At 69.2% G+C, this 41,382-nt stretch carries 39 protein-coding genes, 1 tRNA gene and 1 pseudogene; 17 read left to right on the top strand and 24 right to left on the bottom strand.

What is annotated here, in order from left to right:
• Positions 1 to 824 (bottom strand): ABC transporter substrate-binding protein (locus VNT50_RS10210; RefSeq protein WP_325485007.1); only part of this gene is annotated, 824 nt, incomplete at its 3' end.
• A gap of 294 nt (positions 825 to 1,118) precedes the next feature.
• Between VNT50_RS10210 and VNT50_RS10215 the strand changes: the two genes are divergently transcribed.
• A complete protein-coding gene (locus tag VNT50_RS10215; protein WP_325485008.1) occupies positions 1,119 to 2,162 on the top strand; it encodes a LacI family DNA-binding transcriptional regulator in 1,044 nt (347 codons plus the stop codon).
• A 70-nt stretch (positions 2,163 to 2,232) separates the two neighbouring features.
• Here VNT50_RS10215 and rplL read toward each other — a convergent pair whose 3' ends face one another.
• The 3 genes from rplL to VNT50_RS10230 all read right to left on the bottom strand — a co-directional run bounded on the left by rplL (position 2,233) and on the right by VNT50_RS10230 (position 4,080).
• Positions 2,233 to 2,619: a 50S ribosomal protein L7/L12 gene (gene rplL, locus VNT50_RS10220; RefSeq protein ID WP_325485009.1), complete on the bottom strand. Its 387-nt coding sequence runs from the start codon at positions 2,617 to 2,619 to the stop codon at positions 2,233 to 2,235.
• A 38-nt stretch (positions 2,620 to 2,657) separates the two neighbouring features.
• Positions 2,658 to 3,173: a 50S ribosomal protein L10 gene (gene rplJ, locus VNT50_RS10225; RefSeq protein ID WP_325485010.1), complete on the bottom strand. Its 516-nt coding sequence runs from the start codon at positions 3,171 to 3,173 to the stop codon at positions 2,658 to 2,660.
• A 265-nt stretch (positions 3,174 to 3,438) separates the two neighbouring features.
• Entirely contained in the window at positions 3,439 to 4,080 is a 642-nt protein-coding gene (locus tag VNT50_RS10230; protein ID WP_325485011.1) for a 4a-hydroxytetrahydrobiopterin dehydratase, read from the bottom strand.
• A 100-nt stretch (positions 4,081 to 4,180) separates the two neighbouring features.
• Here VNT50_RS10230 and VNT50_RS10235 point away from each other — a divergent pair, with 100 nt between their 5' ends.
• From VNT50_RS10235 to VNT50_RS10245, 3 genes are all read left to right on the top strand, one after another.
• On the top strand, positions 4,181 to 4,867 hold the full coding sequence (locus tag VNT50_RS10235) for a YqaJ viral recombinase family protein (protein WP_325485012.1): 687 nt from the start codon (positions 4,181 to 4,183) through the stop codon (positions 4,865 to 4,867).
• A 97-nt stretch (positions 4,868 to 4,964) separates the two neighbouring features.
• Complete coding sequence (locus VNT50_RS10240; protein ID WP_325485013.1) at positions 4,965 to 6,659, top strand: MDR family MFS transporter; 1,695 nt, start codon at positions 4,965 to 4,967, stop codon at positions 6,657 to 6,659.
• Positions 6,660 to 6,670: 11 nt separating this feature from the next.
• A complete protein-coding gene (locus VNT50_RS10245; protein WP_325485014.1) occupies positions 6,671 to 7,159 on the top strand; it encodes a MarR family winged helix-turn-helix transcriptional regulator in 489 nt (162 codons plus the stop codon).
• A gap of 21 nt (positions 7,160 to 7,180) precedes the next feature.
• On the opposite strand, the gene VNT50_RS10250 is transcribed toward VNT50_RS10245, so the two are convergent.
• Complete coding sequence (locus tag VNT50_RS10250; protein ID WP_325485015.1) at positions 7,181 to 8,278, bottom strand: Gfo/Idh/MocA family protein; 1,098 nt, start codon at positions 8,276 to 8,278, stop codon at positions 7,181 to 7,183.
• Positions 8,275 to 9,042 carry a sugar phosphate isomerase/epimerase family protein gene (locus VNT50_RS10255; protein ID WP_325485016.1) on the bottom strand — a complete coding sequence of 256 codons (768 nt, stop codon included), beginning with the start codon at positions 9,040 to 9,042 and terminating at the stop codon, positions 8,275 to 8,277. Before VNT50_RS10255 ends, VNT50_RS10250 begins: the two co-directional genes overlap by 4 nt.
• A 205-nt stretch (positions 9,043 to 9,247) precedes the next feature.
• On the opposite strand from VNT50_RS10255, the gene VNT50_RS10260 reads away from it, so the two are divergent.
• On the top strand, positions 9,248 to 10,279 hold the full coding sequence (locus tag VNT50_RS10260; protein WP_325485017.1) for an NADP-dependent oxidoreductase: 1,032 nt from the start codon (positions 9,248 to 9,250) through the stop codon (positions 10,277 to 10,279).
• Positions 10,280 to 10,285: 6 nt separating this feature from the next.
• On the opposite strand, the gene VNT50_RS10265 is transcribed toward VNT50_RS10260, so the two are convergent.
• Positions 10,286 to 11,173 (bottom strand): LysR family transcriptional regulator ArgP, encoded by an 888-nt coding sequence (locus VNT50_RS10265; protein ID WP_325485018.1) that lies wholly within the window; start codon positions 11,171 to 11,173, stop codon positions 10,286 to 10,288.
• Positions 11,174 to 11,245: 72 nt separating this feature from the next.
• Between VNT50_RS10265 and VNT50_RS10270 the strand changes: the two genes are divergently transcribed.
• Together VNT50_RS10270 and VNT50_RS10275 are read left to right on the top strand one after the other, a co-directional pair.
• On the top strand, positions 11,246 to 11,914 hold the full coding sequence (locus tag VNT50_RS10270; RefSeq protein ID WP_325485019.1) for a LysE/ArgO family amino acid transporter: 669 nt from the start codon (positions 11,246 to 11,248) through the stop codon (positions 11,912 to 11,914).
• 47 nt (positions 11,915 to 11,961) lie between these two features.
• The gene (locus tag VNT50_RS10275; protein ID WP_325485020.1) at positions 11,962 to 12,237 is read left to right on the top strand and encodes an acylphosphatase; all 276 of its coding nucleotides are present in this window, start codon (positions 11,962 to 11,964) and stop codon (positions 12,235 to 12,237) included.
• 75 nt (positions 12,238 to 12,312) lie between these two features.
• Here VNT50_RS10275 and rplA read toward each other — a convergent pair whose 3' ends face one another.
• The 9 genes from rplA to gabT form a co-directional block, all read right to left on the bottom strand.
• A complete protein-coding gene (rplA, locus tag VNT50_RS10280; protein WP_325485021.1) occupies positions 12,313 to 12,999 on the bottom strand; it encodes a 50S ribosomal protein L1 in 687 nt (228 codons plus the stop codon).
• 15 nt (positions 13,000 to 13,014) lie between these two features.
• Positions 13,015 to 13,446: a 50S ribosomal protein L11 gene (gene rplK, locus VNT50_RS10285; RefSeq protein ID WP_325485022.1), complete on the bottom strand. Its 432-nt coding sequence runs from the start codon at positions 13,444 to 13,446 to the stop codon at positions 13,015 to 13,017.
• A gap of 190 nt (positions 13,447 to 13,636) precedes the next feature.
• Positions 13,637 to 14,758 (bottom strand): transcription termination/antitermination protein NusG, encoded by a 1,122-nt coding sequence (gene nusG / locus VNT50_RS10290; protein WP_325485023.1) that lies wholly within the window; start codon positions 14,756 to 14,758, stop codon positions 13,637 to 13,639.
• Positions 14,759 to 14,830: 72 nt separating this feature from the next.
• On the bottom strand, positions 14,831 to 15,109 hold the full coding sequence (gene secE / locus VNT50_RS10295) for a preprotein translocase subunit SecE (protein ID WP_325485024.1): 279 nt from the start codon (positions 15,107 to 15,109) through the stop codon (positions 14,831 to 14,833).
• Between the two features lie 39 nt (positions 15,110 to 15,148).
• Positions 15,149 to 15,221: transfer RNA gene (locus VNT50_RS10300), tRNA-Trp, on the bottom strand.
• Positions 15,222 to 15,373: 152 nt separating this feature from the next.
• The gene (locus VNT50_RS10305; RefSeq protein ID WP_325485025.1) at positions 15,374 to 16,741 is read right to left on the bottom strand and encodes an NAD-dependent succinate-semialdehyde dehydrogenase; all 1,368 of its coding nucleotides are present in this window, start codon (positions 16,739 to 16,741) and stop codon (positions 15,374 to 15,376) included.
• A 23-nt stretch (positions 16,742 to 16,764) separates the two neighbouring features.
• The gene (locus VNT50_RS10310; RefSeq protein WP_325485026.1) at positions 16,765 to 18,231 is read right to left on the bottom strand and encodes an NAD-dependent succinate-semialdehyde dehydrogenase; all 1,467 of its coding nucleotides are present in this window, start codon (positions 18,229 to 18,231) and stop codon (positions 16,765 to 16,767) included.
• 24 nt (positions 18,232 to 18,255) lie between these two features.
• Positions 18,256 to 19,617: a flavin monoamine oxidase family protein gene (locus VNT50_RS10315; RefSeq protein ID WP_325485027.1), complete on the bottom strand. Its 1,362-nt coding sequence runs from the start codon at positions 19,615 to 19,617 to the stop codon at positions 18,256 to 18,258.
• A 68-nt stretch (positions 19,618 to 19,685) separates the two neighbouring features.
• On the bottom strand, positions 19,686 to 21,047 hold the full coding sequence (gene gabT / locus VNT50_RS10320; RefSeq protein WP_325485028.1) for a 4-aminobutyrate--2-oxoglutarate transaminase: 1,362 nt from the start codon (positions 21,045 to 21,047) through the stop codon (positions 19,686 to 19,688).
• A 91-nt stretch (positions 21,048 to 21,138) separates the two neighbouring features.
• Between gabT and VNT50_RS10325 the strand changes: the two genes are divergently transcribed.
• Entirely contained in the window at positions 21,139 to 22,713 is a 1,575-nt protein-coding gene (locus tag VNT50_RS10325; protein WP_325485029.1) for a PucR family transcriptional regulator, read from the top strand.
• A 16-nt stretch (positions 22,714 to 22,729) separates the two neighbouring features.
• Here VNT50_RS10325 and VNT50_RS10330 read toward each other — a convergent pair whose 3' ends face one another.
• The gene (locus VNT50_RS10330; RefSeq protein ID WP_325485030.1) at positions 22,730 to 24,178 is read right to left on the bottom strand and encodes a helix-turn-helix domain-containing protein; all 1,449 of its coding nucleotides are present in this window, start codon (positions 24,176 to 24,178) and stop codon (positions 22,730 to 22,732) included.
• A gap of 175 nt (positions 24,179 to 24,353) precedes the next feature.
• Here VNT50_RS10330 and aceB point away from each other — a divergent pair, with 175 nt between their 5' ends.
• The 5 genes from aceB to VNT50_RS10355 all read left to right on the top strand — a co-directional run bounded on the left by aceB (position 24,354) and on the right by VNT50_RS10355 (position 29,811).
• Entirely contained in the window at positions 24,354 to 26,015 is a 1,662-nt protein-coding gene (gene aceB, locus VNT50_RS10335; protein ID WP_325485031.1) for a malate synthase A, read from the top strand.
• A gap of 57 nt (positions 26,016 to 26,072) precedes the next feature.
• A complete protein-coding gene (locus VNT50_RS10340; protein ID WP_325485032.1) occupies positions 26,073 to 27,668 on the top strand; it encodes an isocitrate lyase in 1,596 nt (531 codons plus the stop codon).
• A 138-nt stretch (positions 27,669 to 27,806) separates the two neighbouring features.
• Positions 27,807 to 28,052 carry a hypothetical protein gene (locus VNT50_RS10345; RefSeq protein WP_325485033.1) on the top strand — a complete coding sequence of 82 codons (246 nt, stop codon included), beginning with the start codon at positions 27,807 to 27,809 and terminating at the stop codon, positions 28,050 to 28,052.
• Between the two features lie 2 nt (positions 28,053 to 28,054).
• Positions 28,055 to 28,480, top strand: a complete 426-nt coding sequence (locus tag VNT50_RS10350; RefSeq protein WP_325485045.1) for a TA system VapC family ribonuclease toxin — start codon at positions 28,055 to 28,057, stop codon at positions 28,478 to 28,480.
• A gap of 77 nt (positions 28,481 to 28,557) precedes the next feature.
• Positions 28,558 to 29,811 (top strand): pyridoxal phosphate-dependent aminotransferase, encoded by a 1,254-nt coding sequence (locus tag VNT50_RS10355; RefSeq protein ID WP_325485034.1) that lies wholly within the window; start codon positions 28,558 to 28,560, stop codon positions 29,809 to 29,811.
• A 7-nt stretch (positions 29,812 to 29,818) separates the two neighbouring features.
• Here VNT50_RS10355 and VNT50_RS10360 read toward each other — a convergent pair whose 3' ends face one another.
• From VNT50_RS10360 to VNT50_RS10380, 5 genes are read right to left on the bottom strand one after another with little or no spacing between them, the layout of a single operon-like run.
• Complete coding sequence (locus tag VNT50_RS10360) at positions 29,819 to 30,955, bottom strand: UDP-N-acetylmuramate dehydrogenase (protein WP_325485035.1); 1,137 nt, start codon at positions 30,953 to 30,955, stop codon at positions 29,819 to 29,821.
• Positions 30,956 to 30,965: 10 nt separating this feature from the next.
• Positions 30,966 to 31,373, bottom strand: coding sequence for a MaoC/PaaZ C-terminal domain-containing protein (locus tag VNT50_RS10365; RefSeq protein WP_325485036.1), 408 nt, complete (start codon positions 31,371 to 31,373; stop codon positions 30,966 to 30,968).
• Positions 31,370 to 31,819: an FAS1-like dehydratase domain-containing protein gene (locus VNT50_RS10370; RefSeq protein ID WP_325485037.1), complete on the bottom strand. Its 450-nt coding sequence runs from the start codon at positions 31,817 to 31,819 to the stop codon at positions 31,370 to 31,372. Before VNT50_RS10370 ends, VNT50_RS10365 begins: the two co-directional genes overlap by 4 nt.
• 52 nt (positions 31,820 to 31,871) lie before the next feature.
• Positions 31,872 to 32,609, bottom strand: a complete 738-nt coding sequence (locus VNT50_RS10375; RefSeq protein WP_325485038.1) for a DUF2510 domain-containing protein — start codon at positions 32,607 to 32,609, stop codon at positions 31,872 to 31,874.
• 36 nt (positions 32,610 to 32,645) lie between these two features.
• Complete coding sequence (locus VNT50_RS10380) at positions 32,646 to 33,368, bottom strand: potassium channel family protein (protein WP_325485039.1); 723 nt, start codon at positions 33,366 to 33,368, stop codon at positions 32,646 to 32,648.
• Between the two features lie 157 nt (positions 33,369 to 33,525).
• Between VNT50_RS10380 and VNT50_RS10385 the strand changes: the two genes are divergently transcribed.
• Positions 33,526 to 33,942: a CBS domain-containing protein gene (locus VNT50_RS10385; protein ID WP_325485040.1), complete on the top strand. Its 417-nt coding sequence runs from the start codon at positions 33,526 to 33,528 to the stop codon at positions 33,940 to 33,942.
• On the opposite strand, the gene VNT50_RS10390 is transcribed toward VNT50_RS10385, so the two are convergent.
• Together VNT50_RS10390 and VNT50_RS10395 are read right to left on the bottom strand one after the other, a co-directional pair.
• Positions 33,939 to 35,627, bottom strand: coding sequence for an MDR family MFS transporter (locus VNT50_RS10390; RefSeq protein WP_325485041.1), 1,689 nt, complete (start codon positions 35,625 to 35,627; stop codon positions 33,939 to 33,941). The genes VNT50_RS10385 and VNT50_RS10390 overlap by 4 nt on opposite strands.
• Before the next feature lie 26 nt (positions 35,628 to 35,653).
• The gene (locus tag VNT50_RS10395; RefSeq protein WP_325485042.1) at positions 35,654 to 36,253 is read right to left on the bottom strand and encodes a TetR/AcrR family transcriptional regulator; all 600 of its coding nucleotides are present in this window, start codon (positions 36,251 to 36,253) and stop codon (positions 35,654 to 35,656) included.
• Between the two features lie 151 nt (positions 36,254 to 36,404).
• Here VNT50_RS10395 and VNT50_RS10400 point away from each other — a divergent pair, with 151 nt between their 5' ends.
• The 3 genes and pseudogenes from VNT50_RS10400 to VNT50_RS10410 form a co-directional block, all read left to right on the top strand.
• The gene (locus VNT50_RS10400) at positions 36,405 to 36,986 is read left to right on the top strand and encodes a hypothetical protein (RefSeq protein WP_325485043.1); all 582 of its coding nucleotides are present in this window, start codon (positions 36,405 to 36,407) and stop codon (positions 36,984 to 36,986) included.
• Between the two features lie 7 nt (positions 36,987 to 36,993).
• Positions 36,994 to 40,929, top strand: coding sequence for a Pls/PosA family non-ribosomal peptide synthetase (locus VNT50_RS10405; RefSeq protein ID WP_325485044.1), 3,936 nt, complete (start codon positions 36,994 to 36,996; stop codon positions 40,927 to 40,929).
• Positions 40,926 to 41,382, top strand: a pseudogene (locus tag VNT50_RS10410) (M1 family peptidase); the annotation flags it as partial. The gene VNT50_RS10405 and the pseudogene VNT50_RS10410, both read left to right, overlap by 4 nt.

The following is a 41,382-nucleotide window of genomic DNA, read 5'->3' on the forward strand; positions in this document are numbered from 1 at the left end:
GTCGAGACGTCGCCGATCCCGCCGTTCACCATTTCCTCGTTCTTGAGGTATTCACCGACCGAGTCGAATGCCTCGACGACCTGCGGGTCGTTGAACGGCACCCCATGGGTGACCCATTGGTCGTAGAACTCGGCGCCCGCCTGACGCAGCACCCAGTCCTCGATCCAGTCGGTGCCCGGCCATCCGGTCGCTTCGCCCGACTCCAGGCCCACGCACCACGGCTTGTGGTCGGTGTCTGCGGCAATCGTCTCGGATAGTGCTGTCAGCTCGTCGAGCGTGGTCGGGATCTCCCAGCCGTTCTCCTCGAACTCCGCCGGCGAGTACCAGATGTAGCCCTTGATGCTCGCCATCAGGGGTGCGGCGTACACCGTGCCGTCGACGGTCGCATATTCCTTCCAGATCGGGTCCCACCACTCGTCGATGTTGTCGATGACGGGCTGGGAGGCGGGGATCAGCCATCCTCCGTCGGCAAGGCGGTTGAGCAGGCCTGGCTGGGGAACGATGCCGATATCGGGCGCGTTCCCGCCTTCGGCGAGCACCGCGATCTGTGCCTCGAATTCGCTGGAGCCCTGATAGTCGATCTCGATGCCGGTGCACTCGGCGAAGTCGCTCCACGACTCGACCAGTCGATCAGCCTCCAGATCGAGGATCGTGCCGCCGATGGTGACGGCCGCGTCCTCGAACGTGCCGTACTCCTCGTAATCGGCGCAGTCGGCCGCTTCACCTCCGCCTTCGGCGTCGCCGGTACACGCTGCGAGCGCAAGTGCCGCGATGCTCAGGCCCGCTACTGCGCCGATGATGCGTGAGTGCCTCTGAAACCTCATGCTTCCTCCTCGTCGAGAACGTCCCATCGTCACAGCGAATACGCCGCGACTCTGCGGGAACCGATTCCATAGCCAACGTAGGCGACAAGGCGAGCACGACACAATCCGGCCCTTGTCACAACTCGATAACCCTCGATTGCGTCGCGCACGCCCGGCGACCCTGCGTCGAGGGGACACCAGAGCACCCGAGATCCGCAACTTTCGAGATGGAATCGTTTCCATGGATGGCCGGCTCCTGGCATACAATCTCGTGCGAGCAGTCAGAAACTTGCGCAGAGTCGCGAAGGAGTCCGCATGGTCGGGATCGCGGAGGTCGCGCGCGCCGCGGGGGTATCCAAGGCGACGGCAAGTCGGGCCCTCACCGGGCGCGGCTACGTCGCCGACGACACGCGAGCGCGCGTAGAGACGGCGGCAGCGGAACTCGGCTACATCGCGTCCACCAACGCGGCCAGCCTGGTCACCGGTCGCACGCAGAACATCGGGGTCGTGCTGCCGCACGTCAATCGCTGGTTCTTCGCCGAGGCGCTCGAGGGCATTCAGGCCGGCCTGCTGGAGCATGGGCGCGACCTGACGCTCTACGACGCCGAGCCGGGCACCGCGTCCCGCAGCGCCATCTTCGACACGTTCCTGGGCCGTAAGCGCTTCGATGGGCTCATCGCCGTCTGCATCGAACCCGACGAACGCGAGGCCGTACGGCTCTCCACGCTCGGCAAGCCCATCGTCAGCATCGGCTGCTACGACATCGGCACGAGCGCGGTGTCGATCGACGACGCCGATGCCGCATGGCGCGCCACGAAGCACCTGATCGAACTCGGCCATCGGCGCATCGCCTTCGTCGGCGGCGAGGCGGATGGCGGGCCCAGCACCCTGGGCGATGCGCGCCGGATCGCGGGCTACCTGGCGGCCATGCAGGAAGCCGGGCTGTCCGAAGACATCCTGCACGTCGTCTCGGAGGTGTCCATGCCCGGCGGGTACGCCGCCTCGGTGGATCTGCTCGGCGACTCGCGGCGGCGGCCCACCGCGATCGTGGGGATGTGCGACGAGGTCGCGATCGGGACGATCATCGCCGCCCGCCGGCTCGGCATCCATGTCCCGGCAGATCTGAGTGTCGTCGGCATCGATGACCACGAGCACGCCGACATGTTCGCGCTCACGACGCTGCAGCAGAAACCGCGCGATCAGGCGCGGCTCGCGGTCGACATCCTTATGCACCACATCGACGGCGACCACGTCGAGCCGCGTCGCATCTGGGAGCCGGCGAGGTTCATCGTGCGGAGCTCGACGGGGCCTCTGGACTCCCGGCAATCGTCCCTCGACCGTCGCGCCGCCACGCCCTGACGCACGAATGCCCCGGATGCAGCATCCGGGGCATTCGCGACGTGGTCCGCTGCGCCTGAGGCGCGGAGGACTACTTCAGGGTGACGGTTGCGCCGGCCTCTTCGAGAGCGGCCTTCGCCTTGTCAGCGGCCTCCTTGGTCGCGCCCTCGAGCACGGCCTTGGGGGCACCGTCGACGACGGCCTTGGCCTCGCCGAGGCCGAGCGAGGTGAGCTCGCGGACGACCTTGATGACCTGGATCTTCTTCTCGCCTGCGGCCTCGAGCACGACGTCGAACGCCGTCTGCTCCTCGACCTCTTCGGCGGGTGCGGCACCGGCGGCAGCGGGGCCGGCAACGGCGACCGGAGCGGCGGCGGTGACCTCGAAGGTCTCCTCGAACTTCTTCACGAACTCGCTGAGCTCGATGAGCGTGAGCTCCTTGAAGGCGTCGAGAAGCTCGTCAGTGGTGAGCTTTGCCATGATGTTTCTCCTTGATTGGGGTTTGAAAACGCCGGGCCTCAGGCCGCGGACTCCTGCTTCTCACGCAGCGCGTCGACCGTGCGAACGGCCTGCGACAGCGGTGCGTTGAACAGGTATGCAGCTCCGAACAGCGAGGCCTTCATTGCGCCGGCGAGCTTCGCCAGCAGAACTTCACGGCTCTCGAGGTCGGCGAGCTTGCCTACCTCTGCGGGGCTCAGGGCGGCGCCATCGAAGTAGCCGCCCTTGATCACCAGAAGAGGGTGTGCCTTGGCGAAGGCGCGCAGTCCCTTGGCCACGGCGACGGGGTCACCATGTACGAAGGCGATGGCAGACGGGCCCTCGAGCTCGTCGTCCAGCTCCGAGATCCCGGCGTTGTTCGCCGCGATCTTGGTCAGCGTGTTCTTCACCACGGCGTAGCTGGCGTCCTGGCGGATGCTGTTGCGAAGCTCCTTGAGCTGCGCCACCGTCAGGCCGCGGTATTCGGTCAGCAGAACGGCGGTCGAGTCCTCGAATTGCTTCGTGAGCTCGGCGACCGATGCTTCCTTCTGCGCCATGGCCACTCCTTTTGTGTACGAGACGCTCCGCGATGGCGGAGCGACGGCCTCGGGGCCGGGTGTCGCGATCTCGGCGGGCAATGAAAAAGCCCCGGCGCAAGCGCACGGAGCTGAATTCCCGAACCGGGAGAACATCTTGTACACCTGCGCGGGCCCCTGCATCTGCAGAGCTTCGATCGTTGTGCGCTTGCACGCACGCCGATGACCGGCGGTCTTTGGCTACGGACAAGGCTACCCGACGCGCATCCGCGTTTCCAAATCGCGGTCAGTCCGTCGTGCGCCAGGGGCAGAGATCGACCTTGTGGCCATCGGCATCGGCGAGCGTCCACCACTCCGGCGCATTGCTGTCGTCCACGAGGATGCCACCGGCGGCGAGGGCTGCGGCGAGTCGTTTCTCGATCGCCGCCCGTGGGCCGTTCACGTCGAGGTGGGACTTTCCGCGCACGGACGGCTCCACCGGCTGGAACCAGATAAGTGGGCCGCGGCCGTCGGCGTCGAACAGCACGCCATCGCCGACCTCGTCGAACCCGGTGACGGCCTTCCAGAAGGGGATGATGGCCGCCGGGTCGGGCGTCGCGAGGGCCAGCATGACGTCGTGCATGCTGTCGGTCCGCGCGCCCACGCCCAGCTCCCGCGCCGCGGCCGAGATCTCCTGCGCCAGCGCGACATCCTTCGCGGTGAGCCCGCCGGCCGAATGGGTGACCAGCCGCACACGCACGCTCCGGTAGCGGATGTCGACATCCGGATGGTGGTTCGCCTGCTCGGCGAGCTCGGCGATCGCCGCAAGCAGCCGGGCCCCCGTGGCGAAGTCCTGCGTGCGAAAGAGCGCGAACGCCCCCGTGACGCGCGGGCGCCAGTCCTCGACGCCGTCGGCGGAGCGGAATTCAGCGGGAGTCAGAGTTTCCATGCCTCGACCCTGCCACTCGCGGTCGAGAGTGCGAAAGGGCTTGCGAACGCCCGGGCATGGCGCCTCGGCAACGTCTCTCTCCGGGACTACCCTCGAACGTATGACCCCCGCACTCGCCGCTCGCATCGTCGCGGACTCCCGCGATCGCGTGGCGTGGGTGCGGGCGCGATCGCGCGGGATCACAGCGACGGATGTCGCAACCCTGACCTCCGCGAATGCGATTGCGAAGGCGGCGGACGCGAAGCTGATGGGCTCGCGGTTCTCGGGCAACGCCTACACGGCGCACGGGCGCGTGCGCGAGCCCGAGATCGCACGCTGGGTCGCCGCGACGCACGGCATCCTTCCCTCGAGCGCGCTGTTCCACGCCGAGATCGAGAAGCGGCACCTCGCGACTCCCGACGGCGTCGCCGTCGACGGCCAGGGCCGCGTCACGCTGTGCGAGATCAAGACGACCGCGAAGCCCTGGCGCAGCATCCCCCGCTCGTACATGCGGCAGGTGTGGTGGCAGCAGCACGTGCTCGGCGCGGAGCGCACGCTCATCGCGTGGGAGGAACACGACGCCTTCGTGCCGATCGACGAGGAGCCCAAGTGCGCGTGGATCGAGCGTGACGACGTCGAGATCGACCGGCTCGTGCGCCTCGCGACATCCCTCATCGACGAACTGCACCGCAGGACGACACAGCCTTCATCGCCCCACGCGAACGCGCTGCAGGCGGGAACGATGAGAGACGGGATGCCGCGGAGCGCGGCGAGGGAGTCGTACCGGGCCCTCGCCCTGGCCGATTGACGTTTGGTTGACCTTAGTCAACCAATTGCCATATAGTTGACTTCTGTCAACCATGACGTCGTCGACGTCGCACGCTTCTCGTCTGGAAAGGCCCCGAATGGCCACCGCAACCCCCGCACCCGGCTCGGACGCACCCGCGATGTCGCACCGCGGCGTGCTGCAATCGCTCTCGGGCCTGCTGCTCGGCATGTTCGTCTCCATCCTCGCCGCCACCGTCGTCTCGACCTCGCTGCCGGTCATCATCCACGACATCGGCGGCGACCAGGCCGCGTTCACATGGGTCGTCACCGCCACCCTCTTGACGACGGCGATCTCCACCCCGATCTGGGGCAAGCTCGCCGACCTGTTCGACCGCAAGCTGCTCATCCAGATCGCGCTCGTCATCTTCGTGCTGGCGACGGCGGCCGCCGGGTTCTCGCGGGATCCCGGCACGCTCATCGCGTTCCGCGCCGTGCAGGGCGTCGGCGCCGGCGGCCTCGCCGCCCTGAGCCAGATCATCATGGCCGACATCATCAGCCCCCGCGAGCGCGGTCGCTACATGGGCCTCTTCGGCGCCGTCATGGCCCTCGGCACAGTAGGCGGACCGCTGCTGGGCGGGTTCATCACCGAGGGCATCGGGTGGCGATGGAACTTCTACGTGGCCATCCCGTTCGCGATCGCCGCGCTCATCATCCTGCAGATGACGCTGCACCTGCCCCACCACGCGAAGCAGAAGGCCCGCATCGACTACCTCGGGATCGTGCTGCTGTCGGTGTCGGTGTCGCTGCTGCTGGTCTGGCTCACGAACGCCGGAAAGTCGTTCGACTGGTGGAGCCTCGAGACGGTCCTCATGGCCGGGGGCGCCCTGCTCGGGGCGATCCTGTTCGTGCTCGTCGAGCTGCGCTCGCGCGAGCCGCTCATCCCGCTGTCGCTGTTCCGCAATCGCACCTTCACGCTCGCGACGATCGCCTCGATCGCGACGGGCATCGCGATGTTCGGCACCTCGGTGTTCCTCAGCCAGTACATGCAGATGGCGCGCGGGGCCACGCCCGCCGAGGCGGGTCTGATGACCCTGCCGATGATCGGCGGCCTCCTGGTCGCGTCGATCGTGGTCGGGCAGCTGATCAGCCGATTCGGGCACTGGAAGCCCTACCTGATCACCGGCAGCGTGCTGCTCATCGCGGGTTCGAGCCTTCTGGCGACCCTGCATTACGACACGCCGTTCGTGCTCGTCTCGCTGTACATGTTCCTGCTCGGCGCCGGTGTCGGAACGACGATGCAGAACCTCGTGCTGATCGTGCAGAACACCGCGCGCCCCGACGAGATGGGTGTCGCAAGCTCGGGCGTGACGTTCTTCCGCAGCCTCGGCGGCACCGTCGGCGTGTCGGTCATGGGCGCCGCCTTGGCCACCGCCGCGACCGACCTGTTCGCGTCGAGCAAGGCGGCGCTCGGGGCAGCGATCGCGGGCCTCGGCGAAGCGGGAGCCGACGTCGCCGCCCAGCTGCAGTCCGGTACCCTGCCCACCGTGAGCGCGCTGCCGCACGCCGTACGCGTCATCGTCGAAGACATCTACGCCCAGGCGATCGCGCACTCGTTCCTGATCGCGGTCCCCGTCGCGATCGTCAGCCTGATCGCGATCGTCTTCCTGCCGAACACTCCCCTGACCCGCATGACGACGTCGGAGCGGCTCGCCGCGGGTGAAGCCGACCTCGCGACCGTGAGCGCGGCCGAGGGCATGTCGGCGCTGACCGCGACCGGAACGGTTCCGGTCGGCGGCGACGAGATGGCGTCGTCCCCGAAGCGCCGCGCATAGGCTCGACGGTGATGTCCGATCAGCAGACCACGGAGGCGCGCGCCGAGGCGGTGCGCGCCCTCGAGGTCGAATTCGGGGAGCTGGCATCCCAGTTCAGGCGCCACATGCAGGACACCGCCAACCGCATCAGCCCGGGGATGCTGCCCGGCGCCTACAAGGTCCTGGGCACGATCGCGCGGCTCGGTCCGATCACGCTCTCGGCGCTGGCCGAATCACTCGTCGCCGACAAGGGCCTCGTCAGCAGAACGATCCGTGAACTCGAAGGGCTCGACCTCGTCGCTCGCACCCCCGATCCCGCGGACGGCCGGTCGAGCCTGCTCTCGATCACGGCGAGCGGCGCCACCCGGCTCGCGGATGCGCGGCGCCCGGCCGAGAACCGACTCAGCCAAGCGCTCGACGCGTGGTCGCTCGACGACATCCGCCACCTGACGGCGCTGCTGCACGCACTCTCCAGCGGCGAGGTGCCCGGCGAAGCCCTCCCCGGGAACACCGAGCGCTGACGATTCGCGGGACGGCGTGCGCTACAGCGTCGCGACGCGCGCGTCCCAGCTCTCATCGAGCGGCGGGATGGCGGGCGCCTCGGTCGAGGGTGCGACGGCCTCGCGCGTTGCCAGCGAGCGCAGGCTCGAGATCATGACATCGAGCACGTGCAGGCCGAGGGCGCCGCTGGCCTGGAGCTGCCCGGCGCCGCGAATCACCCGCGCCAGGTCGACGACCCCGAGGCCGCGGCCCTGGCCCCCGGCATCCACCGGCAGTTCGCGCTTCTCGCCACCCGCTGTCGTGAGCACCGGCGAGCCGCCGAACTGATTGGGATCCGGGAAGGCGATCGTCGCCTCGGTGCCGGTCACTTCGAGAAAGCCGTTTCGCGAGAGCGGGGAGTCGAAGCTGAAGTGGCTCACGCCGAACGTGCCGCCGGCGAAGTCGAGCAGCATCGCCACGCTTGTCGGCTCGGTGACCGCGAACCGCTCGCCGGCGCGCGGACCGGTGCGGATGCTTCGGGACTCGTGGGCGCGGTGGCCGACGGCCTGCACGCGAGCGACGGAGCCGAAGGTGTGCACAAGGGCGCTGAGGTAGTAGGGCCCCATGTCCAGAACCGGTCCCCCACCCGCCTGGAACAGGAAGTCGGGGCTCGGATGCCAGAGGTCGGGTCCGGGCGACTGCATCAGGGTCAGCGCCGACAATGGTCTGCCGATGTCGCCCCTGCGGATGGCGCGGAGCGCGGTCTGCACCCCCGAGCCGAGCGTCGTGTCGGGAGCGACTCCGAACCGGAGCCCGAGCTCGTCCGCACGGGAGACGAGCACCCCGGCGCCGGCGAGATCGAGTCCGATCGGCTTCTCGCTCCAGACATGCTTGCCGGCGTCGAGGATCGCGAGGCTCACGTCGATGTGTGCGGCGGGGATGGTGAGGTTGACGACGATCTCGACGTCGGGTTGCGCGAGCAACTCTTCGACCGTGCCCCAGCCGGGCACGCCGAACGCCGCCGCTTGCCTCGCAGCACGCCCCGTGTCGAGATCGGCGACGAACAGCACTCGCACATCGGGGTAGGTCATCAGGTGCTCCAAGTACTGGCCGCTGATCACCCCGGCGCCGATGATGCCCACGCCGACGGGCCCGCTCACGCCCGCGCTCCCAGCGCCTCGAGCGCCGCGCGGCTTCGCACCGCCGCGTCGAAGACGTCGCCGCGGAACTCGTCGAACTCGACGACGACGAGCTCGGTGGCCGGTGCCGCGGCGAGGATGTCGGTCCACGGCAGCGCGCCTTCCCCGACGGGGAGCTGGTCGAACGTGTCGGGGCTGATCGTCCCGTCCGGCGCCAGCGGGGCGTCCTTGACATGCAGGAAGCGCACCCGCGGGCCTAGTCGCTCGAGAAGCGCGGGAACGTCTTCACCGCCCTGCGCGGCCCAGTAGGCGTCCACCTCGAGCGCCACGGACTCGGGCAGGCGCGACGCGAGCCGCTCGAGGGCAGAGCCGCCGTCCATCCGGCTCGAGAGCTCCCACGCGTGGTTGTGGTACCCGAATCCGAGCCCGAACGTCGCCGCGGTCGCCGCAGCATCCGCCAGCTCATCCGCGATGCGGTCGACCGAGTCGCCGGTCACCCAGCGATCACGGTCGATCATCGGGTCGATCACCGTGACGACGCCGAGCGCCGCCGCCGCTTCGAAGGTCGGCGCCTGCTCGAGGCCGAGCACCCGGGCGTGCGCGGTCGGCGCCGACAGCCCGTTCGCTCTCAGCAGCGGTCCGATCACTGCCGCGGTCTCGGCGAGCGCGAACGGCTCGACGAGCCGGAAGCCGGCGTTCGCGGCGCGGGCGATCGCCGCGGGCGCGTCGGCGGCGATCGCCTCGCGAAGGGAATAGAGCTGCAGGGAGATGGCCGGCGTGGGCACGGATCGGTTCCTCGTGTGGGGGTTGTCGGGGTTTCAGGATGCCGCATCGCGCGGCGACGTGCGGTCACCGCGCAGGCGGGTTTAGCCGCACGGTAGCACCCGCGTAACACGGGCGAGACAATGTGCGGGTTGACTGGGGTCAAAGGTTGCGCGCACCTCGCCGACGAGGTTCGGCCTACCCCAACGCACGCAGAAGGAGCGCCGGATGAGATTCCGCCCCCTGCGCTCAGCCACCGCCCCCGAGGCCGTCGCCGAGCTCGTTCCCGATCCACCGGCCGAGATGCGAGCGGCCGTGATCGATGAGACCGGAGAGCCGTCTGCGCTGCACACCGCGGTCGTTCCGGTTCCCTCCCCCGTGCTGAGCGAGGTGCTGGTGCGCGTCGTCGCGGCGGGAGTCAACCCGATCGATGCGAAAACGCGCGCGGGCCGGGGCGTCTCCGCGGCGATCGGCGGCTTCCCCGCCGTGCTCGGCTACGACTTCAGCGGGATCGTCGTGCGCTCCCCCTACGAGGCGCATCCCCTGCAGCCGGGGACCGCCGTCTTCGGCATGTCCGCCTTCCCGCGCACGGGCGGAGCGTATGCCGAGTACGTCGTCGTGCCTTCCCTCTCGGTCGCGCGCAAGCCGTCGTCGCTGTCCCACGTCGAGGCCGCGGGCGTTCCTCTGGCCGCGCTCACCGCCTGGGGCCTCGTCGTCGAGACCGCGCACGCCCACGAGGGCCAGAGGATCCTGATCCATGCCGGCAGCGGCGGCGTCGGGCACTTCGCGGTTCAGTTCGCCGCCTACTTCGGCGCCCATGTCACCGCCACCGCGTCCGGGGCGAACGCCCCCTGGCTGCGCGAGCTCGGCGCCGCGGTCGTCATCGACTACACGACCACCCGATTCGAGGATGTCGTCAGCAACGTCGACGTCGTGATCGACCTCGTCGGCAACGTCCGCGAGAACACGGGCACGCGCTCGCTCGGTGTGCTGCGCCCGGGCGGACTCCTCATCGAGGTTCCGACGGGCGGCTGGGAGGGCTACGCCGACGCCGCGGCCGAGGCCGGGGTGCGGGCCACGAGCTACAAGGTGATCCCGGACGGCGGGGCGCTGGCCACGATCGGCCGGCTGCTCGATTCGGGGTCGGTTCAGGTCTATATCGACCGGGTGTTCGACCTCGGCGAGGCGGCGGCGGCGCACGCGGAGATCGAGCACGGGCACACGCGCGGCAAGGTGGTTCTTCGCGTCAGCGACGACTGACCGCTCTCACGCGAGCACGCGCGCCGCCTCGGCGGCGATCTCCTCTGCGATCTCGCTGAGCAGCGGTGAGCGCAGGTTCCACTGCTGCCAGTACAGGGCGACCGAGATGACCGGATCTCCCAGCCGCACGAGCCGTCCGTCGGCCAGGGCGTCGGCGGACTGAACGGCGGGCAGCATCCCCCACCCCAGTCCCGACACCACGGCAAGGGCGAAGTCGTGCGATGCCGGCACGTAGTGCCGCGTCAGGTCATCGGCCACGACACCACGAGCCCGGAGCCAGTCCGTCTGCAGGCCGTCGCGGCGATCGAAGTCCACCAACGGGGCGCGCGCGAGCGCGGCGGCGTCCACCCCTTCGGGCAGCCACCGCGCGACATAGTCCGGCGTCGCGACCGCCTCGTAGGCGAGCACCCCCAGCGGGCTCACCCGGCAGCCGGCCACCGGTGTGCTCTGCGAAGTGACGGCCCCCATGACCGTGCCAGATTCGAGCAGCGCGGCCGTGAAGTCCTGGTCGTCGCGATGCACGTCGAACACGACCGGATGCCGCCGCGACAGCCGCGCGAGCGGCGCGAGGAACCACGTGGCCATGCTGTCGGCGTTCACCGCGAGAGGGATCGTGACGACACGCTCCCCGGCCTCGCCGAGGTCGAGGGCCGCGGCGGTGTCGTGGTCGAGCAGCGCGACCTGGCGGGCGAGCCGGACGACCGCCTCGCCCGCCGGCGTGGCCGCGGCGGGCTTCGAGCGGACGAGCAGCACCCGCCCCAGTTGCTGCTCGAGCGATTTGATCCGCTGGCTGATGGCCGAGGGCGACACGTTGAGCCGCCGCGCCGCCGCTTCCAGCGTTCCCTCGTCGATGACGGCGGCCACGGTCGCGGCCAGTTCGGGATCGATCCTCATGTGAAGCGATGCTAATGCCTCATAAGGTTTCCTCGCTGGCGCTAATCACTGCGAGGTTCCTAGCCTGAAGCGGTGACTTCTCTGCTCGCCGGGCTCGCCGTCGGCCTCTCGCTCATCGTGGCCATCGGCGCCCAGAACGTCTTCGTGCTCCGTCAGGGCATCCGCCGCGAGCACGTGCTCGCCGTCGTGCTGGTCTGCGCGGTGTCCGATGCCGTGCTGATCGGCGCCGGTGTGATGGGCATCGGCTACGCGCTGCAGGCCGTCCCCTGGCTCATCGACGCCGCCCGCTGGCTCGGCGCGGCGTTCCTCATCGGCTACGGCCTGTTGGCGGCGCGACGGGCCGGAAAGCCCGCGGGCGAAGGCCTCGTCGCAACCGCCGACGACGAATCCCCGACGCGCACGGGGGCCGGCGGCGGGGTCGCGACGGTGGTCGTGGTGGCTCGCCCGGCGCTTGCCCCCACTGTCCTGACGTGCCTCGCGCTGACGTGGCTGAACCCGCACGTGTACCTCGACACGGTCTTCCTGCTCGGATCCATCGCGTCGACGTACGAAGACCAGCGCTGGCTCTTCGCCGCCGGCGCCGTCGCCGGGAGCGTCGCGTGGTTCTTCGGGCTGGGGTTCGGGGCGCGCTACCTCGGGCAGTGGCTGAGGTCCCCGAAGTCGTGGCGCATCCTCGACGCGATCATCGCCGCCGTCATGATCGGGCTCGGCATCAGCCTGGCGATACCGGCGTTCGCCTAGGCCATCGGCCTCTCGCCTGCGAACCCCGCGGAAGGCACGATGGAGGCATGAGACGCGTGCACGTGGTGGTCACCGGCGATGTTCAGGGCGTGGGCTACCGCTACACCCTGCGGTTGATCGCCGTCGAGGCCGGCGTCGCCGGCTGGGTGCGCAACCGCCGCGACGGAGCCGTCGAGGCCGAGATCGAGGGCGCCCCGGCACAACTCGATCAGGTGCTCGCGTGGATGGCGGAGGGCCCGCCGGGCTCGCGCGTCGACGACGCGCGGGTGACGGATGCCGCGCCCACCGGCGAGCGCGGGTTCGAGGTGCGGCGAGACGCCTGATCCCGGCGTTGCCGCTGACACGGCGCAAGGGGCCCCACCCGGAGGTGGAGCCCCTTGCGTGCAGAGGGTTCAGTCTCAGATGGCGTTGACATCCAGCGGGATGCCGGGGCCGAACGTCGTCGACACCGCACCCTTCTGGATGTAGCGGCCCTTCGAGCTGGACGGCTTGAGGCGCACGATCTCCTCGAGCGCGGCGGCGATGTTCTCGTCGAGCTGCTCGGCCGAGAACGACGCCTTGCCGACGACGAAGTGCACGTTGGCGTGCTTGTCGACGCGGAACTCGATCTTTCCGCCCTTGATCTCCTCGACGGCCTTGGCCGGGTTGGGGGTCACGGTGCCGGTCTTCGGGTTGGGCATGAGGCCGCGGGGGCCGAGCACCTTTCCGAGACGACCGACCTGGCCCATGAGCTCGGGAGTCGAGACGGCGGCGTCGAACGCGGTGTAGCCGCCGGCGACCTTCTCGATGAGCTCAGCGCCGCCGACCTCGTCGGCACCCGCCGCGAGCGCAGCCTCGGCCGCGGGGCCGGTGGCGAACACGATGACGCGGGCGGTCTTGCCCGTGCCGTGCGGGAGGATGACGGTGCCGCGCACCATCTGGTCGGCCTTGCGGGGATCGACGGCGAGCTTGAGCGCTACCTCGACGGTCGAATCGAACTTCGCCGATCCGGTCTGCTTCGCGAGCGCGACGGCCTCGGTCGGGGTGTAGAACTTGTCCGCGTCGATCTTCGCCGCGGCGGCCTGATAAGCCTTGGACTTTGCCATGATCTTCTCCCCTTCCTACTGCTCGACCGTGATGCCCATGGAGCGGGCGGTGCCGGCGATGATCAACGAGGCGGCCTCGATGTCGTTCGCGTTCAGGTCGGGCATCTTGGCTTCGGCGATCTCGCGCACCTGGGCCTTGGTCAGCTTGGCGACCTTGACCGTGTGCGGGGTCGACGATCCCTTGGCGACGCCGGCGGCCTTCTTGATGAGCTCCGCGGCGGGCGGGGTCTTCAGGATGAACGTGAAGCTGCGGTCCTCGTAGACGGTGATCTCGACGGGGATGACGTTGCCGCGCTGGGCCTCGGTGGCGGCGTTGTACGCCTTGCAGAACTCCATGATGTTGACGCCGTGCTGACCGAGCGCGGGCCCGATCGGCGGCGCCGGGTTGGCGGCGCCGGCTTTGATCTGGAGCTTGATCAGGCCGGTCACCTTCTTCTTGGGTGCCATTCTCTTTCCTTTCATCGAATCGGATGCAAGCACCCGGTTCTCCCGCGAACCCGGCATCTCCGGGCTGCGGTCGTCTCCGTGCACGCCGAAGCGGCACGCAAACCACACAAGTCTACGCGATCAGCGGAGCTCGTCCGCACGCGCCTGCGCGTCGCGATGCAGATGGACGGCCGTTCTCGGCGTGTGTGGCTCAGATCATCTTGGTGACCTGGTCGAACGACAGCTCGACCGGGGTCTCGCGCTCGAAGAGCGACACGAGCACGGTGAGCTTGCCGCTCTCGGGCTTGATCTCGCTGATCGTGCCGGGCAGGCCCGCGAACGAGCCTTCCTTGATCGTGATGGTCTCGCCGACTTCGAAGTCGACCTCGGCCGGGATGCTGCGCGCCTGCGTCGCGGCGCCCTTGGTGGCGCCCCCCGACTTGGTCTGCGCGACCTCCTTGACCTCGACGAGGGACTTCAGCATCGTGAAGGCCTCTTCGAAGCGGAGTGGCGTGGGGTTGTGGGCGTTGCCCACGAAGCCGGTCACACCGGGCGTGTGGCGCACAACCGACCAGGTGTCTTCGTTCAGTTCCATGCGCACGAGCACGTAGCCCGGGATGCGCACGCGCGTGACCATCTTGCGCTGGCCGTTCTTGATCTCGACGACGTCCTCCATGGGGACCTCGATCTGGTAGATGTCTTCCTCTACCTCGAGCGTCGACTTGCGCTGTTCGATGTTGGCCTTGACCTTGCGCTCGAAGCCCGCGTACGAGTGGATGACGTACCACTTGCCGGGGAGGGTGCGCAGCTCGGCGCGGAACGACTCGTAGGGATCGGCGTCCTCGTCGAGCTCGGAGTCGACATCCGCCTCCGCGTCGGCACCGGTCTCGGCACCCGCTTCCGCGTCGTCCACGACGGCGGCCGCGGCATCCACGTCTTCGACGAAGTCTTCGTCGAGCACGGGCGCGTCGGGCTCGCCGTTGATGTCGGGACCGTCGTACGGGGTCACGTCTTCGGCGTGCTCGGCGGCCTCGTCGGCCGCTTCCTCGGCAAGGGAGTCATTGAGCACCTCGGCCGCGGCTTCGGTTTCTGCGGCCTCGTCGAGGTTCAGTGCGTCGTTCACGATGGCGTCTGCTTCCGGGTCGTCGATGTCGATGTCTTCGTCGTCGCCGGACTCTTCGTCTTCGGCCACGATGTGGAGGGCGACGTGCTCAGCGGCCTCGACGGACCGCTCCTCCGCAGCGAGGACGTTGCCCTCCTGCGCCTCGTCATCCTCGCTGGACTGCTCTGCGGCGGTCGCCCAGTCGGCGTCGTCGACATATCTTTCGGACACTGCGATCTCTTTCGTTCGTGTGGCGGGCACCTGCATGAGGTGTTTTCCCGCGTGCGCCGCCGAAGCGACTGCTCAGGAATTCACGGCCTGGCCGGGAACCCCGAAGACGACCGTGGTCACCCACGAGAACAGCAGGTCGAGGCCGTAGACGAGCGCCATCATGATGACCACGAATGCGAGCACGACCGCCGTGAATTTCAGGAGCTCCTGGCGGGTGGGGGTGACGACCTTGCGGAGTTCCGCGAAGACCTGACGGATGAACACCGCGATGCGCGTGAAGATGTTCGGCTTCTTCTCGCGCGTGGCGCCGCTCGTCGCGACGATCTCGCCTCCCGGCGCGTCCTGGACCATCCTGAATGTACCTTTCGTGTGTCAGCGTGGGCTGACGCGCAGGGCGGACAGGAATCGAACCTGCAACCTGCGGTTTTGGAGACCGCTGCTCTGCCAATTGAGCTACCGCCCTAGAGACCGTTCGGCCTCGGGATGCCCGCGCTTTTCCGCCGCACTGTGTGAGAGGATTTCGGCCCGATCGCGGGCACGGCGAAAGAATGCAGACTTCAACTGCATCCACCAGTCTACGGCATGCCCCCGCCCGGGTCGAACCGCCCCCGGCCCTCAGGCACCGACGCGGATGAGCTTCTTGTTGACGAACTCGTCGGCCGCGAGCAGCCCCATCTCGCGCCCCGTGCCGCTGCGCTTGACGCCGCCGAACGGCAGCTCGGGGCTGTCGGCGAGCACGACGTTGACGTAGACCATGCCGGCATCGATGCGGTCGACGAGGCGCTCCGCCTGCTCCTCATCGGTCGTGAAGACGTAGGAGCCGAGGCCGAACGGGGTGTCGTTGGCGACGGCGATAGCCTCGTCCTCGTCGGCGACGCGGTAGACGATGCCGACCGGCCCGAAGAACTCTTCGTGATGGGCATCCATCTCGGGCGTGACGTTCGTCAGCACGGTGCCTGGGAAATACGCGCCATCGCGCTTGCCCCCGGCGACGAGGGTCGCGCCCTGCGCCACGGCGCGGTCGACCTGCTCCTGCAGGCGCTCGGCGGCGGTCACGGACGACAGCGGCCCGAGCACGGTGTCTTCGGCGAAGGGATCGCCGACCTTCGCCCCCGTCATCTGCGCGGTGAACTTCTCGAGGAACGCGTCGTACAGCCCGTCCGCGATGATGAACCGCTTGGCCGCGTTGCACGACTGACCGGTGTTGTCGAGCCGGGCGGCGGCGGCGGCCTCCACCGCCCCGTCGAGGTCGTCGGTCGACAGCAGGATGAACGGGTCGGATCCGCCGAGCTCGAGCACGACCTTCTTCAGGTTGCGCCCGGCGACCTCGGCGACGGCCGAGCCGGCTCGTTCCGATCCCGTGAGCGAGACGCCCTGCACACGGGGGTCGGCGATGATCGTCGCGGCCTGATCGTTCGACACGAAGACGTTGACGTAGGCGCCCTCCGGGAACCCGGCGTCGAGGTGGATCTTCTCGAGCGCCGCGGCCGACTCGGGGCACTGGCCGGCGTGCTTGAGCAGGATGGTGTTGCCGACGATCAGGTTCGGTGCGGCGAAGCGGGCGACCTGGTAGTACGGGAAGTTCCACGGCATGATGCCGAGCAGCGGCCCCAGCGACGACCGGCGGATGACGGCCGTGCCCTCACCCAGGATCGCGATCGGGGCGTCCTTCATGATCTCCTCGGCGTTGTCGGCGTAGTACTCGACGATGTCTGCGGCGAAGTCGACCTCTCCGAGGGCGGCCTCGCGCGGTTTGCCCATCTCCCGCACGATGATGTCGGCGAGCTCGTCCCGGCGCTCGCGATGCAGCTCGGCGACGCGACGCACGAGGGCGGCACGCTCAGCGACCGTGGAGGTGCGGGACCAGTCGCGGTGGGCGGCCGTAGCGGCCGCGATCGCCTTCTCCACCTGCTGGTCGGTGAAGGTCGCGTAGGTGGCCAGGGTCTCACCCGTTGCTGGGTTGACGACGGTGTATTCGCTCATTGATTCTCCGATCATTGCCCGCGTCAGTCGACGGGGATCAGTGTGTACTTGGTCGACAGGTATTCGTGGATGCCCTCGAGGCCGCCCTCGCGGCCCATGCCGGACTGCTTGACGCCGCCGAAGGGCGCGGCGGCGTTCGAGACGACGCCGACGTTCAGGCCCATCATCCCGGTCTCGAGCTTGTCGATCATCCGGTGGCCGCGCTGCAGGTCCTGCGTGAAGACATAGGCGACGAGGCCGTACTCGGTGTCGTTGGCGAGACGCACGGCCTCGTCCTCGTCGGCGAAGGTCGCGATGGCGAGCACGGGTCCGAAGATCTCCTCGCGCAGGATGTCGCTTCCGGCGACCACGCCCGAGACGACGGTGGGCTCGAAGAACGTTCCTCGGCCCTCGATCGCCGACCCGCCCGCGAGTACGGTGGCGCCGCGCGCCACGGCATCGTCGACGAGTTCGGATGCCTTCGCGACTGCCTTGCCGTCGATGAGCGGGCCGATCTGCACGCCGTCCTCGGTGCCGCGGCCGATGCGCATCGCCGAGACGCGCTCCGCGACCCGCGAGGCGAACTCGTCGGCGATCGCCTCGTGCACGATGAAGCGGTTCGCCGCTGTGCACGCCTGGCCGATGTTGCGGAACTTCGCCAGCATCGCGCCGTCCACCGCCTTGTCGAGATCGGCGTCTTCGAAGATCACGAACGGGGCGTTGCCGCCGAGCTCCATCGAGACGCGCAGCACCCGTTCGGAGGCCTGGGCGATGAGTTTGCGCCCCACCTCGGTCGAGCCGGTGAACGACAGCTTGCGCAGCCGCGGGTCGGCGATGATCGGCGCCGACACCGAACCCGACGACGAGGTCGTGATCACGTTGACGACGCCCGCGGGCAGGCCCGCCTCCTCGAGGATCTTCGCGAAGAAGAGGGTCGTCAGAGGTGTGAGCTCGGGCGGCTTGATGACGACCGTGCACCCGGCGGCGAGCGCGGGAGCGATCTTGCGCGTCGCCATCGCGAACGGGAAGTTCCACGGCGTGATGAAATACGACGGGCCCACGGGGCGCTGGGAGACGACCATGCGGCCGCTGCCCTCGGGATTGAGCCCGTAGCGGCCGGTGATGCGCACCGCCTCCTCCGAGAACCAGCGCAGGAACTCGCCGCCGTAGACGACCTCGCCGCGAGACTCTGCGAGCGGCTTGCCCATCTCGACGGTCATCAGCAGTGCGAGGTCTTCTTTGTGCTCCTGCACGAGGTCGAAGGCCCTGCGCAGGATGTCGCTGCGAGTTCTCGGCGGCGTCGCCGCCCAGGCATCCTGAGCCGCCACAGCGGCATCCAGGGCGCGGGCCCCGTCCTCGACGCTCGCGTTCGCGATGGAGCGGATGATCGCACCCGTCGAGGGGTCGCGCACATCGAGCGTTGCACCGCCGGCGGCGCTCACCCACTCGCCGCCGATGAAGAGGCGGTCTGGCACCGATTCGAGCAGTGCGGTCTCGCGTTCGTCAGCCATGTTCATGGATTCCTCTCGGTCGGGTCATGCGCGCGCCGCCTCGATGATGTGCTGCGCGGACGCTCTGCCCATGCGGATCGCGCCATCGACGTGCTGGTAGCCCGCCCCCGCGATGTCGCTGCAGGCGAAGTGGAGGGGGCCGACCGGGGTGCGCAGATCGGCGCCGTAGCGGTGCAGTCCGCCGAGGTCGAAGCTCGCGGCGTACGCGCCGCGGGTCCACTCCTCGCTCCCCCAATCGCTCTCGTAGTAGACCACCGGGTGCTTGGCCTGCTCGCCGTAGTAGTGCGAGAGCGACTCGAGGATGCGCTCCTTGCGCTCTTCGGCCGACAGGGCGAACACGTCGTCGGCGTTCTGGTCGGAGACGAACGCCACCAGGGTGCCGCGCGCATCGCCGTGGTTGGTGTTGTCATACGCCTCGTGCGAGAGCTCGTACGGGCTGAACGCCGTGCCCGAGAGCCCGCTGTCGCGCCAGAACGGGGTCTCGTAGACGGCGTGCACCTTGATGACGAATCCCATCGAGATGTGCTGGTGCAGTTGGTGCTGGCGCCGCGGCAGCGGGGGCACGAACGACACCCGGTCATAGAGCACCGGCGCGAGGGCCAGGATGCCGAACCTGGCGCGGACCGTCATCCCGTCGGCGATCGCGGTGACGCCGCCGTCGGCACCCCACTCGAGCGTGCGCACGGGCTGGCCGAGGTACACGTCCTCGCCGAGCCTCTCCGCGAGCAGCAGCGGCACCTGCTGCAACCCGCCCACGACGCGCTCGTCGAGGATGAAGTCGGCGTCGACGAGATGGCTGAAGCTCCCGGCGCTGGCGGCCATGAGCAGCGCCTGCAGGGTCGAGAAGGCGTGCGCGGGCTTGGTCAGCATCGCCCCGGCGATGAACAGCGCGATGTTGTCGCGCGCCTCCTGGTCGTCGGTCTGAGCGGCCAGCCACGCCTCGAACGAGATCCTGTCGAGCGCCTCCGCATCGGGGTGCTCCCACGGCCGGTCCGGATCCATCAGCGCGACCATCGCGTCGAGCTTGTCGATGAGTTCGACCATGGTCTTCTCGGTCGCCGGCGGCACGGGGAAGAGCTCGCCGGTGAACCGCGTCAGCTCGCCGGCCTTGTTGATGTAGACGCTGTCGCCCTCGCGGTAGCGGCTGTATGTCTCGAGGCCGAGCTCGGCGATCGTCTCCTTGAGGGCGTCCTGGTCGGGCGAGACCCATTGCCCGCCGATCTCGAGCGTCGCGCCGTCGATGTCGTCGGTCCAGAGCCGGCCGCCGACGCGGTCGCGCGCCTCGAGTACGGCCACCGAGAGACCTGCCCGCCTCAGCTCGTTCGCCGCGGTGAGGCCGGCCGCGCCGGCGCCCACGATGACGACGTCGCGCGTGATCTCGGTCATGGGGACTCTATTCCTTCTTCGGACTCTTCGGGACTCTTCGGACTCTTCGGACGCTGCGGAGCGGAGCTCTACGCGTTCGCCAGGGCCTCGGCGACGATGTCGAGGCCCTCGCGGAGGAGGGCATCGGGAATCGACAGGGGCGGCAGGAAGCGGATGACGTTGCCATAGGTGCCGCAGGTCAGAACGATGACGCCCTCGGCGATCGCCGCCTTCGCGACCTTCGCCGTGAGCGCGGCGTCGGGCTCGCCCGTGGCCGGATCCACGAACTCCGCCGCGACCATGGCGCCCCGTCCCCGCACGTCGCCCACGCGCGGGTCGGAGGCCTGGAGTGCGCGGAGGCGTTCGGTGAGGATCGCACCCACCTCCTGCGCGCGCTCGATGAGCCCGTCGTTCTCGAACGCGTCGATCGTCGCGACCGCGGCGGCGCACGCGATCGGGTTTCCGCCGTACGTGCCGCCGAGACCGCCCGCGTGCGAGGCATCCATGATGTCGGCACGCCCCGTCACGGCGGCCAGCGGCAGCCCGCCCGCGATGCCCTTGGCCGTTGTGATCAGATCGGGCACGATGCCCTCGTGCTCGCTCGCGAACATGGCGCCCGTGCGCCCGAAGCCGGTCTGCACTTCGTCGGCGATGAAGACGACGTCATTGGCGCGGCACCAGTCCATGATCGCGGGCAGGAAGCCCTCGGCCGGGACGATGAATCCGCCCTCGCCGGGAATCGGCTCGATGATGACCGCCGCCAGGTTGTCGGCCCCGATCTGCTTCTCGATGAGCGAGATCGAGCGCCTCGCAGCCTCGGGGCCGCTCAGACCATCGCGGTAGGGATACGACAGCGGCGCGCGGTAGATCTCGGGGGCGAACGGTCCGAACCCGCTCTTGTAGGGCATGCTCTTCGCTGTCAGCGCCATCGTCAGATTCGTGCGGCCGTGGTACCCGTGGTCGAAGGCGACGACGGCCTGCTTGCCGGTGTGCTTGCGGGCGATCTTCACGGCGTTCTCCACCGCCTCGGCGCCCGAGTTGAACAGCGCGCTCTTCTTCTCGTGGTCGCCGGGGGTCACGCGGTTGAGCGCTTCTGCCACCGCGACGTACGACTCGTATGGCGAGATCATGAAGCACGTGTGGGTGAACTGGGCGACCTGCGCCTGCACCGCCTCGACGACGCGCGGGTGGGCGTTGCCCACCGTCGTCACGGCGATGCCCGCGCCGAGATCGATCAGCGAGTTGCCGTCGGCGTCGACGACCACGCCGCCGCCCGCGGCCACGGCGGCCACCGGAACCGTGTGCCCGACCCCGGCGGCGACGGCGGCGGCCTTCCGCGCGAGCAGCTCTTGCGAACGCGGCCCGGGAAGCGGGGTGACGAGGCGGCGCTCCTGCGGCAGCGCGGGTCCGCCGAGGGGCGCGGTGTGCAGGGTGCCATCGACGATGCTCATTTCGCCACCGTAGGCCGATGCCGCTCACCCCGCACTCGCCAGGGTGTACATACCGAACCTCACGATGAGACAGCGTGTATAGGATGCGAGCATGGCCGACACCGTGCTGGACGCCCCCACCCTCCGCGCCCTGCTCCGACGCCGCGACCTCGGGCTGACGCTCAGGGGCGACGAAGCCGCCCTCGCGCCCGATGCCCTGGACATCCCGCTGCGGTGGGTGCACAGCTCCGACCTCATCGACCCGACGCCGTTCCTCTCGGAGGGACTGCTGCTGCTCACCACCGGCACCCAGTTCGCCTCCGGGTCGGAGTCCGACACCGATGGCGCGTACCGTGCGTACGTCACGCGACTGCGCGGCCGCGGGGTGGCCGGTCTCGGCTTCGGCACGGAGGTCGTGCGCGCCGGCATCCCTCCCCTCCTGATCGACGCGTGCGCCGACGCCCGGCTGCCGATCTTCGAGGTGCCGTATCGAACGCCCTTCATCGCGGTGGCCCGCGCCAACGCCGAGGCCATCGCGGCGGAGTCGTACGCGCGCCGCAGCTGGTCGCTGGCCGCGCAGCGAGCGATCTCGCTGGCCGCCCTTCGTCCCGACGGGCTCGGGGCGGGGCTCGCCGAGCTCGCCCGGCAGCTCGACACCTGGGTGGGGCTGTATGACACCGCGGGCACGCTCGCCCGTCGGCATCCGGCCGGCGCGCTGGATGCGGCGACCCAGGCCCACCTCGATCGGGAGGCGGCCGCCGTGCTCCGGCGCGGGGCGCGCGCCGCGTCGGCGATCCGGGTCGATGGCCGCGCATTCACCCTTCAGACGCTGGGGCGGGGCGGGCACCTTCGCGGCGTACTGGCGATCGCCTCGGAGGGCATGGATCAGGAGGCCCGGGGAGTCGTCACGTCCGTCATCGCTATGGTCGGGCTCGCCCTCGAGCAGACGCACGACCTCGCCCGCGGCCGCGGGCTCCTCCGCGCGGGCCTCGTGCAATCGCTGCTCTCGGACGATCCGTCGATCGCCCGGCGCGTCGCTCGCGATGCGTGGGGCGGGCTCCCTGTCGCCCCCATCGTCGTCGCGCTCGCGGAGACGTCCAGCCGCAACGCCGACACCGTCTCGGCGTTCCTCGAACTCCGTGCGGAACAGCCCGGCGGCGACACCCGGCGTGCGGAAGACCCGGCGCCCAGGGTCTTCTTCGGCCGGGCCGACGACGGCCTCCTGATCTGCACCGAAGCGGCCGAGCCCTCGCTCATCGACGATCTCGCCAGGGCGTTCGATCTCCGCGTCGGCGTCTCGGAGCCCGCCCGCTACGACGAGTTCTCCCGCGCGTACGCCCAGGCGCGCTCGGCGCTTCTCGAAGGATCGGCCGGCGTGACGCACTTCTCGGACGTTGCCCGCAAGGGGCTTCTCGCCCTCGCCGACGCCGGCCTCGCGCGCATCTTCGCGCAGGCGGCGCTCGCTCCGCTGCTGGCGCACGACCGCGAACACCGCACCGAGCTGGTCGAGACCGTGCGGGTCTGGCTCGAGAACGACGCCAAGGGGGATGCCGCGGCGCGGGCCCTCGGCATCCACCGCCATACCGTGCGCGCACGGATCGGGCAGGTCGAGCGCCTGATCGACCGCGACCTGAGCGGCTTCGCCGCGCGCGCCGAGCTGTGGGCGGCGCTGCAGCTGTCGTCCTGACCCACCGCCCCGGCGCTCAGCGCGGCGCGTGCGCCTCCAGGAACTCATAGACATCCGTCGAGTCCACGCCCGGGAACGATCCGGTGGGCAGGGTGGCGAGCAGGGTCCGGGGCGTGCGCACGTTCGGCCACGCCTGATCGCGCCAGGCCGCCTCGAGCTGCGCAGGCGGGCGTCTGCAGCACACCTCCACGGAGTGGCGCGAGATCCCGCGGTTCGGCGAGTCCCGGCCGATGAACCACTTCGTGTCGTCGAAGCGCACGCCCACGCTCACCGAGTGGGCTCCTTCGCTGGATGCCTCCACCCTGGCCGTGCACCAGTAGGTGCCGTTGCCGGTGTCGGTGTACTGGTAGTACGGATTGAACTTGTCATCGACGTCGAACACGACGCGACTGGTCCAGCGGCGACAGCACAGCTGGCCCTCGATGGCGCCGAGGCGGTCGGTCGGGAAGTTGACGTCGTCGTTCTCGTACGCCTTCGTGATCGTGCCGGATTCGTGCACCTTGAGGAAGTGCACCGGGATGCCGAGATGTCTCGTCGCGAGGTTCGTGAAGCGGTGTGCCGCGGTCTCGTACGAGACGGAGTAGGCGTCGCGGAGGTCTTCGATCGAGACCGCGCGGCGGGCTTTCGCCTCCTGCAGGAAAGGGACGGCGTGCTCCTCGGGGATGAGCAGCGCGCCGGTGAGGTAGTTCGTCTCGACCCGCTGCCGGAGGAACTGCGCGTAGGACGTCGGCTCGCTGTGCCCCAGGATGCGACTCGACAGGGCCTGCAGCACGGAGGTGCGCGGGTCGCCCCTGGTGGTGAGGGTGCTCGAGAGGTAGAGCCGGCCGTTCTTCAGGTCGGCCACGCTTCGGGTGGTCTGCGGCAGATCGGGCACGTAGTGCAGGGTGAACCCGAGGTGCGCGGCGATGTCGGAGGCGGTGCGCTGCGTGAGCGGACCACCGGGGTGGTCGACGGCGTCGAGGATCCGCCGCGCGTGGGTCTCGAGCTCTTCGAAGTAGTTGTCCTGCCGCCGCATCAGGTGCCGCAGCTCGACGTTCGCGCGCCGCGCCTCCTCGGGGGTGGCCGCGCGCTCGTCGCGGAGCCGCTCGATCTCGCCCTGCAGCGCGAGCATCGTCTGCAGCGCCTCGGTCGGGACGGCCTTGCCGATGCGGAAGGGCTCGATGCCCAGAGCCTGGAACGTCTGGCCCTTCATCGAACGCTCGAGCGCGATCTCGAGGGAGGACCGCTCGTCGAGGGGCTCGGATTCGAGAAGGGCGTCGAGGCTCGCGCCGAGCGCCCGCGCGATCGCCTGGAGCAGCGTCAGCTTCGGCTCCCGCTTGCCGTTCTCGATCATCGACAGCTGGCTCGGCGCGCGATCGACCGCGGTGGCGAGTTCGTCGAGGGTCATTCCCCGCGCCGTGCGCAACTGGCGGATGCGGCGGCCGATGGTCAGCGCGTCGGTGTGGGTGTCGACATCCATCGCCATGTGTACTCCCGAATTGTTGGCGTGCAGCACTGTTAGCGTGCAGCGCATTCTGTCACAAAAGCAGAAGATCAGTCAAAGTTCACACGGCATATGGCTGCTTCTCCTTGAAAACTTCACTCAGAGTTGAGTCAAGTCTCCGCGACATCCGGCACTCACCACCAGGAAGGACAGGGCCATGACTCCCACCGCCACAGGCACCGCGCCCACGACGAACCCCATCCCGACCAGCACCGCCGCCCCCTCCATCGAGGTCATCGGCCGCATCGGCACGCGGTACGACGAGATCCTCACTCCGGAGGCCGTCGCGTTTCTCACCGAGCTGCACCAGCACTTCAGCGCACGCCGCCACGACCGCCTCGCCGACCGCATGCGCCGCCGGTTCGAGATCGGCAATGGACACGACCCGCAGTTCCGCAGTGAGACCCGGCACATCCGCGAAGACACCGAGTGGCAGGTCGCCGGAGCCGGTCCTGGGCTGGAGGACCGTCGTGTCGAGATCACCGGTCCGACCGACCCGAAGATGACGATCAATGCCCTGAACTCCGGCGCGAAGGTGTGGCTGGCCGATCAGGAGGACGCCACGAGCCCGACCTGGAAGAACGTCATCGAGGGGCAGCTGTCGCTGCGCGATGCGATCCGCGGCGAGCTCGAGTTCACGAGCCCGGAAGGCAAGCGCTACGCGGTCACCGCCGAAGAGACGCCCACGATCGTGATGCGCCCGCGCGGCTGGCACCTGATCGAGCACCACCTCCGATTCACCGACCGCACCGGTCGCGAAATGGCGGCATCGGGCTCGCTCGTGGACTTCGGTCTCTACTTCTTCCACAACGCGAAGCAGCTCATCGAGGCCGGCCGCGGCCCGTACTTCTACATCGCCAAGCTCGAGTCGAGCGAAGAGGCGAAGCTGTGGGACGACGTGTTCACGTTCAGCGAGCGCTATATCGGCATCCCCCACGGCACGATCCGCGCGACCGTGCTGATCGAGACGCTGCCGGCGGCCTTCGAGATGGAGGAGATCCTCTTCGAGCTGCGCGACCACATCGCGGGGCTGAATGCGGGTCGTTGGGACTACATCTTCTCGATCATCAAGAACTACCGCGGCCGCGGGGCTCGTTTCGTCCTGCCCGACCGCAGCGAGGTCACCATGACGGTGCCCTTCATGCGGGCCTACACCGAGCTGCTCGTGCAGACGTGCCACAAGCGCGGCGCCTTCGCGATCGGCGGCATGAGCGCCTTCATCCCGAACCGCCGCGACCCGGAGGTGACGGCGCTGGCATTCGAGAAGGTCGCCGCCGACAAGAAGCGTGAGGCCGGCGACGGCTTCGACGGCACCTGGGTGGCCCACCCCGACCTCATCCCGGTCGCACGTGCCGAGTTCGACGCGGTGCTGGGCGACCGGCCCAACCAGCTGGACCGCAAGCGTCCCGAGGTGAACGTCTCAGCGGCCGACCTGATCGACGTGCACATCGGGCGGCCGATCACGGCGGCGGGCGTGCACGCGAACGTGTCGGTGGCGATCCGCTACCTCGAGGCGTGGCTGCGGGGCCTCGGCGCCGTGGCGATCGACAACCTCATGGAGGATGCCGCGACCGCCGAGATCAGCCGCAGCCAGGTGTGGCAGTGGATCCACCAGGACCGCCGCACCGAGGACGGAACCGCGATCACCCGCGAGTACGTGGAGGGCCTCATCGCCGACGTGCTGGGAGCCCTCGAGCGCAGTGACGGCGACCGCTTCGACGACGCGGCGGAGATCTTCCGCGACGTCGCCCTCGGGCAGGAGTTCCCGGCGTTCCTCACGCTTCCGGCCTACTCGCGCTTCCTGATCGACGCCGAGTAACGCGTTTCCGCTCTGGCTCGCGTGAGCCGACTTCCACGACCGCAAAGGAATCAAGAAATGACTGCGTACCAAGAAGACATCGAGGCCATCGAAGCCCTCAAGGAGCAGAACGGCTCCGGCTGGGATGCCATCAACCCCGAGTACGTCGCCCGCATGCGGGCGCAGAACCGCTTCAAGACGGGCCTCGAGATCGCCCAGTACACGGCCGACATCATGCGCCGCGACATGGCAGAGTACGACGCCGACTCGTCGGTGTACACGCAGTCGCTCGGCGTCTGGCACGGCTTCATCGGGCAGCAGAAGCTCATCTCGATCAAAAAGCACCTCAAGACCACGAACAAGCGCTACCTCTACCTGTCGGGCTGGATGGTCGCCGCGCTCCGGTCAGAGTTCGGCCCCCTGCCCGACCAGTCGATGCACGAGAAGACCTCGGTGCCGGCGCTCATCGAAGAGCTCTACACGTTCCTTCGCCAGGCCGACGCCCGCGAGCTCGACCTGCTCTTCACACGGCTCGACGAGGCACACGCCGCCGGGGACGAGACCTCGGTCGAGTTCCTCCAATCGCAGATCGACAACTACGAGACGCACGTGGTGCCGATCATCGCCGACATCGACGCCGGCTTCGGCAACCCCGAAGCCACGTACCTCCTCGCCAAGAAGATGATCGAGGCGGGCGCCTGCGCCATCCAGATCGAGAACCAGGTCTCGGATGAGAAGCAGTGCGGCCACCAGGACGGCAAGGTGACGGTTCCGCACGAGGACTTCATCGCGAAGCTGACCGCGGTCCGCTATGCGTTCCTCGAGCTCGGCATCGACAACGGCATCATCGTCGCCCGCACCGACTCGCTCGGCGCCGGGCTCACGCAGAAGCTCGCCGTCACGAGCCATCCCGGAGATTTGGGCGACCAGTACAACTCCTTCCTCGATGTCGAAGAGATCTCAGAGTCTGAACTCGGCAACGGCGACGTCGTCATCAAACGTGACGGCACGCTCCTGCGCCCGAAGCGTCTGGCCAGCAACCTGTTCCAGTTCCGGGCCGGCACGGGCGAGGCGCGCTGCGTGCTGGATTGCATCACGTCGCTGCGCAACGGTGCCGACCTGCTGTGGATCGAGACCGAGAAGCCGCACGTCTCGCAGATCGCCGGAATGGTCGACGAGATCCGCAAGGTGATCCCCGACGCGAAGCTCGTCTACAACAACAGCCCGTCGTTCAACTGGACCCTCAACTTCCGCCAGCAGGTGTACGACCTGCTCGTGGAACAGGGCGAGGATGTCTCGGGCTACGACCGCGCCGATCTGATGAACGTCGGGTACGACGGCACGGAGCTCGCTCAACTGGCCGACGAGAAGATCCGCTCCTTCCAGAAGGACGGTTCGGCCCGCGCCGGGATCTTCCACCACCTGATCACACTGCCGACCTATCACACGGCGGCCCTGTCGACCGACGATCTGGCCAAGGGCTACTTCGGCGACGAGGGCATGCTTGCCTACGTGAAGGGTGTCCAGCGCCGCGAGATCCGCGAGGGGATCGCCACCGTCAAGCACCAGAACATGGCGGGCAGCGACATCGGCGACAACCACAAGGAGTACTTCGCCGGTGAGGCGGCCCTCAAGGCCGGCGGCAAGGACAACACGATGAACCAGTTCGGCTGAGCGCTGACCGAAACGACGCAACGGGAGGGGGCGGATGCTGCGGCATCCGCCCCCTCCTGTTGCGAGGTGGTTGCGAGGCGCTGCGCGGTTGATGCAGGTGATGCGCTCCTGTGATGCACGTGATGCTATCCTGACGGCATGCGAACGACTCTCTCCATCGACGACCGGCTTCTCGAGGAGGCCAAGGCGCAGGCCGTCCGGCGCGGGCAGACGCTCGGGCAGTACGTGGAGGATGCACTGCGTGCCGGTCTCACGCGGGACGAGACCGGGAACGCTCCGTCGATCCCGGTCTTCACCAGGGGGACCGGTATGCGAGCGGGCATCGACCCCAGCTCGAACCGTGCCCTCTACGATGCCCTCGACGAGGCCGGCGACCTCTCTTGATCGTGCTCGATGTGAACGTGCTGATCGCGGCGTTCCGATCCGATCATGTCCACCACACTCAGGTGCTCCCTTGGCTGCGACGCACGCTCGATGATGCGGTGCCGATCACGGCGCCCGACACGGTCTGGGTGGGCTTCGTCCGGCTCACGACGAACCACCGCATCTTCGAGGTCCCGGCCACGCTGGAGGAGTCCTTGGCGTTCGTGAGCGCGATGACCGCACAGCCGACCTACGTGCACGTCGGCGGACTGCTGCGAAACCTCGGCACATTCGTCGACGTCTGCCGAGAAGCATCCGCGATCGGAAATCTTGTGACAGACGCCTACATCGCCGCCATCGCCGTGGCCCGTGCCTGCCCCGTCGCGACGCTCGATCGTGACTTCCGCCGGTTCGAGGGCCTGAAGATCGTCACGCCCTCGCCCGCCTGACGTATCCGCGGACGTTCGGTCCAGCCGCCCCGGAGCCGCCCCGGCATCCGTCCGCGCGTCGGACTACGCTCATAGGCGTGACTGAACGCGCCCCCCTCACCCGCAAGCCCACGCTCTCGAAGAAACTGAGCGCCATCGCCGAATCGGCCACGCTCAAGGTCGACGCCAAGGCGAAGGCCCTGCAGGCCGCAGGTCGGCCGGTCATCTCCTTCGCGGCGGGCGAGCCCGACTTCGCGACGCCGCAGTTCATCGTGGATGCCGCGGCCGCCGCCCTCCACGACCCGGCGAACTTCCGCTACACGCCGGCTGCCGGGCTGCCGGTGCTGCGAGAAGCGATCGCGGCGAAGACCCTCCAGGACTCGGGTCTCGCTGTCGACCCGTCGCAGATCATCGTCACGAACGGCGGCAAGCAGGCCGTGTACCAGGCATTCCAGGCGGTCGTGAACCCCGGCGACGAGGTGCTGCTGCCTGCCCCGTACTGGACGACGTACCCCGAGGCGATCGCCCTGGCCGACGGCGTGCCCGTCGAGGTGTTCGCGGGTGCCGACCAGAACTACAAGGTCACCGTGGAGCAGCTCGAAGCGGCGCGCACCGACCGGACGACCGCGCTCGTCTTCGTATCGCCGTCGAACCCGACGGGCGCGGTCTACACTCCCGACGAAACCCGCGCGATCGGCGCCTGGGCCCTCGAGCACGGCATCTGGGTGATCTCCGACGAGATCTACCAGAACCTCGTCTACCCCTCGACGGGCTCAGGGCAGCCGGGCGACGCGTCGGCCCTCACGCGTGCCGTGTCGATCGTCGAGGCGGTCCCCGAGCTGGCCGGCCAGACGATCCTCGTGAACGGCGTCGCCAAGACCTACGCGATGACGGGTTGGCGCCTGGGCTGGATGGTCGGCCCGAAGGATGCGATCAAGGTCGCCGCGAACCTCCAGTCGCACTTGTGCAGCAACGTCAACAACATCGCGCAGCTCGCCGCGCTCGCCGCGCTCACCGGGCCGCAGGACGAGGCCGAGCAGTTCCGCCTGGCGTTCGACCGCCGCCGCCGCCTCATCGTGAGCGAACTGGCGAAGATCGAGGGAGTCACGGTACCGACCCCGCTCGGCGCGTTCTATGTGTACCCCGACGTGCGCGGCCTGCTCGGCCGTGAGTGGCGGGGCAAGACCCCGACGACGTCGCTCGAGCTTGCCGACCTCATCCTCGAGGAGGTCGAGGTGGCGGCCGTTCCGGGTGAGGCATTCGGCCCGAGCGGGTACCTCCGGCTCTCGTACGCGCTCGGCGACGACGCCCTGCTCGAGGGCGTGCGCCGCATGCAGGAGCTCTTCACGTAGAACCGCGCTACAGCTCGATGCCGACCAGTACGGGCTCGGGTTGCAGCACCAGGCCGAACTCGGACTGCACACGGCCCTGGATGAACCGGGCGAGCTCCGCGAGCTCCTCGGCGGTACCCTGGCCGCGGTTGGTGAGTGCCAGCGCGTGCTTGGTCGACAGGGCCGCGCGCGAACGCGGGAGCTTGAACCCCTTGCGCAGCCCGGAGTTCTCGATGAGCCATGCGGCGCTGACTTTCACGTCCGCGGCGACGGACGCCGGCGGCGCGACGACTCCGTCGTATGCCGACAGAGGAATGATCGTCACCGGATCGATGTCGGGGGTCATCGGCCACTGCGGGCACTCGGCCGGGAGCGTGCGGGCGAACGACGCCGACACCACGGCGTTCTGAAAGAACGATCCGGCGCTGTACGTGTCGGGGTCGGCGTCATCGAGCACCATGCCCTTCGAGCGCCGCACCGCGAGCACGTGATCCCGCACCCACGCGAGCGACACGGCTGCACCGTCGGCAAGGCCGAGCGCACGGCGCAGCTGGGAGCCGACCACCTCGCGTTCGCCGGCGCCGACCTCCTCCAGGTCGAATGTGACCGACAGGATCACGGCGGGGCGGGCCGCCACGGATCCGTAGTGGTGCTTGAACACCGAGGTGCGGAAGCCGAGGCCGAGTTCCGCCGCCGGCACCGTGGAGACATCCCCCGTCGCCTCGTCGAGCAACTCCACCTCGACGAGCGTCTGCGCGATCTCCTGGCCGTAGGCGCCGACGTTCTGCACGGGCGCCGCCCCGACCGTGCCCGGGATGCCCGACATCGCCTCGATCCCGGCAAGGCCTTCCGCCACGGCGAACGCCACGAGGGCGTCCCAGTCGTGGCCCGCCTGCACCCGGAGCCGCGCGAACCCGCTTCGGGGAGACGGGGTTCGCTCGATGCCGCTCGTGCGCACGCGGACGACCGTCCCGTCGAAGGGCTGGTCTCCGACGAACAGATTGGACCCGCCTCCCAGCACGAGCCAGTCATCCCCCGACGCCCACGTGTCGCGCACGGCCGCCACGAGTTCCTCGGTCGTCAGTGCGTCGATCATCCGCGTCGGCGCCCCGCCGGTGCGCAGCGTCGTGAGGGTCGACAGGGGAACGGGTGTCACTTCGGGCATCGGCATCCGCCTAGGCAAGCCGGACGCGGACCTGCGCCTTGCCGAGCACCGTCGTCTCGCCGTGCTTCACGGTGAGATCGATGCGCGCGGTTCCGGCGGCGGCATCCACTTCCGCCGCCTTCGCGACGATGTGCAGGTCGGCACCGGAATCGGGGTCGACGACGACCGGACGCGTGAAGCGCACGCCGTACTCCGTGATGCGGCCGGAGTCGCCGAGCCACGAGACGAGGGTCGAGACGGCGACGCCCATCGTGAGCATCCCGTGGGCGAGCACGCCGGGCAGCCCGACGGACGCGGCGACGTCGTCCCGGTAGTGGATCGGATTGAAGTCTCCGGATGCCCCGGCGTAGCGCACGAGCGACTCGCGTGTCAGGTGCACGGTGCGTTCGGCGACGATGTCTCCGACCGCGGGGTTCATGACTCACCCCCGCCGACCAGAAGAACGGATGTCGCGGTCACGACGTGCTCGCCATGCACGTCGCGGATCTCGGCGTCGCTCGTGACCATCGCGTTGCCGCCGAGCGCACGGATGCCCGAGACGGTCAACCGCCCGGTGAGCTCGTCGCCGGCGACGATCGGCCGCGAGTAGGCGAACCGCTGCTCGGCGTGCAGCACATGCGCGAGCTCGATGCCCGAGTCGGGCTCGGCCAGCAGCTGCTGGAGCGTCTGGTCCTGGATGACCATCGCGAAGGTCGGCGGCGCGACGACGTCGGCATAGCCGAGCGCCCGCGCGGCCTCGGGATCGAAATGCTGCGGATCGTCGGCGAAGACGGCGCGCGCGAACTCCCGCACCTTCTCGCGCCCCACCAGGTAGGGGGATGTCGGCGGGAATGCTCGGCCGACCAGCTCGGGGTTCACAGGCACCCGGCCATCCTACCGATCCTCGGTGGGGCGCTCCTTGGCGTCGCGCGGCCCGCTACTGGTCGAGGTAGATCGTGTCGTCGATCACCCAGCTGCCATCGACCTGGATGAGGGTGTACTCGATCTCCGAGATCGCGTCGAAGCCCGGGACGGGGTTGTTCTCCTCGTCGAGGTAGCTCGTGTAGGTCTCGTCGGTGCGCACCGTGATGACGCCGGCGTCCGTGGTGACGTCGGTCACCTTGAGCTCGTAGTCATCCGTCGCGTCCTGGAAGCCTGCGGCTGCCTCTTCGAAGGCGGCGCAGTCCGGCACGCCGACGGCGGTGCGCAGGTCCTCCGTCGTGACGGCCTGGAGCGCGTCGCAGTCGCCGTCCTGCCATGCCTCGTCGTACGCCTCGACGGCCTCGATCGCTGCGTTCTCATCGGCGCTGTAACGGCCGGCGGTGAACGTCTGCACGAGCATCGGGATGAAGATGATGCCGAGGATGACGAGCACGAGGAAGGCGCCGCCGAGGATGACAGGAAGCACCCAGCCTCGACGGGCGGGGGCGGCCGGCGGCAGCACGGCGGCCGTCTGCGTGTACGCTCCCGGGGTCGCGGCAAGCGCGTCTTCGCCCGGCGCAGGAGTCACGGCATCCGCCGGCGCAGGAGTCACGGCATCCGCCGGCGCAGCGATCTCGCCTTCGCCCGGTGCCGTGCTCGGCGCGGCCTGTGCGTGCTCGGTCCATTGCGCGCCGTCCCACCAGCGCAGGACGCCGTGACCGTCGTCGTACCAGCCAGGAGGTGTGGATGTCATCGTGGGCCCCGTCCGCAGGGGAGGAAAGCCCCGCTCTCACACCTTATCCGGGCCCCCGTCGTCTCCGAGGCGCAGCGCCAGCGCGCTCACCTGCTCGGAGAGGTGGCGCATCTGTCCGCGGGTCGCCGCCTCCTCGTCGTCGCGGCCGCGTGAAATGCGCTCCCGCACCCACGACGACAGCGTCGCGGTGGTGATTCCGAGCACCGCGACGCCGCTCAGCATGAGCGCGACGGCGACGAGCCTTCCCACGACGGTGACGGGGGTGTAGTCCCCGTAGCCGACGGTCGTGATCGTGACGAATGCCCACCAGATCGCGTCGCCGAAGCTCTGGATCGTCGCGCCGGGCGCGCCGCGCTCGGCCTCGAGCACCGCGAGCGAGCCCATCCAGATCAGCAGCAGCACGGCGGCGCTGCCGTAGATGATGATCCGGGTGCGCAGTGCGCTGCCCACCGTGCGCCGCAGAGCGGCCACCATCGTCAGCACCCGGAGCAGCCTCAGTGGCTTCAGCACCGGGAGCACCACGACGAGCAGATCGAAGATGTGCGCCCGGAACCACTGCGCCCGCTGCTGCTGGAGGCTCAGGCGAACGATGTAGTCGAGCACGAACACGCACCACGTCGCGAAGATGATCGAGAGCGTGAGGTTCCTGGCGGGACCCGCGAGCTCGGCGATGACCTGCCACGAGTAGGCGACGAGGAACGCGAGCGATGCGATGACGAGCGGCCAGTAGGTCAGCTGCTGCCATCGCTCCTCGGTCATGAGGGAACTCTAAGGGCCCCTTCCCCGCTCCCTTCGATGCCCCGCCGCGCCAGGGCGCATGGCCCTGATGCCTATCGGAGCGGTTGCGTCAACCCCCCGCCTGATTCCCCCGCACCGGCCTACCGTCACGACATCCGCAATCCGAAAGGACATCACCATGACTACTGCACGCGACATCATGAGCACCGACCCGCGGTGCGTTCGCGAGGACGAGACCCTGGTCGACGCCGCCCGGCTCATGCGAGATCTGGATGTCGGAGCCCTGCCCATCTGCGGGCGCGACAACCGGCTCAAGGGCATGATCACCGACCGGGACATCGTCGTGAAGTGCCTCGCGGAGGGGGGCGACCCCGCCGGCACGACCGCCGGCAGCCTGGGCGAGGGCAAGCCGATCACGGTGCGCGCCGACGACGACATTCGAGACGCCCTGCAGGTGATGCAGGATCACCAGGTGCGCCGCCTCCCGGTGATCGACGGCCACGATCTGGTCGGCATCATCAGCCAAGCGGACATCGCCCGATCGCTGTCGGCGACCGAGACCGGAGAGACCGTGGCGGAGATCTCCGAGGATTAGCCGTCGCGGTTCGCGGACGCGTCGGTGGTCATCGTCGGTCCGGCCGCCGCCAGATCGCCGTCGGGGTCGCGGTGGCCCGGCGTCATCCCGGCTCGCTGCTGCGCCTCGAGCAGTTCGGCCTCCGCGCCGCCGACGGCCTCGCCGCGGGCGACGAGCCCGGCGACGTCCGACAACGGGATCTGCTTGAGGAAGAGCGAGAGGACGAATGCGAACGCGATGAACGGCACGAGATACCAGAAGACCGGGGCGAGTGCGTCGGCGTAGGCGTTGACGATGCCGTCACGGGTGCCCGCGGGCAGTTGGCTCAGGGTCTGCGGGTCGAGCGTCGCGGTCGCGTTCGCCGAATCCGTCGCGGAGGCACCGGCCTGCGTGAACACCTCGCGCAGGTTCTCGGTCAGTCGCGTCGTGAACAGGGTGCCGAACACCGCCGTGCCGAGCGCCGCGCCCACCTCGCGGAAGTAGTTGTTCGTGCTGGTCGCGGTGCCGATCTCTGCCGCCGGCACGGCGTTCTGAACCACGAGCACGACGACCTGCATGATGAGGCCGAGGCCGGCGCCGAAGAAGAACAGGAACACGCAGATCAGCCAGATCGGCGTGGACGCGGTCAGGGTCGTCATCGCGATCATCGCGAGACCCGTGACGATCGTCCCGACGATCGGGAAGATCTTGTACCTCCCGGTCTTGGCGATCAGGATCCCGGACGTGATCGAGGTGCCCATGAGGCCCGCCATCATCGGGATCATCAGCAGACCGGATGCCGCGGCGGACGTGCCGGAAGACATCTGCAGGAACGTCGGCACGAAGCCGATCGCGGCGAACATGCCGATCCCGAGCGTCAGACCGATCGCCGTCGCGTTGACGAAGATCGGGTTGCGGAACAGGCTCAACGGGATGATCGGATCGGTGGCCTTCGCCTCGGCGATGATGAACGCGCCGACCGCGGCGATCATCCCGACGCCCCATGCCCAGGTCTCGGGCGCATCCCATCCGTGGTCGCGGTCTCCGCCGAAGTCCGTGAAGAAGATGAGACAGGTCGTCGCCGCCGACAGGAAGAGCACTCCGAGCACGTCGATCGGCGCGGTGGCCTTCTTGTCGGGCAGGGTGAGGGTGAACAGCGCAATGACGAACGCCGCGATCCCCACCGGGATGTTGATGTAGAACGCCCACTGCCAGGTCAGGTGATCGACGAAGAAGCCGCCGAGGAGGGGGCCGGCGACGGCGGAAAGGCCGAAGACCGCGCCGAGGGGGCCGAGGTACTTGCCGCGCTCCTTCGCCGGCACGATGTCGGCGATGATGGCCTGCGACAGGATCATCAGCCCGCCGGCACCCAGGCCCTGCATGGCCCGGAACACGACGAACATCCAGAAGTCGGTGGCGAATGCGCATCCGATGGATGCGAGTGTGAACAGCGCGATCGCGACGAGGAACAGCCTGCGCCGACCGAGCACGTCTCCGAACTTGCCGTAGATGGGCATCACGATCGTGGTGGCGAGGAGGTACGCCGTCGTGATCCAGACCTGGTGCTCGACCCCGCCGAGCTCGCCGACGATCGTGGGCATCGCGGTCGAGACGATCGTCTGGTCGAGGCTGGCGAGGAGCATGCCCGCGATCAGGGCGCTGAAGATGATCCAGATTCTCCGCTTCGTGAGCAGCAGAGGCGCTTCGGGCGCGGCAGGAGCAGTCATTCGGGATCCGTTCGGGGTTCGGGAAGTCAGCGGGTGAGAAGTTCTCGGGCGACGGCGAGCCGCCGGAGGAAGAGGGTGCGGAAGTCTTCGCTGTTCTGCTCGAAGTACTCCGTCATGGCGGGGCGGATCAGGGCGCCGAGCAGCTGCACGAGGGTCGCGGCGCGCGGGTCACCCGGGACGAACCCCTCGCGTCGCTCGACAAGGGCGATGTCGTGGCGCTCGCCCTGTGCGGCCACCTCCAGGAAGTGGGCGAACAGCTGCGGCTCCCTCCGGAAGGCCTGCCCCAGCTCGTCGATGTCGTCGCGGTTGAAGTCCATCCGCTCCCAGCGGGCGATCATCAGCTCGGCGAACTCGTCGACCAGTTCGTCGCGGGGCGACGCGCTGGATGCGAAGTCCTCCTCCAGGTCTGAGGCGTCGGCCCGAACGGGGATTCCGATGACCGCATTCTCCTTGGAGGCGAAGTAGTTGAAGAAGGTACGGCGCGAGACGCCGACCTCGGAACAGAGCTGCTCGATCGTGAAGCCCGACATCCCACGCTCGGCGGTGAGCCTGCGCGCCTCCACCCGCAGCGCGCGAGAGGTCGCGAGAACTCTCCGCTCGCGCAGACCGTTTGCACCATTCGACATGTAGTGCATTTTTGCACTTCAGACACAATAAGGCAAGTTTGCTCCATCGGAGGACGGGTGATCAACCAGCCGTTCTTCTCGGTGCGATACCCTTGCGCGGCATACCGTGCCGACGCGCGGCCACGCGTTCATCAATTGAAGAGGTTCGATCATGGCGAAATCCACCAAGGCGGAAAAGGCGGCCGAAACCGCACTGAGCGCGGCGGCCGCGGCGGCGAAGGACGCGAAGCGGCTGAGCAAGACGCTCCCGAAGAAGGACGCCAAGAAGCTCCGATCACTCGCGGAAGACGCGAAGGACGCCTCGGACGCTTCCAAGAAGAAGATCCACCGCCAACCCAAGAAGGTGCAGAAGAAGGCGGTAGCCGCGATCGAGTTGCTCGACAAAGCGGTCCACAAGGTCGAGGGCAGGCTGGCCAAGGAGAGGAAGGCTGCGGCGAAGAAGGCCGCCGCCAAGCACCCGGCGCTGATCGAACCGCCGACGCACTCGAAGCGGGAGCCGGCGAAGACCCCCGCCCCCACCGCGAGGCGCGCCACGGTGACCAAGGCGCCGGCAGCGGCGAAACCTGCGGCCGCCGCACGAGGCCGCGTCATCGCTGCGGGCGCCCCGGCCGCGACCGTCAACGACCTGTCCGGGCTGACGGTCGTCCAGCTGCGCGCCCGTGCCCGCGCCGCGGGAAGGTCGGGTTTCTCACGGCTGACGAAGGCGCAGCTGGTCGCGCTTCTGTCGTCCTGACCCGGCCGTGCAGGAGAAGCTGAACAGACTGTCCGCCGCGCCCCCGGCGCGCACACTGATCGACGTCCTCAAGGAGTCCGCCGCGCGATACCCGGAGGCATCCGCGCTCGAGGATGCGGCCGGCGCGCTCAGCTACGCCGAACTGCTCGCGCACGTCTGGCGGACCGCTGCGCGCCTCGTCGACCAGGGGGTGCGTCGCGGCGACCGCGTGGGGGTGCGGATGCCCTCCGGCGGCCGCGACCTGTACCTGTCGATCCTCGGGATCCTGGCCGCGGGGGCGGCATATGTTCCCGTCGACGCCGACGACCCGCAGGAGCGCGCCGATCTCGTGTTCGGCGAGGCGCGTGTTCGCGGAGTGATCACCGGGGCCGGGGCATACCGGCCTTTCGAAGGCGCTGCCATTACCGGCGCGGACGACAACGGGCTCTTCGCGGGGGAATCCCCGCACCCGCGCTCGCGGACCATCGTCACGGTGCCGCCGCCCACCGAGGAAGACGACGCCTGGATCATCTTCACGTCGGGGTCGACGGGCGTTCCGAAGGGCGTCGCCGTCACCCACCGCTCGGCGGCGGCGTTCGTCGACGCGGAGGCCAGGCTCTTCCTGCAGGATGCGCCGCTCGGGCCCGGCGACCGGGTGCTCGCGGGTCTGTCGGTCGCGTTCGACGCCTCGTGCGAGGAGATGTGGCTGGCGTGGCGGCACGGCGCGTGCCTCGTGCCGGCACCCCGCGCCCTGGTCCGCTCGGGCGAAGACCTCGGTCCCTGGCTGCTCGGCCACGGGATCACGGTGGTCTCGACGGTGCCGACGCTCGCGGCCCTGTGGCCGATGGACGCGATCGAGAACGTCCGGCTGCTGATCTTCGGCGGCGAGGCGTGCCCGCCCGAGCTGGTGGCTCGCCTCGTGGGCGAGGGCCGGGAGGTCTGGAACACCTACGGGCCCACGGAGGCCACGGTCGTCGCGTGCGCCGCGCTCATGGACGGTGCGGGTCCGGTGCGCATCGGTCTGCCGCTCGACGGCTGGGCACTGGCCGTCGTGGACGGCAGCGGTGAGCGAGTGGCCGACGGCGAGATCGGCGAGCTCATCATCGGTGGCGTTGGCCTTGCCCGCTACCTCGATCCGGCGAAGGACTCCGAGAAGTACGGGCCCATGCCGACGCTGGGCTGGGAACGCGCCTACCGCTCGGGCGACCTCGTGCGCGCCGACCCCGAAGGGCTCGTGTTCCAGGGCCGTGCCGATGACCAGGTGAAGGTCGGCGGACGGCGCATCGAGCTCGGCGAGGTCGAGGCGGCCCTGCAGGCGCTGCCCGCGGTCAGCGCGGCCACCGTCGTCGTGCAGCGCACCGAGGGCGGCGTTCCGCTGCTCGTCGGCTACGTCGTACCCGCGGCAGGGTTCGACCGCCAGTCCGCTCGGGCGGAGCTCTCGGAGACGCTTCCCGCGCCCCTGATCCCCGTGCTCGCCGTGATGGACGAGCTTCCGGTGCGCACGTCGGGCAAGGTCGACAAAGCCGCCCTGCCCTGGCCCCTCATCGACACGGATGCCGCGGACTCGTCCCTCTCGGGCACCAGCGCGTGGCTCGCCGAACAGTGGCTCGCGGTGCTCGGCATGCGGCCGACCGACGAGAACGCCGACTTCTTCGAGCTCGGCGGCGGTTCGCTCGCGGCGGCTCAGCTCGTGTCGCGCATCCGCACCCGCGCCCCCGAGTTCACGATGGCCGACGTCTACGACCTGCCACGGCTCGGCCGGATGGCGGATGCCGTGGAGTCCGAGGCATCCGAGCAAGACGCGATTCCGGCGACGTTCAGCACCCCCCGCCCGACGCCCCGCCTCATGCAGTGGGTGCAGAGCGTCGCGGGCGTGCCCCTTTTCATCCTGTCCGGTGTGCGGTGGGTGCTCTGGCTGCTCACCGCGAGCTGGATCCTGCAGCTCGTGCCGGGCTTCGATTTCTTGCCGGATGCCCCACTGTGGGCGATCCTCGTCGGGCTCCTGTTCTTCGCCACCCCCTTCGGTCGGATGGCGATCTCGGCCGGAGCGGCCCGGCTGCTGCTCGTCGGGCTCGAGCCCGGGGACTATCCCCGCGGCGGCGCCGTGCACCTGCGTCTGTGGCTCGCCGAGCAGGTGGCGCACCAGATCGACCCCGTAGGCCTCGCCGGGGCGCCGTGGGTCACGTACTACGCCCGCGCGCTCGGGGCGAAGATCGGGCCGAACGTCGACCTGCACGCCCTGCCCCCCGTGACCGGCATGCTCGATATCGCCGAGGGCGCGGCCATCGAGCCCGAGGTCGACCTGTCGGGCTACTGGATCGACGGCGACACCGTCCGCATCGGCGGCATCCGGATCGGCGCGAACGCCACCATCGGCGCGCGCAGCACTCTCGCACCCGGCACGAAGATCGGCCGGAACGCCGAGATCGCGCCCGGCTCGGCAGTGTTCGGCCGGGTGCGCGCCGCGCAGCGCTGGGCGGGCTCGCCCGCGGTCCGCATCGGCGGAACGTCGAGCCCTCTCGCACCCACCCGCCCGCCCGCGCGGGTGCGGTGGCTCTGGGCGTACGCGGCCTCCTCCGCGGTGCTGGGCCTGCTGCCGTTCCTCGCCGCCGCGGTCGGCGGGCTCGTGATCGCGCAGGGCATTCGGGGGGCGACATCCATCTCGGCGGCGATACCCGGAGCACTGATCTGGATCGTCCCCGCCACCCTCGTCACGGGCCTCGCGTTCGCGGGGGCCGTGCTCGTGCTGGTGCGCCTGCTCTCGCTCGGCCTCGACGAGGGCGTGTTCCCGATCCGCAGCCGCGTCGCCTGGCAGGCCTGGAGCGTCGAGCGTCTGCTCGATTCGGCGCGCACCGTTCTCTTCCCCATCTACTCGAGCCTGTTCACCCCGGTCTGGCTGCGCATGCTCGGCGCGCAGGTCGGCCGCGACGTCGAGGCATCCACCGTTCTGCTCCTCCCCTCGATGACGACCATCGACGACGGCGCCTTCCTGGCCGATGACACGATGGTGGCCACGTACGAATTGAAGGGCGGGTGGATGCGGCTGGCCCGCGCCCGCATCGGCAAGCGGGCGTTCCTCGGCAATTCGGGGATGGCCGCAGCGGGTCACCGGGTGCCCCGCGACGGCCTCGTGGCCGTGCTGTCCGTCGCGCCCGAGAAGGCGAAGCCGGGCTCGTCGTGGCTCGGTTCACCCGCCGTCCGCTTGAGGCGCGTCGTCAACGACGCCGATCTCGAACGCACCTACAACCCGCGCCCCGGACTGCGCGTCGCCCGCGCGGTGTGGGAGCTCTGCCGCTTCGTTCCGGCCGTCGTCTCATGCCTCCTCGGCCTGGCGGTCCTGCTCGCCCTGGCGTGGCTCATCGAGTCGTGGGGCCTGTGGGCGGCGCTCGTGCTGTCGGGGGTCGTTCTCCTGCTCGCGGGCGCCGTCGCCGCCGCGATCACGACGGTCGCGAAGTGGGTCATCGTCGGTCCGATCCGTCCCGGCGAGCACCCTCTCTGGTCGAGCTTCGTGTGGCGCACCGAGGTCGCCGACACGTTCACGGAGCTCGTCGCGGCGCCCTGGTTCGCCAACGCCGCCGCCGGCACGCCCGCGCTCGCGATGTGGCTGCGCTCGCTCGGCGCGACCATCGGCAGGGGTGTCTGGACCGACAGCTATTGGCTGCCCGAGCCCGACCTCGTGACCCTCGGCGACGGCGCGACCGTCAACCGAGGATGTGTGCTGCAGACGCATCTGTTCCATGATCGGGTGATGAGCATCGACAGGGTGAGCCTCGAGGCGGGCGCGACCCTCGGTCCGCACAGCGTGATACTCCCCGCCGCCACGATCGGCGCCGACGCGACCGTGGGGCCTGCCTCGCTCGTCATGCGCGGCGAAGCCGTTCCCGTGGGGAGCCGGTGGAGCGGCAATCCGATCGGGCCGTGGCGAGCCGTCAAGGTGCGCGCCTACCAGTCGGCCGGCGCATGACGGGCGACCCCTACGTTCCGCAGAGCGGTGACCCCGGCATCCGCGTCGAGCACTACGACCTGGCCATCGACTACAAGGTCTCGACCAACCGGATGAGCGGCACCGCCGTCATCCGCGGCCGGGCGCTGATCGCCGTCAACGCGATCACGCTCGATCTCGTGGGCCTCCGGGCCAGCCGCGTCCGGGTGGACGGCGACAGGTCGGCGGCGTTCCGTCAGAACGACCGCAAGCTGCGCATCTCGCTCGGGACCGCTCTCGCCGCAGGCGATGGATTCACGATCACCGTCGCCTACGCGGGTGCGCCGCGCCCTCGCCGCTCCCGCTGGGGGACGATCGGCTGGGAGGAACTGGAGGATGGCGCCCTGGTGGCATCGCAGCCCACGGGCGCGCCGACGTGGTTCCCCTGCAACGACGTGCCGTCCGACAAGGCCAGGATCCGCCTCGCCTTCACGA

Origin of the sequence: Microbacterium sp., from assembly GCF_035554235.1 — a bacterium.
GTDB lineage: Bacteria > Actinomycetota > Actinomycetes > Actinomycetales > Microbacteriaceae > Microbacterium.

Bases quoted from the DNA above. Each gene is read 5' to 3' on its own strand.
- VNT50_RS10215 (WP_325485008.1), top strand. From the start codon at position 1,119: ATGGTCGGGATCGCGGAGGTCGCGCGCGCCGCGGGGGTATCCAAGGCG.
- rplL (WP_325485009.1), bottom strand. From the start codon at position 2,619: ATGGCAAAGCTCACCACTGACGAGCTTCTCGACGCCTTCAAGGAGCTC.
- rplJ (WP_325485010.1), bottom strand. From the start codon at position 3,173: ATGGCGCAGAAGGAAGCATCGGTCGCCGAGCTCACGAAGCAATTCGAG.
- VNT50_RS10230 (WP_325485011.1), bottom strand. From the start codon at position 4,080: ATGGAAACTCTGACTCCCGCTGAATTCCGCTCCGCCGACGGCGTCGAG.
- VNT50_RS10235 (WP_325485012.1), top strand. From the start codon at position 4,181: ATGACCCCCGCACTCGCCGCTCGCATCGTCGCGGACTCCCGCGATCGC.
- VNT50_RS10240 (WP_325485013.1), top strand. From the start codon at position 4,965: ATGGCCACCGCAACCCCCGCACCCGGCTCGGACGCACCCGCGATGTCG.
- VNT50_RS10245 (WP_325485014.1), top strand. From the start codon at position 6,671: ATGTCCGATCAGCAGACCACGGAGGCGCGCGCCGAGGCGGTGCGCGCC.
- VNT50_RS10260 (WP_325485017.1), top strand. From the start codon at position 9,248: ATGAGATTCCGCCCCCTGCGCTCAGCCACCGCCCCCGAGGCCGTCGCC.
- VNT50_RS10265 (WP_325485018.1), bottom strand. From the start codon at position 11,173: ATGAGGATCGATCCCGAACTGGCCGCGACCGTGGCCGCCGTCATCGAC.
- VNT50_RS10275 (WP_325485020.1), top strand. From the start codon at position 11,962: ATGAGACGCGTGCACGTGGTGGTCACCGGCGATGTTCAGGGCGTGGGC.
- rplA (WP_325485021.1), bottom strand. From the start codon at position 12,999: ATGGCAAAGTCCAAGGCTTATCAGGCCGCCGCGGCGAAGATCGACGCG.
- rplK (WP_325485022.1), bottom strand. From the start codon at position 13,446: ATGGCACCCAAGAAGAAGGTGACCGGCCTGATCAAGCTCCAGATCAAA.
- secE (WP_325485024.1), bottom strand. From the start codon at position 15,109: ATGGTCCAGGACGCGCCGGGAGGCGAGATCGTCGCGACGAGCGGCGCC.
- VNT50_RS10305 (WP_325485025.1), bottom strand. From the start codon at position 16,741: ATGAGCGAATACACCGTCGTCAACCCAGCAACGGGTGAGACCCTGGCC.
- VNT50_RS10310 (WP_325485026.1), bottom strand. From the start codon at position 18,231: ATGGCTGACGAACGCGAGACCGCACTGCTCGAATCGGTGCCAGACCGC.
- VNT50_RS10315 (WP_325485027.1), bottom strand. From the start codon at position 19,617: ATGACCGAGATCACGCGCGACGTCGTCATCGTGGGCGCCGGCGCGGCC.
- gabT (WP_325485028.1), bottom strand. From the start codon at position 21,047: ATGAGCATCGTCGATGGCACCCTGCACACCGCGCCCCTCGGCGGACCC.
- VNT50_RS10325 (WP_325485029.1), top strand. From the start codon at position 21,139: ATGGCCGACACCGTGCTGGACGCCCCCACCCTCCGCGCCCTGCTCCGA.
- VNT50_RS10330 (WP_325485030.1), bottom strand. From the start codon at position 24,178: ATGGCGATGGATGTCGACACCCACACCGACGCGCTGACCATCGGCCGC.
- aceB (WP_325485031.1), top strand. From the start codon at position 24,354: ATGACTCCCACCGCCACAGGCACCGCGCCCACGACGAACCCCATCCCG.
- VNT50_RS10340 (WP_325485032.1), top strand. From the start codon at position 26,073: ATGACTGCGTACCAAGAAGACATCGAGGCCATCGAAGCCCTCAAGGAG.
- VNT50_RS10345 (WP_325485033.1), top strand. From the start codon at position 27,807: ATGCGAACGACTCTCTCCATCGACGACCGGCTTCTCGAGGAGGCCAAG.
- VNT50_RS10360 (WP_325485035.1), bottom strand. From the start codon at position 30,955: ATGCCCGAAGTGACACCCGTTCCCCTGTCGACCCTCACGACGCTGCGC.
- VNT50_RS10365 (WP_325485036.1), bottom strand. From the start codon at position 31,373: ATGAACCCCGCGGTCGGAGACATCGTCGCCGAACGCACCGTGCACCTG.
- VNT50_RS10375 (WP_325485038.1), bottom strand. From the start codon at position 32,609: ATGACATCCACACCTCCTGGCTGGTACGACGACGGTCACGGCGTCCTG.
- VNT50_RS10380 (WP_325485039.1), bottom strand. From the start codon at position 33,368: ATGACCGAGGAGCGATGGCAGCAGCTGACCTACTGGCCGCTCGTCATC.
- VNT50_RS10385 (WP_325485040.1), top strand. From the start codon at position 33,526: ATGACTACTGCACGCGACATCATGAGCACCGACCCGCGGTGCGTTCGC.
- VNT50_RS10390 (WP_325485041.1), bottom strand. From the start codon at position 35,627: ATGACTGCTCCTGCCGCGCCCGAAGCGCCTCTGCTGCTCACGAAGCGG.
- VNT50_RS10395 (WP_325485042.1), bottom strand. From the start codon at position 36,253: ATGTCGAATGGTGCAAACGGTCTGCGCGAGCGGAGAGTTCTCGCGACC.
- VNT50_RS10400 (WP_325485043.1), top strand. From the start codon at position 36,405: ATGGCGAAATCCACCAAGGCGGAAAAGGCGGCCGAAACCGCACTGAGC.